This window comes from Rheinheimera marina (genome assembly GCF_042654345.1).
Lineage (GTDB): Bacteria > Pseudomonadota > Gammaproteobacteria > Enterobacterales > Alteromonadaceae > Pararheinheimera > Pararheinheimera marina.
Genome location: NZ_JBHSGB010000013.1, coordinates 56,496 through 108,804, shown reverse-complemented (window position 1 = coordinate 108,804; position 52,309 = coordinate 56,496). Strand labels below are relative to the sequence as shown.

Sequence of the window (52,309 nt, the reverse complement as noted above, 5' to 3'; positions counted from 1 at the left end):
ATGCGGTTGATGGTTTGTGTTGTTTGGCGACTGATCAGATCGCTCAAACCGCATTGAGTTCCCGCCTACAAGTGATCTACTAATTGGAACAGTTATTTAGGGTGCAATTCTTTGTATCTGTTGGAGGTAATGTTGTCAATCTGACAGGCAAAGAATGGAGATGAAATTAAGGTGGAGAAACAAGCTGAAATGCATGGTTAGCAACAAGATCAAGGGGCTGCCTAGCCCCTTGATCTTGTTAATAAAATTTAGTTACCCAACGCTTTGTTGACGGTAAACAAATCTTCTTCAGTCAGAGTGCCGGCGGCCTGCTTCAGCGCCAGGATCGACAAAATATAGTCATAACGGGCTTTGGACAGGTTGCGGCGAGCGTTGAACAGGTTACGGGTGCTTTGCAGTACGTCGACGATAGTCCGGGTACCCACTTCAAAACCAGCTTCAGTGGCTTTCAGTGCTGATTCGGCTGAAACCACCGCTTGCTGCAATGCTTTGGTGCTGGAGATTAACGAACCCACATTGTTGTAGTTGCTGCGAACTTGACGCACCACACTGCGGTAGCTCAGTTCCAGATCTTCGGAGGCTTCCACATAATTGGCACGTTTTACCGCTTCATTGGCTGAGGTGGCACCGCCAGAGTAGATTGGCACGGACAGTTCCAGGCCTACTGAGCTGCTGTCGGCTTTTGGTGAATTAAAAGTGATGTCGGTGTCCCGGTTTTTGCTTTTGCTGTCGCTAAACCCGGTTTGAGCGGTGAAGTCCACCGTCGGGTAATGGCCTGATTCCGCTACATTGATATTGTGCTCAGCAATCTCCACCGACAGTTTGCGGACTTTCAGCTCCAGGTTGTTGTCCTGCGCCAGTTGCACCCAATCCTGTGGACTGGCTGGGTTAGGCTGAGACGGGGCAAAGCGGCTGGTATTCAGTGTATCCAGCTGGGAATGGTATTCACCGGTAATTTCACGCAGGTATTCTCGGGCGATTTCCAGTGAGTTTTGTGCGGCAATTTCGCTGGCCACAGCGCTGTCAAACTGCGCTTGTGCTTCGTGCACGTCAGTAATAGCCGTTAAACCGACCGCGAAGCGTTGTTTGGTTTGTTCCAGCTGACGCTCAATGGCGCGTTTTTCGGCTACGACAAAACTTAAATCGTCGTCGGCTGACAACACATCAAAGTACGCCTGAGACACACGCACAATCAGCGCCTGGACGGTCGCGTTGTAAGCCGTCTGGCTTTGCAGTGCTACTTTTTCAGAGATTTCTAGGTTTTCCCAGTTGCTCCAGTCAAACACTGACTGACGCAAAGCAATGCCTGCGCTGGTCGAGGTGCTTTCTGCTTTGTATTGGGTGCCGGTTTCAGAATTGTACTGATCACCAATTGACTTGTTGGCACTGGCGCTGAAACCAATTTGAGGCAGCAGGCTGGCTTTGCTGACATCAATGGCGGCTTTGGCTGCATCACGGGTTGCCGCCGCTTTCAGTACCTGCGGATCCTTTTTGGTGGCCAGCTGATAAATGGTTTGCAAATTTTCGGCGTTCGCCTGCACACTCAACAGCGCCAGAGTGGTCGCGATGACAGTGCTCAACAGGGTCTTTTTCATAAACTAAATTCCATTATTTAGCGAAAGTGATGTCATCATACTCTGTGAAAACGGAGCAGGTAACGAAATAAAGCGTAAAAGATGTACGCTCAAGTGTAACAGAATGTGAGATCTCAAATGACTGATTTCAAGCCGGAAAATTATCCATTCTTTTCCAGGGCCGATGTTGAGGTTGTCGACAGGCAGACAGTTTTTCAGGGTTTTTTCCGGATTGACCAGTACAAAATCCGCCACGCGCTGTTTAATGGCGGCCACAGTGGCGTATTTCAGCGTGAGTTGTTTGAACGGGGCCATGCGGTGGTGGTGTTACCCTACAACCCACAAACAGATGAGCTGGTGCTGATCGAACAATTCCGCGTCGGGGCCTTGGATAACCCGAATGGCCCCTGGTTGCTGGAAGCCATAGCGGGCATGATTGAAGCCGGTGAAAGCACAGAGCAGGTGGCCCAGCGCGAAGCCGAAGAAGAAGCCGGTCTGGTACTGGAGCAGTTCTTGCCTATGCTGAGCTATCAGAGCAGCCCGGGAGGCAGCACCGAACGCATTCATTTGTTACTGGCGCGCCTTGCGCAGCGGGAGGTGGCTGGGGTCTATGGTCTGGCCGATGAAAATGAAGATATTAAAGTCCATTTACTGCAACGTTCAGACGCTATGCTGTTACTGAAGGCCGGAAAAATAGACAATGCCGCTACGGTGATTGCGTTACAATGGTTGACGCTGAACCTCAGGCAGGTGATTGAAAACTGGAGCTAAAGTGAACCAATTGCAGCTTGCACGCAAAAAATATGTGCCTTACTTGCCAGACTTTCTCAGTCTGTGCGAGCGCAATTATGCGCAGCTGCGTTTTTTCCTGCCACGTACCGAGCGGCAAGGTGAGCAACACCTTATCCATATCAGTGCCAGCGAAAGTTACCGGGTGGAAGTGCTGGAGCGCTGCAAATACACAGTGACAGTGCGGATTGAATTGCTCAAAGAGCAGAGTAAACCCTGGTTCCACCCTCAATTTGAGGTGCGGCTCTATCACGACGCCCGTATGGCCGAAGTGCTGGCTTGCCAGCATGTTCGTCAGCTGCGGGCTGTCTATAGCTATCCCAATGTGGATATGCTGCTGCCCGACGAAAAAGTACAAATTAACCTGCTGCTGCGTGACTGGTTGAAGCTGTGTGCGCGCCGCGGCTATCAGACCACCGAATTGCTGGCCTGATTAAACTTCGCGCTTTAGAACCGGACACATCGATGAAACTTGCCTTATACCTGCATGGCTTCGCCAGCTCTTCGTTATCCGAAAAAGCGGTGCAAACCCGCGACTATTTTGCCGCACAATTGCCGCAAGTGCAGCTGCTGACCCCGGACTTACCTTATACGCCAGACGAAGCGATTGCGGCTATTGAACTGGCGCTGGACGGCCGTCGGCCGGATGCGGTGATTGGCAGTTCTTTGGGGGGCTTTCTGGCAACCTGGGTGGCAGAGCGTTATGGCTGCCTTGCTGTGCTCGTCAACCCGGCGGTGCAGCCTGACCAGTTACTCAGCCAGCATTTTGGTGTCTATCGCCACTCGGTGTTGCAGCAGGATTTTTTGGTGAATGCAGAGCAAATGCCGAAATTGCGTGTGCTGGAAAGGCAACCCACCCAACCTGACCGTTACCTGGTGTTGCTGCAAAGCGGTGATGAAGTGCTGGATTACCGTAAGGCCGAGCACTGGTATCAGGGCTGTCAGATTGAAACCGTGCAGGGCGGCGACCATAGCTTTGTCGGTTACGCCAATTATCTGCCTGCTATTGTCAAGTTTTGCCAATTCGCGTAAAACACTGTTTGTTAATACAGTTATTTTGAGAGCTGAAGCCTGTTATGACTGAGAGTCAATACAACGCCGATTCCATTGAGGTGCTGACGGGCCTTGAGCCGGTGCAGCGCCGTCCTGGGATGTACACCGACACCACCAGACCCAATCACCTGGGGCAGGAAGTCATCGACAACAGCGTCGACGAAGCGCTGGCTGGCCATGCCGATACAGTGCACGTCATTTTGCACGCTGACCAATCATTGGAAGTCATCGACAATGGTCGAGGTATGCCGGTCGATATTCACCCGGAAGAAGGGGTTAGCGGTGTTGAACTAATCCTCTGCCGTTTGCATGCTGGTGGCAAGTTCTCCAATAAAAACTATCAATTCTCCGGTGGTCTGCACGGCGTCGGTATTTCTGTGGTGAACGCCTTATCTGGCCGGGTCGAAGTGGCGGTGCGCCGCGACGGCAATGTTTATGAAATTGCCTTTGAACATGGCAATAAAGTGTCAGAGCTCGCCATTACCGGCACTGTAGGTAAACGCAATACCGGCACCCGGGTACGGTTCTGGCCTGCACCTCAGTATTTTGATTCAGCAAAGTTTTCGGTCAGCCGGCTGCTGCATGTGCTCAAAGCCAAAGCAGTGCTCTGCCCCGGACTCACCATTAAGTTTGATGACAAGGTCAATGAGCAAAGCTACCAGTGGTGTTATCAGGCTGGGATCAAAGATTATTTAGCCGATGCCGTCAAAGAAATGGTCGCGCTACCGGAAAGCCCTTTTGTCGGCAATTTCAATGCAAAAACCGAAGCGGTGGAATGGGCCGTGCTGTGGTTGCCGGAAGGTGGCGAGCTGGTCACCGAAAGCTATGTCAACCTGATCCCAACCGCGCAGGGCGGTACTCACGTTAATGGCTTGCGCCAGGGCTTACTGGAAGCACTGCGCGATTTCTGTGAATTCCGCAACCTGTTACCGCGTGGTATCAAACTGACACCGGAAGATGTCTGGGATCGCTGTGCTTATATTCTTTCGCTGAAAATGCAGGAGCCGCAGTTTGCCGGCCAGACCAAAGAAAAACTGTCGTCGCGCCAAAGCGCCGCTTTTGTGACCGGCGTGGTCAAAGATGCCTTTAGCTTATGGCTGAACGAGCACACTGACATCGCTGAGCAGCTGGCGGCTTTTTGTATCAGCAACGCACAGAAACGCTTAAAAGCTGCCACTAAGGTGGTGCGGAAGAAAGTGACGGCGGGCCCGGCCTTGCCCGGCAAACTGGCTGACTGCAGTGCGCAGGATTTAAACCGTACCGAACTCTTCCTGGTGGAAGGGGATTCTGCAGGGGGGTCTGCCAAACAAGCGCGTGACAGAGAGTTTCAGGCCGTGATGCCGCTGCGCGGTAAAATCCTCAACACCTGGGAAGTGGAATCCGAACAAATTCTGGGTTCGCAGGAAGTGCATGACATTTCTGTCGCTATTGGCATGGACCCAAACAGTGCAGATTTAAGCCAGCTGCGCTATGGAAAAATTTGTATTCTGGCTGACGCCGACTCCGACGGTCTGCACATTGCAACCTTGCTGTGTGCGCTCTTTATGCAGCATTTCCGCCCGCTGGTGCAGGCTGGCCACGTGTATGTGGCGATGCCGCCTTTGTACCGTATCGACTGTGGCAAAGAGGTGTATTACGCACTGGATGAAGACGAGAAAAACGGCATTCTTGAGCGGCTGGAAGCGGAGAAAAAACGCGGCAAAATCAACGTGCAACGCTTTAAAGGTTTGGGTGAAATGAACCCACTGCAGTTACGGGAAACCACCATGGACCCGAATACCAGACGTCTGGTGCAACTGACCATTGATGACGTGACACAGACGCTGGAAACCATGGATATGCTGTTGGCGAAAAAGCGTGCGACCGATCGCAAAGACTGGCTGGAACTGAAAGGAGACAGAGCAGTTCTGGCTTAAAGGAAGCATAGAAGAGATGACACAACAACAATACCCCAGGTTATGGGGAGCTGTGCTGAGCTTTTTAATGCTGCTAAGTGTGCCATTGGCCGCGCAGGAGCCAGACTGGCTGAGCCAGGTGCGGCAACAAAAAGCGCAGCAACCTGACGCGATGCTGCACTTGTTACAGCAACACCAGACTGAATTTGCCAGCTGGGACCGGGCTGTGCAATTGCAGTACCTGCTGCAGCAGGCCGACATTTTTGAAAGCCTGGAAAAATACCAACAGCAGCAACAGGTGGCTGAGCGGGCACTGGAATTGTTGGCTGACGAGCGTACAGAGCTGACGGTGGAGTTTTGGAATAATCTGGGCTTTGCCCGCGAAATGCAGGGCCAGTACCAGCAAGCCATGCAGCAGTATCAGCAAGCCTCAGAACTGGCCAGGCAACTGGGGCTGCAAAAGCTGGCGATTGAAGCCGACATCAATATTGCCGCTATTTACTCAGCGGACGAAAAATACCAGGACGCCTTGCAGTTGCTGAAAGCCTGCTATGAACAGGCTGCTCAGCTGAAGGATGAAGAAACCCAAGCCTATGTGAATTCAGAACTGGGTTTGCTGTATCTGACTTTGGGTTTTGATCGTGATGCGCGCCAGTTTATGCAGCAGGCATTGGCCAGCTATAAAAAACTGGGCTTTCAGAAAGAGCAATTGGATGTGTTGTTTAATCTGGCGACCAGTTACAGCCAGGCGGAAGATTATGCCTTGTCGATGCAGTACTACGACGAACTGCTGCAGCTGGCCAAAGCGCAAAACGACAAGGTCAATCTGTACTTCGCGTATCTGGGGCTGGCGTCGACCAGCCGCAGCAGTGACAAAACTGACGCCGCTCTGGCTTACATCGAAAAAGCAGAACAGTATCTGCCGGCTTTGCAGTCGACCTATCAGAATGCGATGCACCATTTGGAGCGAGCGATGATTTCACGCGACCTGGGGCAAATATCGCTGGCGAGTCAGCAACTTGAGCAGGCAGAACAGGCATTAGCGCAAGGGGAGAACAACCAGAACCAGTCCAGCCGGCTGGGGATGCTGCGGTTAAAAGCCAAGCTGGAAGCGGATTTAGGTCGTTATCAGCAGGCTTATCAGCATCTGGACGAGTTTTACACCGGTTACCGTAAGCTGCGTAACAAAGAACATGAACTGTCGGTGGAACGGTTGCGGCTGGCGTTTGACGTGGAGCGTCAGGCGGCGGCCAACGAATTGCTGGCCAAAGACAATGAACTCAAAGCCATGCGTTTGCAGGAAGTGGAACGTAACCGCCAGATCCAATGGCTGTGGATCACCATTTTCGGCTTTACCACGCTGATTTTACTTATTTTATTATTATGGCAACTGACCCGGCGGCAACAGCAGCTGACGGCTCAGCGCTCTGAGCACGGAAACAGCAAATGACAGATATCCAGATTTCTGCCGACGGCGTCGAGCAGCTGCCGCTACGCCGTTTTACCGAAGAGGCGTACCTGAATTATTCGATGTACGTCATTATGGACCGGGCCTTACCTCATATTGGTGACGGCCTGAAACCGGTGCAGCGCCGTATCGTCTATGCGATGTCTGAACTGGGCTTATCGCATCTGGCGAAATACAAAAAATCCGCCCGTACCGTCGGTGACGTATTGGGTAAGTTCCACCCACATGGCGACAGCGCCTGCTACGAAGCCATGGTGTTGATGGCGCAGCCGTTTTCTTACCGTTACCCGCTGGTCGATGGTCAGGGTAACTGGGGGGCGCCGGACGATCCGAAATCCTTTGCTGCGATGCGTTACACCGAAGCCAAGTTATCCCGCTTCAGCGAAGTGCTGCTGTCCGAGCTGGGCCAGGGCACCACCGACTGGGTACCGAACTTTGACGGCACGCTGGATGAACCCAAAGTCTTACCCTCGCGGTTGCCGCATATTCTGTTGAACGGCATTACCGGTATTGCTGTGGGGATGGCAACCGATATTCCGCCTCATAATGTGCGTGAAGTCGCCAATGCAGCGGCCCTGTTGCTGGACAACCCCAAGGCGACAGTGCCGGATCTGATGCAGTACATTCAGGGCCCGGATTATCCGACGGACGCGGAGATCATCAGCCCGGCACATGAAATTCAGGCGATGTATGAAACCGGCCGTGGCAGCGTCAAAATGCGGGCTGTCTACCAGATTGAAGACGGTGACATCGTGATCACCGCGTTGCCGCATCAGGCCTCTGGTTCGAAAGTGCTGGAGCAAATTGCCGCGCAGATGAACGCGAAAAAGCTGCCTATGGTGTCGGACCTGCGCGATGAATCGGACCATGAAAACCCAACCCGAATTGTCATTGTGCCGCGGTCGAACCGGGTCGAGGTGGAGCCATTAATGGCGCATCTGTTCGCCACCACCGATCTGGAGAAAAGCTACCGGGTGAACCTGAATATTCTTGGTTTGGATTTGCGGCCGCGGGTAAAAGGCCTGGTGGAAATTCTGACCGAATGGCTGACCTTCCGCCGCGATACAGTGCGCAAGCGTCTGCAGTACCGGTTAAACAAAGTGCTGGACCGCCTGCATGTGTTGGAAGGTTTGTTGATTGCCTTCCTCAATATTGATGAAGTGATCCGCATTATTCGCGAAAACGATGAACCCAAGCCGGTACTGATGAGCCATTTTGGCATTACCGAACGTCAGGCTGAGGCGATTTTAGAGTTGAAGCTGCGTCATCTGGCCAAACTGGAAGAGATGAAAATTCGCGGTGAACAGGCCGAGCTGGAAAAAGAGCGGCTGTACCTCGAAGGTGTTTTAGGCTCTGAGAAAAAGCTGACCAAACTTATTCGCGATGAGCTGATGGCCGATGCAGAAAAATACGGCGACGAGCGTCGTAGCCCTATTGTGATGCGTACTGAAGCCAAGGCTTTGAGCGAAAAAGAGCTGCTGCCAAGCGAACCGGTGACTGTGGTGTTGTCGGAAAAAGGTTGGGTGCGTTGTGCCAAAGGTCATGATGTGGACGGCAACAGCCTGCAGTACAAAGCCGGTGACGGTTTCCGCGCGGCGGCAATAGGCCGCAGTAACCAGCAAGCGGCCTTTCTGGATTCTTCCGGCCGCAGTTTTGCCTGTGAAGCCCATGATTTACCGTCGGCCCGCGGTCAGGGCGAACCCTTGTCTGGCCGGTTTGCCATAGTAGCAGGGGAGAGCTTTGAGCATGTGTTGATGGCCGAAGATGCGCAGAAACTGCTGCTGGCCAGTGACGCCGGTTATGGTTTTGTCGGTACCTTTGTCGACCTGGTCAGCCGTAACAAAGCTGGTAAAGCGGTGTTGACCTTGCCTACTGGTGCTAAAGTATTGCCGCCGGTCGCCATTAAAAATGCTGACACCGATTTGGTGGTGGCGATTAGCACCGAAGGCCGTATGCTGGTGTTTCCGCTGTCGGAGCTGCCGCAACTGTCTAAAGGCAAAGGCAATAAGATTATTTCGATCCCATCGGCCCGAGCAGCCAGCCGCGAAGAGTATGTCAAGTTGCTGGCTGTGGTGCCACAGCAAAGCGCGGTGACTCTGGTGGCAGGCAAACGCAAAATGACCATCAAAGCCGATGATTTGCAGCATTATCTGGGCGAGCGTGGCCGTCGTGGGAACAAATTGCCACGTGGCCTGCAGCGTATTGATGAGTTGTTAGTTGGAGAAGTGGAGTAGTTGACTGCCTGATCGCGACAGATCAAACCAGACTAAGCGGTTGAAACCGCTATACTCGGGCCCTTGCAATGACAAGGGCCTTTTTATTGTGTTAGCTGTGATTCGTTTAGTATTGATCGCCGTATTTATTGTGTTGACCGCCGTCGTGGGTTTAGCTATCTGCCTGATCAAACCTTTTTATCCTCCCAACACCGCCCGCTTCGCTCATTGGTACGGCTGGGCTGCACGGATTTTTGGCATGCAGGTCGAAATTCGTCGTGCCGAAGGCATTCGCGATGCCATGCCTTGTGTCTTTGTGGCGAATCACCAAAACAGTTATGACTTGTTTACCCTGTCGGGTTCTTTATTACCTGGCACAGTGACCATTGGCAAAAAGAGCCTGAAGTGGATCCCATTTTTTGGGCAGCTGTACTGGCTGGCCGGTAATATCCTGATTGACCGCGCCAACCGCAGTAAAGCAGTGGGCACCATGCAGGGTGCTGTGGACCATATTCAGCAGGATAAAGTCTCGGTCTGGGTGTTCCCTGAAGGCACCCGCAGTTATGGCCGTGGCTTGTTGCCATTTAAAACCGGTGCTTTCCATATTGCCCAGCAAGCTGGCGTGCCTGTGGTGCCGGTGGTGATGAGCAGCACCCATAAAGTCCGGCTGAATAAATGGAATAACGGCAAAGTGATTATTCAAATGTTAGCCCCGGTGCCAGCCTCGGCAGAGCAACCAGTGCGTGAGCTGATGGATACTGTGCGTCAGCAAATGCAGGACACTCTGACAGCGCTTGATAGCGAACTGGCAAGCGACTACACTGCCGGTTCTGTCACTGTTACGGGATAACCTCATGGAAAACTGGAAAGAATTTGCTGAAGACACCATTGCCGCATTAATGGAAGATGGCAGCGATCCGGATGCGGAATACACGATTGAGCACCATTTTTACCATGAAGATTTTACCAAGCTGGAAAAGCTGGCGGTGGAAGTATTCAAACTGGGTTTTGAAGTAACGGACGCCGAAGAAGTGGAATTTGAAGAAGGCGGCAGTGCCTGGGTATTTGATGCCATTCGTGAACAGTCACTGGATGCAGATACTATTACTGCAGACGCAGTCAAACTGGACCAGCTGGCACAAAAGTTTGGTGTCGATTATGACGGCTGGGGCACCTACTTTGAAGGTGGCGAAGAAGGCGATGACGACTTCGATGACGAAGAAGAGGACGACGAGCCGCGTCACTGACAGTGACGGCCATCACGTCTGATAAAAAACCGCCCTAAGGCGGTTTTTTGCTTTGAGCCCGCTAACGAGCGGGCTTTTTCACATACTGTCGCTCAAAGTGAGTTCAGGAAGGTTTTGACGGCTGCTCGCTGCTCAGCAGTCAACTGCTCATACAGACTACGGCTTTGCGTTGCTTCACCGCCATGCCACAAAATGGCTTCGTCCAGAGTACGGGCACGGCCATCATGCAGGTAACGTACGTTGTCTGCGCCGCCTTGCACATAACTCAGACTGCCCAGGCCCCACAAGGGCGCGGTACGCCACATGGAGGCGCTGGCATCGCCTTGTGGCAAGGTATCCGCCAGACCTGGCCCCATGTCATGCAGCAATAAATCGCTGTACGGCTGGATCTTCTGATTGCGCAGTTCAGCCAATGGATGGTTATTGCCTGTGGTAAAACTGGCGGTATGGCAGGCGACACACTGGCTTTGCACAAAGAGCTGCTTGCCTTGCTGAATAAGTTCAGGGTTCACATCGTGTTCTGGTGAGACACGGATGCCAGCCGGATAGCCACTGCGTAAGCTGCGCTGGGCCGGTACCCCTAACAACCCCAGATACTGGCTTAATTGCTGCAATTCAGTTTCTGAAACCGCGCTGCTGCCGGTGGACTGCTGGCAGTCGTTGGCGGCTTTCTGGCAAGAACGCTGCGGATACACCGGGCTGGTCACCCCCATGTCCTGCAGCAGAGCTTCAGCGGCCTGATGACGGGCTGATATTTTGGTCGCTTTCCAGCCAAAACGTCCCAGCTGACGGGCACCGGTTTCCGGGTTTTGTACCCAATGCGCCACGCCTTTGACACCGTCGCCATTGGCATCATTAATATCGACGTTGGCCAGAATGGCTTGTTCAGGGATGGCTTCCAGCAGCCCCATGCCGATGACCTGAGGGGCCTGACGCACCGAGTAGAGCTCAGGCACCGGACCTTTAAACTCGTACAGTGGCTTTTGCAGCTCGACCTGGCTGCCGTCCGCTAAGGTTCGCAGCTCCGTCTGGTAGCCCGTCAGGTAGACATTAAAGTCTGCTGCCTGAGGATCGCGGCTTTTGCTTTGAATATTCAGGCCATAGACAGGGTCTGGCAGTAGCTGGTTGTTTTGCATGGTTCCGGTAAAGACCGAATAGGTCTCCAGCGTTTTACCAGGCTGCAAGGTCAGGCTGCGGCCGTTATTCAGGTGACAACCAATACAGCGTTCATTGTTGTACCTTGGTCCCAGTTGATTCTGGTGTTCGGTAAAAACCGGGTTCTGGGTCGGCGATTCGGAGTGAATACCGGACAAAAATGAGCTGTGGAACAAGCGGCGTCCTTTAACAAAGCGCATGGTATTGCCAATGCCGATGTTATTGGCCATTTGCTGGAACATACGGAACGGCTCTTCCGAGTAGTTGTACGACACACTGGTTTCGCCGCCGAGCAAGGTATGCTCAGGCAGAGGCTCTGAATCCAGGTTCGGTACCACACCATACCAGGGGCGTAAGCCAACACCAACTATATACAGCTGCTCGAAGGAGTAATAACGCTCACCACCACCATCGATCACCGGAGTCAGCAGCCGTGGCGCTGGCGCCAGCTCTATTTTGTCGCCAACTTTTAACGGGCTATGGGGGCTGGTGCGCCAGTTGGAGTTAAAGCTCATCATGCATTCGCGTTTGCCAGCGTGACACAAAGGCTGACCGTCTTCGTTCGGATTATTGAAGCCATAATTCAATGACCAGCCAAAATCACGTACGTCCGGGTTTTCAATATTGCGGAACAGGCTAAAGGTGGTGCCGCGGAAGCTGCCTTCGTTCACATGCAGCCAGACTTCTATGCTGTTGCCACCGGCTGGAATACTGTCGCGAATTTCCAGACCAAAGGTGCGGTTTTGGAAATAAAAAGGCGGGAAGGTCAGGTAACGACCGGGGCCTTGATCCGGCGCATCCCAGGCTTCTCCCCGTTCACGGGCATGGCGCTCTGTCGGGCGGGCCCCCATCAGGGTCACCAGGGTGCCGTCAGCTTCTTTGTACTGAATTTTTTCAATCACTTCGGTGTTGGCCGGAAACAGTGGCAGGGCGCCCTCAGGTAAAGGCACTGGCTCTGGTTCGGGTTCAGTCGGAGTGCCTGGGTCTGTTGGCTCAGGAGGCTCTGTTGGATCTGTAGGTTCAGCTTCGGGCCCAAACACTTCCAGCTCCCGGATGGAATAGCCCCAGGCATTGCCTGAACTGCGGCTTTGTGCCAGTACTCGCAGGTAGCGGTAGCTTGCACTTAAATCGAAGCGGTCAGTTCTGTTACCGAACTCATCAATATAAGGGCTGGCGAGGGTGCTCCACTGACTGTTATCCAGCGAGCCCTGAATTTGATAAGCGGCGGCATTGGCAGCCTCCCAATGAATGGCCACTTGCTGGATCGGGCTGACGGAGCCGAGATCCACTGACAACCAGGCTGAGGTTTCACTGTGCTCAGATTCCCAGCGACTGTCGGCATTGCCGTCGACTGCTCTGCTTGAAGACTGCAAGTGGCTGCTGGCATAACTGGTTTTGCCCTTGGCCAGATTGATACTACCCGCCGGTGGCACGTCTGCTGGTGGGGCTTGCGTTTCACCCTCAGTGCCGAGCACCCGCAATTCCCAGATGGAAAAACCATAGCCGTTATGGGCTGCATGTTTAGTGGCAAAAATACGCAGGTAGCGCAGCTTGACATCCAGCTCGATACTGTCAGTTCTGTTACCCTTTTGGCCGCCAGTTTGGGTGGAGACTGTGGTCCAGTGTTCGTTGTCATCCGAGCCCTGTAGCTCGTAGATTTCTGCGTTGGCATCTTCCCAGTCAATCTGCACCTGGCTGATATGACTGATGCTGCCCAGGTCTACCGCCAGCCAGCTTGGCGCAACTTTGTGGACGGACTCCCAGCGGCTGTTGCTGTCACCATCAACGGCCAGTTTCGCCCGCCTTAGTTCAGTACTGGCGGTCACTTTTTTGTTAAGCGCCAGATTTTGCTCGTCGGCTGATGCGGCGCCAGCAGACAACAGCAGGATGGCCAGCAAGCCCCTACTCAGGGGTTGCCCCCCTAAGTAGTTGGCGATGCGGCCTGTGGTTCTGGTATGCGAGTCCATAACATCTCCTTTGGTGATCGAGTTAAACAGACGTATCAGTGCTTGTTTAGTGTGCTGATCTGCCAGTTAAGTGTTTTGCAGAGCCTTGTTTCAAACAGAAGTGGGCTTGAAAGCAGACGCCAGCTTTATGATAAAGCGGCCAGTGTGAAACAGTGGTGAAGGCCAAATTGTATTTATTTGTGAGAGGTAAAGATTTGTTTGGTGAATGATAATTACTATCATTATCAGTCTTTTGTTTGGTATGATAAATAAGAACTTTTATCCACATTTTAGATAAACAGAGGACTTCATGATCAGTAAACCCATCTTTGCTCTTTCTCCTGTCATGCTGGCGTTTGGGTTGCATGCCCATGCCGCAGAAGTGGCAGATGCGCAAGGCAACCAGGCCAATGAAGACAGTGTTGAAGTGATCCGTATTGTCGAAAGCCGGATCCAGCGTGTTAGTTCTGGTGCTACGGGTTTAGGTCTGGATAGTTTTGATACACCGCAGTCGCTGTCGATTATTGAACAGGACACTATTGCTGATTATGGTCTGAGTGATATCAACAGCTTGTTCAAACACGTGACTGGTATCAATGTGGATCAAAGCGAAACCGACCGGACCTACTTTAACTCCCGTGGTTTTGATATCAGCAGTATGCATATCGACGGTTCAGGCATTCCTTTTGGTGATATTTTTGTTGGCGATTTAGATACGGCCATTTACGAAAAAATTGAGTTTATCCGTGGCTCGAATGGCCTGATCACGGGTCTGGGTAACCCGTCAGGCACAGTCAATTACGTCAGAAAACGACCGAAAAACGAGACCGAAGGCAGTGTGGACCTGAGTTATGGCCGTTGGTCGAATATGCGGGCTGTGGCTGATGTCTCGACGCCATTAACCGACTCAGGCAGCTGGGCTGCCAGGGCGGTCGTGGTACATCAGGACAAAGAAAGCTGGTTAGACTTGTACGGCAACAACCGTACTGTGCTGTATGGCGTGGTGGACGGTCAACTGAGCGATTCTGTAGCGCTGACCTTTGGTTACACCTATCAGGATAACAACAGCAATGGCGTCACCTGGGGCGCAGTGCCACTGATTTACTCAGACGGCACCCAAGTTGATTTTTCCCGCTCTGTCAGCTCTGCGATGGACTGGTCTTATTGGGATACGTTAAATAACACAGCGTTTGCGGAACTGAGCTGGTTCATCAACGAAAACCTGAATTTCACCAGCAAACTGAACCATATCAAGTACGAAGAGCAATCTGAGTTGTTTTACACCTATTCCAATACCGGCATGGACCCGGAAACAGGCTTAGGTATGTTGGGTTACCCAGGCAAATTCTCAGCCGATGATAAAACGCTGATTTGGGACAACACCCTGCAAGGCTCCTTTGTGGCCTGGGATCTGGAGCATAAGTTTAACTTCGGCGTTAGTCTGGCTGACGCAGAAACCAGCGATCTGGATTATGGAGCGCTCAGTGGTTTTGATGTGATGCCAGCGTTGCCCTGGACAGGTAAAGAGGTGGCAAGACCAGAGTGGGCGGCGCCTTATGAAGCGGGCTTTACCGACGTCAGCCTGAACCGGGTTTATGGCTCGCTGCAACTGGCGCTGACGTCAAACTTTGACCTGGTATTGGGTGCCAGCCTGGTTGATTATGAAAACGAAGGCGAATCCTGGGGCGCATCCACCTCCACCACAGAAGATGGCAGCAGCCCTTATGTAGGCTTTACCTGGGAGCTGGCGGACGGCTTGAATCTGTACGGCAGCTACAGTGATATTTACCAGCCTCAGTACTATTTAAATGAAGATCTTCAGCCGCTGGGCTCTGCACAAGGCAGCAGCCTTGAGATGGGTCTGAAAAAACAATTTGATAATAAATTGCTGGTCACGCTGGCGCTGTTCCGCACAGAACAGGAAAACCTGTACGAGTTTGTTGAATACGGTGATGGTGACGGTGTAGACGATGACGACTACTCAGACGACTTTAACTATGCCATCTACAAAGGCGTGACTGTCGATTCGAATGGTATTGAGCTGGAAGTGTCAGGCCCAATCAGCGACGAATGGACTTTGCAGGGCGGTTTCACGGCGCTCACTATGGACGATGAAAATGGCGACGAAGCCCGTACTTTTATTCCGCGTCGTACCCTGAAGTTGCTGGCTGATTATGCACCGGCCTGGGCCGACAAACTTAATGCAGGTGTCTCTGTGCGCTGGCAAAGTGAAACCTACTTTACCTCTGGTTATGGCCGCATTACTCAAGACAGTTATGCGCTGTTTGGCGGTTATGTGCAGTACCGCTTTAACGACCAGCTGTCGCTTGGCCTGAACCTGGACAATATCAGTGATGAGAAATACTTAAGTTCAGTGCGTACTGAGCAGGCTTTCTACGGCTCGCCAACGAACTACAGCCTGACTTTGCACTGGAATTATTAATCCCGTCGGGGTCAGGTCTTGAATTTTGCATTGCAATGCAAAATTCAAGACCTGACCCCAAAAGATTGGCGGAGTGCAGGCTTTTAGTCAGGCAATTTAAACTGCTGGGCAAGTTCGGTAAAAGCGCGTAGGTAATCGATATCCAGGTCGGCTTCACGGACACCCAAAAAAATTTGTTTCTGGATACCTTCGGCACCAAGCCGAACCGGCAGCACGGCAAAGTTTTGGCTTTGTTCATCGACCAGCCAGCGCGGTAAGGCTGCGACACCTCTGTTATTGGCTACCATCTGCAGCATAATTTCGGTGTTTTCTATCGGCTTATGCTGTTTTGGCAGAATGCCGGCCGGGGTCAGAAACTGGTTGTAAATATCCAGCCGGTCTGTGGGCACCGGGTAGGTGATCAGAGTTTCTGTACTGAGCTGTGCTGGTTGGATCGACTGCTGATTTGCCAACTTGTGGTCGCGGCTAACCGCCAGCACCAGTTCGTAATCAAACACCGGCTGATAATGCAGGCCTTGTTTAAACACTGGATCTGGCGTCACCAGCAGATCAATTTCATAACCAAACAAAGCCGCCAGGCCGCTGAACTGAAACTTCTGTTTCACGTCTACATCAATGTAAGGCCAGGCCTGCAGGAAGGGGGAGACCAGTTTCAGCAGCCACTGGTAACAGGGGTGACATTCCATACCAATACGCAAAGTGCCCCGCTCGCCACTGGCAAACTGGCGCAGACGTTCTTCGGCGTGAGTCAGCTGAGGCAGTAAACGATTAGCGACGGCCAGCAGGTAGTGGCCAGCCTGGGTGAGTTTCAGGCTGCGGCCTTCCCGTAACCAGATATCGGTTCCCAGCTGTTGTTCCAGTTTGCGCATGCTATGACTGAGCGCTGATTGAGTCAGACAGAGCTGACTGGCGGCGGCAGTTAAAGAACCGAGTTCTTCGACCGCCCGCACTATGGCTAAATGGTGACGTTCCAGCATTTAAATGAATTCTGCTCATGGTTTTCTAATTTAATACCACTTTTATTCATTTATGCCCAGCAGCAGTGTGTAAGTCTGCGGTGAAAAGTTATTTTTTATCTCATTTAGTTATAACTTTTCTTCTAAATAATACTTTAGGTTATTTAACAGCTCTGCTGTAATGCGTACATCGCAAACAAAGTTGGGATCCTTCGTATGGCACAAAAAGATCTGCAGCCTGATGTACTGACACAGTTACTGGACAAGCTGGAACGGCTGGTCGGTAAAGTGGAGTTCGGTTCTATCGAGCTGGTGTTTCACCAGGGCAAGCTGGTGCAACTGGAGAAAACCGAAAAACTGCGGCTGGATAAACCCGCTTCTTAATAGTCCCTTCTTTTCGGTCTTCAGCATACCGGACCACCGGCTCTGAGGTTTGATAAGGCAAGGCAAACAGCCTGTTGCTGAGAACTGATATGAGCATTCAATTACAGAACATTCAGAAAAAATTTGGCGATTTTGTCGCTGTCGACAACGTGAACCTGAACATAGGCACAGGCCAGCTCACCGCGCTTTTAGGGCCGTCCGGTTCGGGAAAAACCAGTTTGCTGCGTATTATTGCCGGGTTGGAACAAGCCGACAGTGGCCAGGTCTGGTTTCATGGGCAGGACATTAGCGAGCGCCATGTGTCACAGCGTGGTGTCGGTTTTGTCTTTCAGCATTATGCGCTGTTTAAGCAGATGACAGTGTATGAAAACGTGGCTTTTGGCCTGACGGTTAAACCAAAAAAACAGCGGCCTGCAGCGGCGGAAATTCGGCGTAAAGTGATGCAGTTGCTGGAGCTGGTGCAATTGGATTGGACTGCAGACCGTTACCCGTCACAGTTGTCGGGTGGCCAGCGTCAGCGTATTGCACTGGCCCGGGCGCTGGCGGTGGAGCCGAAGGTGTTACTGCTGGATGAACCCTTTGGCGCACTGGACGCCAAAGTTCGCGCAGAACTGCGGCGCTGGTTACGCCGACTGCATGATGAAATTCATGTCACCAGCGTATTTGTCACGCACGATCAGGAAGAAGCGCTGGAAGTCGCCGATCAGATTGTGGTGATGAACAAAGGCCGCATTGAGCAGCAAGGTTCACCCGAACAAGTGTACGACAACCCGGTGAATCCTTTTGTGTTGGAGTTCCTGGGCAACGTCAATCTGTTCCATGCCAGAATCCGGCCTGGTGGAGTACAGTTGAGCACAGTGGCTGCGCCTGAAACCCAGCAGCAGGATACGCTGGCCTATGTCAGGCCACATGAAATTGAGGTGTTGCTGCAAGCCGACCCTGACAGCATTGCCGCAGAAGTGGACTTGATTACCGTAGTTGGCCCATCGGTGCGGCTCGACTTTGTGGCGCAGGACAATCAGCAACTGATCCAGGTGGAACTAGCCAAAGACAACTTTAAGCGATTAGGGCTGAGCCCAAGGCAACAGGTCTGGCTGAAGCCACAACAAAGCCGGATCTTTTTAGGGGAGGGGATCTGACAAAATTTACGGCTGCACATGAATGTAATCAGAATGCTGCTGGCTGACTGATTTTTCTAAACAACTCTTTTAAATCTGCAAAAACTGCAATAATGTTGCGGCTATAGCGGTAAATGAAGGGTTATCCTCTATGGCGCACCAATCCGGGGTGTATCTGCACAGTCAGCGCCAGCAGCAGCGACTGCGTCAGGTGATTTGGGTCTGTTTTCTCAGCGTGGCCTGCGGCGCCCTGTTATCCGGTCCCCGTTCAGCCGTCTGGCTGACCTTAGTCGCGGCCTTGATGTTGCCTGTGTTTCTCTGGTTAAAAAGTGATGCCTATGAAAAAGCCAATAGCTGGTTGCTGTGGACTTTAACTATTGCAATCAGTGGTTTATTACTGCTCAACAAAGGCATACATGATCCACTGATTATCTGTTACCCAATGATCCTGATGTTTGCTGCATTGTTTGCCGGGCCCAGGCTGTACCTGAGCCTGGTGGTGTTTATGTTGCTGTTTTGCTGTTCATTAGCCACTGTGGACTGGTGGCAACAAAACCTGACTGCAATAGGACCAGTGCGCTGGCAGACCATTATCACCCTGGCTATGCTGTTTGCCGTCTGTGGTTTTGCGGTGCGGATGGTGGCACAGGATTTCCGCACTTTATTAAATGAGTTGTCTGATGAGAACCAACGTGTGCAGGAATCTCATCAAACCATTTTGCATCTGGCGCAGACGGATCGGCTGACCGGGCTGGCTCAGCGTGACTTTGCCCGACAGCGCTTTGAGCAGTGGCATCAGCAAAAGGTGGATTTGGCTATCGTCTTGCTGGACTTGGATCAGTTCAAGCCGGTGAATGATTCTTTGGGCCACAGTGTGGGTGACCAGGTGCTGGCTGCAGTCGCAGGCCGTTTGCGCCAGTTGTTACAGCCAGACGAAATTGCCTGTCGTTTTGGTGGGGATGAATTTGTGCTGGTGCTGTGCACTGTCGACGAATCAGCACTGTTTGGCCGGCTGGATAACCTGCTAAGCAGTCTGCAACAGCCCATTTTGGTTGAGGAATACAGTATTCAGCTGTCAGCATCTGTCGGTGTGGCTTTTTCATCGGCAACGCAGCATGACTTTAATCAGCTGTGCCGGATGGCCGATCAGGCCATGTACAAAGCCAAAGACGCAGGCCGCAACACCTACCTGCTGTACAAACAGGAATGGCAGCAGCATCAGACTGATACGCTGAAATTAATTACTGATTTGCGCCAGGCTGTGCGGGAGCAGCAGTTGGAGCTGCATTACCAGCCAAAATATGAATTAAGCTCGGGCCGGTTGAATGGCGTAGAGGCGTTACTTCGTTGGCGTCACCCTGAGCTAGGTTGGGTTGGTCCACAACATTTTATTCCGGTGGCCGAAGAGACCGGTCTGATTGACAGCCTCGGACTCTGGGTGATCCGGCAAGCCTGTCTGCAGGCTGTCCAGTGGCATCAGGCGGGTCAGTCGCTGGTAGTGGCAGTGAATTTGTCAGCCCGCCAGTTCCGCTCTGGTCAACTGCCGGAGCAGGTGGCGGCTGTGTTGGCCGAAACCGGCTTACCTGCTGAGTTATTGGAGCTGGAACTGACCGAGTCGATGCTGATGGACGAGCAGTATCAGGTGCAACAGCAACTGACACAATTAATGGCTACCGGCGTTAAACTGGCCATTGATGACTTTGGCACTGGGTATTCCAACCTGCATTATCTGAGTAAGTTTCAGGCAGCAACCCTGAAAATTGACCAGTCCTTTATTCTGCAACTGAATAGTTCTATCCGGGATCAAGCTTTAGTCAGCGGCATGATCCAGCTGGCACACAGCTTGGGTCTGGTTGTGGTGGCGGAGGGCGTGGAATTACCCGAAGTGGCCAGTTTGCTAAGCCAAATGCAGTGTGACTCGGCGCAAGGTTATTTGTGGTCTAAACCAGTGACGGCAGAACAGCTTTGGCAATTACTGACCCCTGAATTGATTGAAAAACATAGCTGAAAAAAAGCCCCGGAACGAATTAGGTTACCGGGGCGTCTGATGCGGTTAAGCATAAAGACTCAATCAACAGGACAAGGATAGAGCAGGTGGGGAACCTTGCGCTACAGAGTTAATTTAATAGATTAAAATGTTAGTGTAAATTTAATTTATATTCACTTTTGGAATATGGTAACTCATTCTTCTCATGCCGGTTTTGCCACTCCAGCAGGCTTTTCAACACCAAAGTGACAAGTGCCAGTAATGCCAGTAACGAAGACACCGCAAAAGCAGCGGCAAACTGGTATTCGTTATACAGAATTTCAATATGCAGCGGCATGGTATTGGTTTGTTCGCGAATTTTGCCGGACACCACACTGACTGCACCAAATTCCCCCATAGCACGGGCATTGGCCAGAATAACGCCATACAGCAGTGCCCATTTCACCGAAGGCAAGGTGACACGGAAAAAGGTTTGCCAGCCACTGGCCCCCAGGGTGAGCGCGGCTTCTTCCTGCTCTTTGCCTTGCACCTGCATCAGAGGAATCAGCTCACGGGCAATGAAAGGGAAGGTAATAAAAATGGTGGCCAGCACAATGCCGGGCACGGCAAACATCAGCTGAATATCCTGTTGCTGCAGCCAGGGGCCGAGATAGCCTTGGGCACCAAATAGCAACATTAGGCTCAGACCGACAATCACCGGCGAAACCGCGATGGGTAAATCAATCAGCGTCAGCAGCAACTGCCGGCCACGGAACTGAAATTTGGCAATGGCCCAGCTGGCCGCGAGGCCAAACACTAAATTACTTGGCACCGCAATGGCCGCGGCCAGCAAAGTCAATTGAATGGCATGCAAAGCGGCGGGTTCGGTAATAGAAGCCAGATAAACTTCAGTGCCTTTGGCAAAAGCTTCGCCAAACACAATCACCAGCGGCAGTAACAAAAACAAAGTGAGAAAGGCCAGGGCCAGACTGATCAGTAGCAGTCGTACCCAAAGAGGTTCAGAGGTGGCTTGTTTCACCCGTTCGGCCGGAATGGGCAGGCTATGCTGCGCAGTTTTGAAACTTTGATTACCGGCACTGCTCATGCTTTGGCTCCTGCTCTGTGGTTGCTCCAGTGCTGCAGCGCATTAATCAGCAGCAATAACAAAAACGACAACAGTAACATCACAGTGCCAAGTGCCGCGGCTCCGGCGTAATCGAACTGCTCCAGCCGGGTCATAATCAGCAAGGGGGTAATTTCGGTTTTCATCGGCATATTGCCGCTGATAAACACCACAGAACCGTATTCACCGACTGCTCGGGCAAAAGCCAAGGCAAAACCGGTCAACAGGGACGGCAACAATGCGGGTAACAAAATACGCCTGAAGGTCTGGAAGCGACTGGCTCCCAAGCTGGCAGCAGCTTCTTCCAGCTCTTTTTCCAGATCGGTCAGCACAGGCTGCACAGTGCGCACCACAAAGGGCAGGCCGATAAAAATCAGCGCTATGGTCACCCCCAGCGGACTATAGGCTGATTTAATACCAAAGGCCGCCAAGTGTTGGCCTATCCAGCCATTGGGTGCATAAATCGCCGTCAGCGCAATACCCGCTACGGCGGTGGGTAGGGCAAAAGGCAAATCGACCAGTGCATCCAGCACTTTTTTGCCTGGAAACTGATAACGCACCAGCACCCAGGCCACCAGTAAACCAAACACCAGATTGACGGTAGCAGCGAGTAATGACGCGCCAAAGGTCAGTTGGTAACTGGCAATGGCTCTGGGGCTGGCAATCACGGCCCAGAATTCACTCAGGCTGAGACTGGCCGCTTTCGCCACCAAAGCGGCCAGTGGGATCAGTACAATTAAGGACAGATAGAACACCGAAAAACCAAGTGATAATCCTAAGCCCGGCAATACCTGTCGTCGGTTCTTGCGCACTAAATTCACATTTCTCTCCTGTAAGGCAAAAAGTGCTGACCGAGGTCATCGAATCAGCACTGGACCCTGGTTATGGGTCTGGATTATTTTTAGTGGCTGTTATTGGTAAATCTGGTCAAACACCGCGCCGTCGCTGAAGTGCTGTTGTTGAGCTTTGCTCCAGCCGCCGAAGTCGTTGATGGTCACCAGCTTCAGCTGCGGGAATTGTTGGCTGTACGCTTTTGCTACCTCGGCATTGCGTGGACGGTAATAATGTTTAGCGGCAATCTGTTGGCCCTGAGGGCTATACAGGTACTCCAGATACCCCTGTGCGACTTCAGTATTTCCTTTGGCGGCTGCATTTTTATCCACGACGGCCACTGAAGGTTCGGCCAGAATGGATAAAGAAGGCACCACAATCTCGACCGCATCGGCGCCTAATTCATTGACGGCCAGGAAGGCTTCGTTTTCCCAGGCCAGCAGCACATCACCAATACCACGCTGCACAAAAGTGGTGGTGGAACCGCGGGCGCCTGAATCAAGCACAGGCACGTTTTTATACAGCTGGCCGACAAAATCACGGGCTTTGTCTGCAGAGCCATATTTACCTTCAGCAAAGGCCCAGGCTGCCAGGTAATTCCAGCGCGCCCCGCCTGAGGTTTTTGGGTTTGGAGTGATCACTTCCACGCCGGGTTTTACCAGGTCGTCCCAGTCTTTAATTTGTTTTGGGTTGCCCTTACGCACCAGAAACACAATGGTTGAGGTATAAGGTGCGCTGGCATCCGGCAACCGGCTTTCCCAGTTGTCCGGCAAGAGTTTGGCGATTTGGGCGATAGGGTCGATATCGCCTGCCAGTGCCAGCGTCACCACATCGGCTTTTAAGCCATCAATGACGGCACGCGACTGACTGCCTGAGCCGCCGTGTGACTGCTCAATTTTTACGGTGTCACCGGTTTTTTGTTGCCAGTAGGCCGCAAAAGCCTGGTTGTAATCACGGTACAACTCGCGGGTTGGGTCGTAGGACACGTTGAGTAAAGTGACCTCTTTAGCCTGAGCCGTCAGCGCCAGAGCCACAGTGCCTGCGACCAGCCAGGTTTTCAGTAACGCATTAAATTTTTGCATGATGCTTCCTTAAAGATCAGGTGGATCAGAATCTGAAATCCAGACCGACGGCAAAGGTGCTGTCGCTGGGTTTAACTGTACCGATGGCGGTATCGCCTTCGGTGTCGAGCTGGGCGTAATAGCTATACAGGCGGGCTGCTTCATTCAGCCGGTAGTCCAGCCCCAGTGCTACAGCATCAGCTTTTACATCGTCATAACTGGTGTTCAGCGGTGTGGTTTTTGAATGGCCATATTGCAGCTTGGCTGTCCAGGGGCCGGCGATTTTCCAGGTGGCGTTCAGTACATAACCGTCTTGTTCTTTAAAGGCCGTGCCGCTGGCAGCATCCCATTCGCCTAGAGAGTTAATGCCGTTTTGAGCTCCGCTTGCCGACACCGAAGAACCGACAAAGGTGGTGAAAGGTCCAATGCGGTCTGTGTCGTCATGCTGTTCCGCTGTTTGATAAATGGCACCGAGCTTTACCTGGCCCAAGCTGATTTCACCGGTCAGGCGCAGCGCATCTGTAGCAACCACATTGGAATCTACCGCGACGCCGACAAACCATGTGCCTTTGCCATAGGTCAATGAGCTGGAGTAGCCTGTGGCCAGGCCATCGTCATCCTGCGGATTGCTGGCCGACACCAGCACCCCGGTTTCTTCGTTTTGTACAGCTGCAAGTTTGAATTCAAAGCCTTGCCAGAAAATAGGCGAGTTGTACTGGATCACATTGTCAGGGCGGTTTTCACCGACCAGATAACTGCCAATATCAGCCAAAGCGGCGTCGTTAAAGCGGTCAATATCGGTGCGGGTGATTGGATTGGCTAACAAGGTCTTCAACGGACTGTCGTTTTTGCCCAACAACACAGTGCCCCAACGGCCTTCAATACCTGCGTAAATATTGCGTTGACTAAGCTCACGGCCATTGCTGTTGGTGCCGTTGTCGGCGTCAATGCCGTACTCCACCAGATACACCAGCTTCAGCTCGTCGTTAATGGTGAGGTCTCCTTTAATGCCAAAACGGGAGGCATTGCTTTCAATGGCCCACTGCTCCAGTTCAGGCACAGTGGCGGTCGCGCCTGTATGCAGATAGCTGGCCGGAGTACCGGTCTGGCCGAACTCCAGTTTTTCAAACTTATAGTGCTGGGCTGATAAATTCAGCTTACCGTAAATAGTCGGGCCTGCAGCCTGAGCCTGAGTGCTCAGTGCTGCGGCGACGGCCAGAGCCGTCAAAGCTAAAGGGCGGTAAAAACGGGTCGGCAACTGCCGGGACTTACTTAATTTTCCATAATACTGAGCTGACATAAAAACTCCCAAAGGGCTTTATCGCTCTTCCGGTGTTCCGGTCAGTGTGCTTTTTGAATGTTCCTGGTATGCAGCAGTGAGTGGTGGTGGTTGCTGCCTGCATCGTTGTTTTTAGCCATCTGGATGCATAGAGCTAATGTAGATGCTATTTTTATTTCAAAAAAGAAAGAAATTTGAATTTATTAGTATTAAAAGGAATATAAGGCTAAAAGAAAGGCAATGCTATACAAAGCGAGGAAAGGCAAAGAACTAAGCAGACCCTGTGAGGCATGGATGCCGAACAGGAGCCTATAGGGATATATCCACGGCGCGTCTGCGTGGGCTTTGCCTTTTCCGCAGCATCCAAACCAACTACTGAATAGATAAGCAGTTTTGTATAAAACTGCTTATCTGACGGGCTTTGCTTTTAAGAGTGGCTTTAGCTTGCTGCCAAAGCCTGCGCTAAATCGGCAATCAGGTCGTCAGCATCTTCCACCCCGATACTCAGGCGGACTAAGTTGTCACTGACATTGGCACGTTCCCGGTCTGCCGCTGTCATGGCGGCATGGGTGGTGCTGGCCGGATGGCAGGCCAGGCTTTCCACGTCACCTAAACTGACCGCCTGAGCAAACAGCTGCAACTGATTAAGGAACTTGGCGCAGCGGGCAAAACCACCTTCCAGTTCAATCGCCACCATGCCACCAAAACCTGTGGCTGTCTCTGCTACCGCCTGGTGGCCCGGGTGACTGCTATGGCCTGGGTAATACACTTTCGCCACAGCTGGGTGAGCCGCCAAAAAGTCGGCCACTTTGCGGGCGTTGGCGCAATGCGCATCCATGCGCAGTGGCAGGGTTTTCACGCCACGTTGCAGTAAGTAGGCTTCCTGCGGGCCTATCGGCGAGCCAATATGCTTCAGTGCTACAGTACGAACCTTTTGCATCAGCTCAGTGCGTCCGGCCACTACACCGGCAATGATATCGCCATGACCAGACAGGTATTTGGTGCCGCTGTGCATCACCAGGTCGGCGCCAAGCGCCAATGGCTGAGATAAATAAGGCGTCAGAAAGGTGTTGTCGCAGACCACCAAGGCGCCCACTTTGCGGGCTGCTTCCACCACAATACGGGGGTCAATCACCTTCAGCGTTGGGTTGGTGACAGGTTCAAACAACACCAGTTTGGTGTTGGCTTTCACCCGGTTGGCGAAGTCCTGATCGCTGCTGTAGCGGCTCAGGCTAATACCGGCTCGGGTTAAGGTATTGCGTAAAAAGGCGTCGGTACCGCCGTAGACCGGGTCAATAAAGGCGACTTCATCACCGGCATCCAGCAGGGCATACATAATGGCACTGACGGCGGCCATACCGCTGGCGACCACCAGCGCTTCATCGGCGCCTTCCAGTGCCGCCAGTTTTTGCTCCAGCGCGGCTGTAGTCGGGTTAGCAAAACGGCTGTAGATATAACCCGGGTTCTGGCCAGCAAAACGGGCCTGACCTTCTTCAGCGGTGCCGTAACTAAAGGTGCTGGTAAAATACACCGGCGTGGCTAAGGCGCCAGTGCTTGGGTCAGATCGCTGACCTGCATGGACGGATAACGTTTTAAATTTCATAACTGACCTTGTATCAAGCCGCCGCAGCGGCTGTTTGTATCTGTTGCACTTGACGCTGCGGCTGTGCTGACGGGCGTGTCGCCTTCCGCAACTACTTATGACTTGGGTCTCTCTATATTGCCTTCGCCTGGGTGTAATGGGCTGCAGCCACATCGGGGTGCGAGCGTAATCTGCCTTTTAGCACATTCTGACCTACCTGATAAAACAACGGGTTATTTGGATCGCTGGCCGGACCTTTGGCTTCGGCAGCTAAATGTGACGGCAGAGCCAGCAAAGGCACGGTCGCATCCAGTTGGGCGGCCATAAAGAAAGCACAGGAAAAACGCTCAGTTCCCGCCGCCGGGCTGACCACCCTGTGCATAGTGGCTTTTAAATAGCCATTCGATGCCAGTTCCAGTAACTCACCAATATTCACTACAAAAGCACCGGGCAATGGGGCGACCGACACCCAGCCTTGCTCGGTTTCTACTTCCAGGCCGCTGTGCTCGTCTTGCAGCACCAGGGTCAGGTAGCCAGGGTCCTTGTGTGCGCCTACGCCTTGTTTGCTGCCTTGAGTTTGACCCGGGTAACGGATCAGTTTCATATGGGTGTATGGCCCCTGGCTGATAGTGCTGTCGAGCGCCTCAGCCGGTTGCTGCAGTGCCCGCATTAAAGCCCGCATCAGCTTGACGGTAATGTCGGACAGGCTGTGTTGCCAGCTGAGTAATTCGCTGCGTAGCTCGGGCACCGCTTGTGGCCATTGGTTCGGGCCAATCAGCCCTTGCCAGTCCGGGCTTTGTGCTGTGGTGAGCGGCCTTGGTTGCTCGGCCATAATGTCAAACTGTTCACGAATATCTGGCGCGCCTCGGGTCAGTTCGGCCTGCAGGCCGCTGTAACCGCGGAAATGTGGCGATTTCACCATTTGCACCTGCAGTTTGTCGGCCAGTGGTAAAGCAAAAAATGTTTTCGCCAGTGCCAGGATCTGTTGTTGTCTGGCTTCGGTCTGGCCGTGTCCGGTCAGGTAAAAGAACCCAACATCGCGCGCGGCGACACGCAGCTGCTGGATAAATTGTTGTTGCTCAGCGGCGCAGCCGTCCAGCAGGCTCAGGTCCAGTACCGGTAATGCGGTTTTGCCTGAAGCTGGAAATGGCTGCTGTTGAGTGGTCGATTGCAACATAGGTACCTCTGCGTACAAAAAGCCTGTAGGGCGAATGGCGCGCATTCTAGGCAGTGCTTATGCAGTAATTAACTAATGCTTTCGTATGTTTTAGATACTTTGGTAATAAACGGATGGCTGGATAGTTAGCTGTCTTTTGGTATAAAAGTCTGAATATCTAAAACTTTATGGAATATAAGGACGGTATTTTTGATTGGTCAATTTAACCATTTGATTTTATTTAGTTAAATCACGAGTGGTCGCGTTACTGATTGGTTGTAACGAAATAAGTACTTTAATTTTTAAGAACTGAACGTTCTAAGTAAGGCGAAAAAGAAGAGGCAGCCGTGTTGGCTGCCTCAGTAGGGAACTGCTATCAAGCGATCAGGATAAAGCCGACAAACGCTACGCTGGCAGCAATCAGGCAGTACGGCAGCTGAGTCACCGCGTGCGAGACCAGATTACAACCAGAGCCCTGGGCCGCCAGTACAGTGGAGTCACTGTAGAAGCAGGCCTGGCTGCCAAAAGACGCGGCCGACAGCAAGGCGCCAATCACCAATGGAATGTGGGCTTCGACTGCGTACGCCAGTGGCATTACGATAGGAATTGATACCGCGAAAATACCCCAGCTGGAGCCTGTGGCAAACGAAAGGACCGCCATGGCCAGAAACACGATCGCTGGCAGCATCTGCGCTGTCATGTAAGGCGTCAGGTTTTCAATCACGTACTGTGGCAACAGCAGCTTGTCGCAGACATCTTTAAATACAAAGGCCGCAATCACAGTGCCAATGGCGGGCAGCATGGTTTTAAAACCATTCATCATCACGTCCATCATTTCGGCCAGTGGCATCAGACGCTGATAGCCATAAAACAGCATGGTCAGCACCAGCGTCACCAGCAGGCCTTTCAGTACGTCGATGTCGAAGAAGATGGTAAAGCCAATCAGCATTAACATAGGTACCAGGAAATTCGACAGCTTGCCTTGTTTGCTGGCCTGTTCGAATTCTTCTTCAATGGCATGCACCGCGTATTGGTCGCCAGCTGGCACTTCAGGGTGATGCAGTGCAGCTGTATTGTGCTGAGTGCCGGCCTGAAGAGGAGCCGTGTCGCTATCCATCGCCATACCATTTTGAGCAGCCAGTTCGGCTTTTTTCATCGGGCCAATGGCCGGCATGATTTTCAGCGCAACCAGCATCACCAGTAATACGGCCAGCCAGGGATACAACATGTAAGGAATAGCTGCGGTATAGACGTGAATGCCTTCACCGGCTTCGGCAACTTTGTTGTTCTCCAGCAAACCACCAAAGAAAATAGCCCAGGTGGAAATCGGGATAATGACGCAAATAGGGGCGGCAGTGGAGTCCACAATATAGGCCAGCATCTGGCGGGACACTTTGTAACGGTCCGTCACCCGTTTCATCGCTTCACCCACCGACAGCGCATTCAGATAATCATCAATAAAAATGATGCAGCCCAGCACAAAGGTCATAAACAGCGAAGAACGTGGGCCTGTTGCCAGTTTGGACGCAGAACGGCCAAACGCCAAGGCACCGCCGGTGTGGATCAGCAGGCCAATCAAGGAGCCAAAACCACCACAGACTAAAATCAGCCAGCCGATGGTTTCGTCTTGCATCACGCTGGTGGATATGGAAGAAAAGGTATCAATTAACTCAAGAGGCTGAGTCGGGTACAGCATAAATAAACCTGCGACTGCACCTATGATCAAAGCGAGGATCGGACGCTTGAGCCACACTGCAACCGCCATCACCACCAGAGGTGGGATTAAACTAATGGCACTTGGTGAATCCATTAAAGGGTTCCTTCACAAAGCCTGGCATTGCCAGAAAAGTAAAAAGCCAACCACTGCAAGAAAGGGGCAGCGGAGTGTTTGGTTTAGCTGCCAGAGCCCGGGCCTGAATGGGACTGCTTATACTGCAATTTCTTCAGAACAGGTTACACAACAGAATCAAATTACCGTAGGTAAATTTAGCGGCGCAATAATAACAAAATTTCATCTGCGCACAATCGGCAACAGGGCTTTTCAGCAGGCGTTCAGGTGGCCACTCTCAGACTGAGGAAAACAAAGAGGTTCAGATGAAAAAAGGCGTGGTCGCTGTGGTGCTTGGTCTGCTGTTCAGCAGTTTATTGGGTTGTGCATCAGTACAGATGGAGGTGCAGGTTGCAGACGATATTCCGCCAACCGATTGTTACCCTATCAGCTCTTTTTAAACCGCAGTGTGGAGGGGGCAGAGATGGCAGCGCTTTAGCACTGCCATGATTGGAACAAGCCGGTTTAGGCTTTTGGCGTCGCCAGTTCCATTTTTGCCAGTAAGTCGGCATTGAAACTCAGTTTCACGGTTTTGTTACTGATATCCTGAGTTTTCGCCAGCTCAACCAATGTCGGGTAGCTGGTCGCCAGCACAGACAAGTCATAGCTCCAGACTTCTGTCTGTTCTACGGTTTCTTTGCTCGCTGGTGCGCCAATTTTCTCTTCGACTGCAGCTTTGGTGGTTTTGCCTTCTTCCAGGCCCAATGCTTTACGTACGGCACTGTCCAGCAGTGCGGTCTGAGCACTTTGCTGAGTGTCTTTCAGTGCGCCACCTGCGACATCTTTAACCGATTTCAGCCAGTCAGCCTGAGCGGCAGCTGTGGTCAGAGTCAGGGCGAGCAGAGCGAATTTTAATTTCATAACCTTTTCCTTTGGATTTACGCAGAGCCTGTCTGGCGCAGTAGCCATGGCAACAGACCTGTCAACACCTTGCACCTACAAGGCGCGCGCATGCTAGCTTAGTTTTTGTTTTGTTAAAAATAAGTTGCGACAGGTAAAGCAGAAAGCGGGGTCAGTGTTCAGACTGACCCCGGCAGGGGACTTAAAGTGAAGCGATTTCCGCTTGCTGAGCCTGCAGCTTGGTAATAGCCGCTTCGGCGTCTGCCAACTTCTCACGCTCTTTGGCCAGAACGGCTTCCGGCGCTTTGGCCACAAAGCCTTCGTTGGCCAGTTTAGCGGCCACGCGGTCGCGCTCTTGCTGCTGTTTTTCCAGCGCCTTAGCAATACGTGCCAGCTCGGCTTCTTTGTCAATCAGGCCGGCCATTGGGATCAGAATATCCATCGCGCCTAACAGCTGAGTGGCACTGGCTGGTGCTGTGGTGCCAGCGGCAAGCACAGTAATGCTTTCCAGTTTGGCCAGGTTCAGTAGCAGGGCTTCGTTGGCGGCCAGGCGACGGCTGTCGTCGGCGGACAAGTTACGCAGCAGTACCGGCAGTGGTTTGGTCGGTGCAATGTCCATTTCGCCACGTACCACCCGAATGGCCAGAATAAAATTCTTCACCCACTCAATGTCGGCTTCAACCACGGCGTTGCTCATGCTGGTGTCAGCCTGCGGGTAGGCCTGGTTCATAATGCTTTGCTCAGCGCTGTAATCGGTGCGGGCCAGTGGCGCCACTTTGTGCCAGATTTCTTCAGTGATAAACGGCATCAATGGGTGCATCAGGCGCAGCAGGCTTTCCAGTACCTGCACCAGGGTGCGGCGGGTGCCACGTTGCTGCGCTTCGTCGCCTTTAAACAACACAGGTTTGGTCAGTTCCAGGTACCAGTCACAGAACTGGTTCCAGGTGAACTCATACAGCGTGTTGGCGGCCAGGTCGAAACGGTAGTTGTCCAGATGTTGGCGGAAAGTGGCGACGCAGTCGTTGTAGGCAGATAGGATCCACTGATCCGCCAGTGACAGCGTCACGGCACTGCCGTTGTTGCCATCGACAGCCAGACCGCAGTCTTTGCCGTCGGTCATCATCATCACATAGCGGCTGGCGTTCCATAACTTGTTCACAAAGTTACGGTAACCTTCCAGACGTTTCATATCCCAGTTGATATCACGGCCGGTAGACGCCAGTGCGGCCAGAGTGAAGCGCAGCGCGTCTGTGCCTGAAGCTTCAATGCCATCCGGGAATTGCTTTTTGGTCTGGTTGGCAATTTTCTGCGCCAGTTGTGGCTGCATCATATTGCTGGTGCGTTTGGCCAGCAGGTCGTCCAGGCTGATGCCGTCAATCATGTCCAGCGGGTCAATCACGTTGCCCTTGGATTTTGACATCTTGTCGCCGTTTTCATCGCGGATAAGGCCGGTGACATACACCGTCTTAAACGGCACTTGCGGCTTGCCGTCTTCATCTTTAATGAAGTGCATCGTCATCATAATCATCCGGGCTACCCAGAAGAAAATAATGTCAAAACCTGTCACCAGCACGTCTGTTGGGTGGAAGGTTTTTAAATCCAGCGTTTCTTCAGGCCAGCCCAGCGTAGAGAAGGTCCACAGTGCAGAGCTGAACCAGGTGTCCAGCACGTCGTTGTCCTGACGCAGCGTCACGCTGTCGGCCAGTGCGTGCTTGGCGCGTACTTCGGCTTCGTTACGGCCCACGTACACTTTGCCTTCGTTGTCGTACCAGGCCGGAATACGGTGGCCCCACCACAGCTGACGGCTGATACACCAGTCCTGAATATCACGCATCCAGCTGAAGTACATGTTTTCATACTGCTTAGGCACAAACTGAATGTCGCCGTTTTCTACCGCTTCAATGGCAGTTTTCGCCAGTGGGGCAACCCGCACATACCATTGGTCGGTCAGTAATGGCTCAATCACCACGCCCGAACGGTCACCGTACGGCAGGGTATTGTTAATTTCTTCAATTTTTTCCAGTAAGCCTGCCGCATCAAAGGCTGCCACAATGGCTTTGCGGGCGGCGAAACGGTCCAGCCCCTGGTATTCGGCCGGAATAGGAGCGGACAGCGCGCTGTTTTCTTCGCCATTGCAGAAGAAGCATTCGCCTTCAGTGCGAATAGTCGCGTCTGGCGTCATCACGTTGATCATTGGCAACTGATGACGTTTACCCACTTCGTAGTCGTTAAAGTCGTGCGCCGGGGTGATTTTTACGCAGCCTGAGCCTTTTTCTTTGTCGGCATGCTCGTCGGCAACAATAGGAATACGGCGGTTCACCAGTGGTAACTGGATAAACTTGCCAATCAGCGACTGATAACGCTCGTCGTCCGGGTTCACCGCCACACCGGTGTCACCCAGCATGGTTTCCGGGCGTGTAGTGGCGACCACAATGTAGTCTTTGCCATCGGCGGTTTTTGCGCCATCGGCCAGTGGATACCGCAGGTGCCAGAACGAGCCTTTCTGCTCTTTGTTCTCAACTTCCAGATCAGAAATCGCGGTATGCAGTTTCGGGTCCCAGTTCACCAGGCGTTTGCCACGGTAAATCAGGTCATCCTGATACAGGCGGACGAACACTTCCTGTACGGCATTCGACAGGCCGTCATCCATGGTAAAACGTTCTTTATCCCAGTCGACTGAGTTGCCCAGGCGGCGCATTTGCGACGTGATGGTGCCACCGGACTCGGCTTTCCATTGCCAGACTTTTTCAATGAACTTGTCACGGCCCAGCTCATGACGGCCTGGTTGGCCTTCAGCCGCCAGTTTGCGTTCGACCACCATTTGCGTGGCAATACCCGCGTGGTCAGTACCGACCTGCCACAGGGTGTTTTTACCCTGCATGCGTTGATAACGGGTCAGCGCGTCCATAATGGTTTGCTGGAAAGCATGGCCCATATGCAGGCTACCCGTCACGTTCGGTGGCGGGATCATGATGCAATAAGCGCCGTTGCTGTTGTCGTATGAAGGCTTGAAATAGCCCTGGCTTTCCCAGGCCTGATACATAGCCTGTTCGATGCTACTGGGGTTAAACGTCTTTTCCATTGTCTCTACACCTGTCGGCAGCGTTACAGCTGCACTGTCTGCGGGGTCTGGCCCGCTTGTCGATAGATCTTAAATTTTTCCCGCGCCAGTTGTTTACCAGCGTCATCATTAGGAACAAATTCAATTACTTGCTGATAACGGGCGGCGAAAGGCGGCACATTATCGGATAAATTCACCAGCACAGCTCGGCTACTGCGGGGCGGCTGAGCGCTGATTTCCACCGGAGCTCCCCGTGACGGGCCTTCGCCAGCCAGGTTATGCGGTACAAAGCGGTCCGGATCAAAGCGCCATAATACCTCATCCAGCTGTTCGGCGTCGGCCTGATTTTGGCAGAACACGAAAACCCACTGGTTTTGCCGGTACAGGTCAGCACATAGCTGGGCCGCCTGAATAAAACGAGCTGGCGCGTCGGCCAGCTCGGATTGGTGTGCTGCTGCCTGTTCAGGCAGCAGATAAAAGGTCACAGTGGGCACTGTTAATCCTCTAGACCGGTACCAACCCGGTTGATTAAAAACTGCGTCAGCATTGCGACAGGACGGCCGGTTGAGCCTTTGTCTTTGCCGCCGCTGCGCCAGGCGGTGCCGGCAATATCCAGGTGCGCCCAGTTGTATTTGCGGGTAAAGCGTGACAGGAAACAGGCAGCGGTAATAGTACCGGCAGCGCGGCCTCCCAGGTTGCTGAAGTCGGCAAAAGGGCTTTCCAGCTGATCCTGATAATCATCCCACAGCGGTAAACGCCAGGCACGGTCACCAGACTGATCGGACGCGTTGAGCAGTTCATGCGCCAGCGGGTTGTGGTTACTCAAAAGGCCGGAGGCATGTTTACCCAGCGCGATGACACAAGCACCTGTTAAGGTCGCGACGTCAATCACCACATCCGGGTCAAAACGCTCCACATACGTCAGAGCGTCACACAGCACCAGGCGGCCTTCAGCGTCTGTATTCAGTACTTCCACGGTCTGGCCTGACATGGTGGTCAGGATATCGCCTGGACGATAAGCGCGGCCATCCGGCATATTTTCTGCGCCGGCCAATACGGCGACAATATTAATCGGCAGGTTCAGGCTGGCTGCTGCATGCACGGTGCCGAGCACAGAGGCCGCGCCGCACATGTCGTATTTCATTTCGTCCATGGCGTCGGACGGCTTAATGCTGATACCGCCGGTGTCAAAAGTCAGGCCTTTACCAACCAGCACTACAGGAGCGCTGTCGTTGCCGGCACCTTTGTAATGGATCACGGCCATTTTGGCTTCGTTTTCTGAGCCACGGGCGACGGCTAAATAGCTGTTCATGCCCAGCGCCGTCATCTCCGGCACCCCTAATACATCCACCGACACTTTGTCGGACAGGTTCGTCAACGCTTTGGCCTGATCGGCCAGATAAGCTGGTGTGCAGATGTTCGGTGGCATATTGGCCACGTCTTTGCTGGTTTTAATGCCAGCAGCCACAGCCAGGCCGTGTTCCACGGCTTTTTCGCCTATGGTCAGGTCGCGGCGGGTCGGCACGTTAAACACGATTTTGCGCAGAGGACGACGGGTTTCGTCTTTGCGGCTTTTTAGTTTGTCGAATACATACAGGCAATCTTGGGTGGTTTCCACCGCGTGACGCACTTTCCAATACGTGTCACGGCCTTTGACATGCAATTCAGACAGGAAACACACCGCTTCCATTGAGCCAGTTTCATTCAGGGTGCTGATAGTTTTGGCAATAATCTGGCGGTACTGGCGTTCGTCCAGTTCACGTTCTTTACCACAACCGACCAGTAACACGCGCTCACTCAGTACATTGGGTACATGGTGCAACAACAGCATCTGGCCAGGTTTGCCTTCCAAATCGCCACGGCGTAACAGATTGCTGATGTAGCCTTCACTGATTTTATCCAGCTGTTCGGCAACGGCAGATAACCGGCGCGGTTCGTACACACCGACCACAATGCAAGCACTGCGTTGTTTTTCCGGACTTCCGCTTTTTACGCTGAACTCCATGTTCACTCCTGATTCTAAGTACGCCAGAACGTGCGTGATGCCGTTCTGGCTAAAGGTGAAAATTTATCCGTGCCTAACAAAAAAGCTCGGATTTATTGCCACTTTAGTCAATAATAATTGCTATAAATATGCAGTTTACTGAAAAATTGCCAGTGTTCCAGCAAAAAAGACAGGTTTCAGGGGGCATTTTTGATTGTTTTTCGTTATCTGATTGGTGAAGTGTTCAAAAGCCAGTTAGCTGTTTTCCTGATCCTGATCACCATCATCATGAGCCAGCGCTTCGTGAAAATTCTGGCCGACGCGTCAGAGGGCGAGCTTCCGGGTCAGTTGGTGCTGACCATTTTATCTCTGAAATTACCCCAGCTTGCGGTATTAATTTTGCCATTAAGTGCATTTTTGGGCGTTTTAATCGCTTATGGCCGGATTTACGCCGATAGCGAAATGACAGTCTTGCACGCCACCGGCATCAGTGAATGGTATATCACCCGCCTGACGTTAGTGCTGAGTGTGCTAATGGCGCTGACGTCTGGCTTTTTAACGCTGTATTTAAGCCCATGGGCGATGGAGCGTGAATACCAGATTATGGAAAAAGCCGAAGCCGATTCCGGCTTGTCTACCTTAATCCCCGGCCGTTTCCAGCAAACCTCCAACGAAAAAGCCGTGGTTTTTGTGCATGACATCAGCCGTGAAGGCGGTGGCCTGCAACGGGTGTTTCTGGCGCAAAACGGTGCCAGAGCTGAAGATGGCAGTTCCATTGTGTATGCCGAATCCGGCCAGGTGAAAGAAGATGCCAATGGTGCTCAGACACTGGTACTGGACAAAGGCCGCCGTTACTCCGGCAATAACAGCTCGCCGGCTTTTGAAGTGGTGGAGTTCGACAGTTACCAAATTCAGATCCGTGAGCAGGAAGTTGAGCAGAAGCGGCGGAAAATCAGCAGTCTGCAAACCAACGAGTTAATGAAGCAAGGCGGACCAGAAGCGGCAGCTGAGCTGCATTGGCGGCTGGCCATTCCGTTATCCATTCCTATTCTGATGTTAATCGCCGTGCCGCTGGCCAAGGTGAATCCACGGCAGGGTAAGTTTGGCCGGCTGTTACCGGCGCTGGCGCTTTATTTGTTCTATTACATTCTGCTGATTGCCGCCCGTTCGGCATTGGAAGATGGCAAGTTGCCACAGGGGCTTGGCATGTGGTGGATCCACGCGCTGGGGCTGGCCTTTGGCACGCTGCTGTTGGTGAAACACCGTTCCGCAGGCCAGAAGATTAAGGCGTTACTGACGCGGCGGGGGGCTCATGTTTAAGATCCTCGACCTGTACATAGGCCGCACTATTTTCACCACCACGCTGCTTAGTACTGCAGTGCTGGTGATCCTGTCCGGTATGTTCCGTTTTATCGACCAGATCAAACAGGTTGGCCGAGGCGACTACGACATGCTGGCGGCTGGCCTGTTTACCCTGTTCAGTACCCCCGGCGATTTGGTGATGTTCTTCCCGATGGCGGCGCTGATTGGTGGCCTGATTGGCCTGGGCATGCTGGCCAGCAACAGTGAGCTGGTGGTAATGCAGGCTGCGGGTTTGTCGCGGCTGAACATTATTATGTCGGTGATGAAAACGGCACTGCTGCTGATGGCGCTGATTATGCTGGTAGGCGAGTGGGGGGCACCGACCGCTGAAAAAGCAGCCCGTGAGCTGCGCACCAAAGCGATCTCCGGTGGTGACTTAATCTCAGCCCGGCAGGGCGTCTGGGCCAAAGACGGTGACCATTTTATTAATATCCGCCAGGTGGATGACTTCGGTAACCTGACCGACCTGACCATTTACGAGTTTGACGACGAGTTGAAACTGCAGGCTATTGTCAGCGCCAAAGCGGCGACTTACATCAGCAATGCCTGGCGTCTGACCGACGTCAGCCGCCTGAATTTTCGGGACGACAAAGTAGAAAAACACCAGTGGCAGGAACAGCGCTGGCGCTCCACCTTAACGCCGGACAAGTTAGGTGTGGTGACGGTGAAACCTGAGCTGTTGTCGATTAATGGTTTGTCGGCTTATATCGAATACCTGGCCAGTAACCAGCAAGACAGCAGCCGGTTTGAGCTGGCCTACTGGCGTAAAGCCACCCAGCCATTGACCATAGTCGCGATGTTGCTGGTGGCCTTGTCCTTTATTTTTGGCCCGTTGCGTAGCGTGACTATGGCCGCCCGGGTACTGATGGGTATTCTGACCGGCTTCGCGTTTTATATGACAGACCAGGTGTTTGGCCCTGCAGCTTTGGTGTATCAGCTGCCTCCTATTTTGGGCGCCGTGCTGCCCAGCCTGCTGTTTATTGCCATAGCTTTGTACTTAATGCAGAAGAAATAACGCATTCAGTACCCGCAGGTGTAAAAAAGGCAGCTTAAGCTGCCTTTTTTATTTGTTAATCAACGGATTATTTTGCGTTGTGGTGCAGGTTTAAATCTTTGCTTTGCTCTTTGGTCAGCTTGACCACTATGGTGCCTGCCAGCTGGTCTTGCAGCGCCAGCCCTTTGCCCCAACGCAACCAGACCCATAAATTACCCAGGCCAAACAACGCGGTGATTAACCGCAGCGCACCCTGTTTCAGGCTGATCGCATTGCCATCTGGCTGGATCAGCAAAATGCGCCAGGCGCGCATACCAATGGTCTGGCCGCCTTTCACCCAGAAATACAGATAAAACCAGCCAATGATCGCCAGGCAATACAGCTGGAACCACAGCGGATGCTTCTGGATAAACTCAGCCTCATCCTGATAGGCCGCTAAAGAGATTAAACCCGCTTTATCCAGCAGCGCGACCACCGCCAGCGCCAGACCCATTGCCAGCATCAACAACGCGGTCAGCGCAAGGGTGTCATACACAATGGCGGCCAGGCGCCGGAACAGCCCGGCACGGGGGTTGTCCTGATACATAATGAAGTCCATTCAGCACAAAATTGCGCTAAGTGTATCATGGCGCTTTATTTTTTTTAAAGCTGGTGCAATTTTGCGCAGTCGATGCTCTGTGACAGATTTTTTGCTTGCGACATCCATTCGCCTTTGTATAATGCAAGGCGTTTACTGCTACAAATTCCTCTCAATGCCTGGGTGGCGAAATCGGTAGACGCAGCGGATTCAAAATGCAAAGCGTCTGAGAAAGTGGTAGACATAACTCATTGAAACGTCTACAGTTCATGAGTTATTAAAAGTGCGGATCTCTTGCAAAGATTTGCAAAGTTTTAGAGCATGTCCCCTATGCCTAGGTGGCGAAATCGGTAGACGCAGCGGATTCAAAATCCGCCGGGGGAAACTCCGTGTCGGTTCGAGTCCGACCCTAGGCACCAATAAAATCAATAATTTATTTAATAAATTCTCAATCATTATCTAATTTTTTGCTGTATTCATAGCATCTAAATAAATCATTTCTTCATTGTTATTCTGCTCCCTTAAGCTGTTGTTTTTTACATAGAACTCATCAATCGGCAAATCCTTAACCTAACCAGCTATACCGCATTGGCTCCGGCCGACCAGCGACCATTGTTGGCTCTTAGTTTGCTTAGTGATTGATCTTGCACTTCTGTCTGATTTCAAATTGCGAAGTGTGTGATATGCGCATAATATGCATCTAATGCGTTCTGGTTGGAGATTACAATGAACATCACCTTAGGTACTGAGTTTGAAAAACGTATTCAGGAAAAGGTGGCATCTGGCATGTACACCTCTGCCAGCGAAGTGATCCGTGACGGACTGCGCTTACTGTTCGAAAAAGACATGTTAAAGCAGCAACAATTGGACGTTTTACGCCAGGAAGTAGCGAAAGGTTTTGAACAATTATCTGCGGGTGAGCAGTCGTCAAAAAGTGCGTTGGATATTTTTGATGAAGTAAACCGGAGCATACATGGCCAAGGAGCTGTGTAGTTACCTGCTCTCGAGGCTGGCCGAAGCGGACCTTCGTGAAATCTCTGCAACAACGATTACCAACTGGGGCGTCGCAAAGGCCAGAGCCTACTTAAAAAGCCTGGACAAAACCATGCTGGCACTTGCACAAAACCCAGACTTAGGCCGAGAGCGAAGTGAGGTCTATGCCGGCGCTCGTAGTTTCCCATCCGGCAAGCATGTCATTTTCTACCGCACTGCCGCACAAGGTGTAATAGAAATAGCGCGTGTACTGCATCAGCGTATGGATGTGTTGAGTCTGTTAAGCGACGAGTTCTAACCTATCTAAAATTCTGAGACGAAGCATGGCATTTAGCGAGTTTGAGCAATTCCGCATTGAAAAGGCGATTGATGCCTTTATGAAACAACGTCGGCCACGGCCAGACATCCGGCATCAGTTTGATTTATCGGCCAGGATAGAGCGGCAGAGTCTGGTGCTGTATGAGGTGCGTCCGGACTGGCAGGATAAAACAGAAATCCACGAATACCCATTTGCGAAGCTGACCTATGTGCGGACCCGGAACTGCTGGAATATCTTTTGGATGCGCGCCAACCTGAAATGTTACGGCTATGAGCCTGAGCCGTCAGTACGGACTATCGACGAAGCACTGCAAATTGTTGCGGAAGACAAGTTCGCTTGCTTTTTCGGTTAATAAAGCTTATGCAGTCTGCATGTTAATTTCAGAAACACTTAGATTTGTGCACGTTAATCACAAGTCAGCTGAAAATGTGCTTACACAGGCGTAAAGAGTCAGGAAAAAACACTTTAACAACTATGAAAGTGCGAAACTGATAATTGTCTGGAAACTCAGGTCGATTCAGCCAGCTGGTTACTGGCTGTTCGCACCTCTCTGCTTGCTCAGTCAGGAATGCGGGCTATAACCTTAATCTCAAAGTCGAAGCCTGCCAGCCAGGTGACTCCTACGGCTGTCCAGTTTGGATAAGGTGGGCTACCAAAGATCTTTTGTTTTACCTTCATAATGGTCCCGAATTGATGTTCTGGATCTGTATGAAAGGTGGTGACATCGACAATATCAGCAAAACTACAGCCCGCAGCAGCCAAAGTAGCTTTGAGGTTCTCAAACGCCAACTCCACCTGTAGCTCGAAATCTGCTTCAGCACTACCGTCGGAATGGCAGCCTACCTGACCGGAAACAAATAACAGGTCGCCTGAGCGAATTGCGGCTGAATATTGATGCTCTTCATAAAGTGCATGTTTGTTGGCTGGAAAAACAGCTTCCCTTTTCGACATGATATGGCTCTCTTTGTTAAGGCTCAATGGGCTATGAAACTGTGCAGTATGTGCAGTAGCACTACGCAATCCGGATAGTTTCAATGGAGCTGTATGTTGAATTAGTTTAACATACGCCGCGTATGTAGAATATTTCACATACGCAACGTATGTCAAGTCACATACATTGCGTATGTGAAAGGAGTGTAGAATGAGTACCCGTTTAATGAAGATGGCGGAAAACCGTGAGAAGCTGATAGCAGCGGCCAGAAAGGCATTTGCTGAACAGGGCTACGCTAGCGCGTCTATGGACAGCTTAACTGCTCAAGCCGGGTTAACCCGTGGTGCGCTGTATCACAACTTTGGCGACAAACGTGGCTTGTTTGCGGCGGTAGTCGACCAAATTGATTCTGAAATGGCTGAATATGCAAAGTGTATCGGGGCCAAAGCCAGTGATGCATGGTCAGGTTTATTGGCTGAGGGAGCCGCCTATATAGAGAAAGCTCTGGACCCTGAAGTGCGGCGTATCGTATTGCTGGATGGCCCTTCTGTACTGGGGGACCCGACGCAGTGGCCAAGTCAGAATAAATGCCTGCAATCTACCAAGAGTATCATTGAGAAATTGATTGAAACTGGCACAGTTAAACCGGTCGACGCTGAAGTTGCAGCTATGTTGTTAAATGGTGCCGCTTTAAATGCTGCACTTTGGCTGGCGTCCAGTGCAAATCCTCAGGTATTGCTGCCAAAAACGCTGGAGGCATTTAATTTGCTGGCTTCAGGTTTTCTGGTGAAGGGATGAATACCGGCGCGCAAGACCGTTTTTTCTGTATTTGAATTTGACATGAGAGGTATCGCCAGATCGCAAACAGATCCGTGAACTTGCCCATTCTGTTAAGTCCATTCGTCTGATTGTGGTGTGAAGAGAGAGTGTCAAAAATCTGTGTAAGTGGCATTCAAACTATGTATTTGAAAGGACTTAAGAATGCCAGTATCAGACCCGCTTATCGACCCCTGGTTAACGGCTGCGGGGCAATCTGCACGGCTGGCGGGTGGAAGCTGATGCGCAGCGTGCGGTTCGGGCAGCAACGTGAAGCGCAGAGCAGCATAAGTAAGCTGCCTGTCGGGGGCAGTGCCTGAGCACATTCGTCTCAGGCACCGGACAAAAGGGGCTGTCCAATTCGTCAGGCAACCTTAAACTGCGCAGCCATTTGTTGCAGCTCGGTGCCCGGCCGGCTTAAATCTGCGCTGGCCAAAGCGGTTTGTTCGCTGGCAATGCTCGATTGTTCTGCCACGTCCCGGATACTGAAAATACTGCGGTTAATTTGTTCTGCAACAGTGGCCTGCTGCAAGGCTGCTGCGGCAATTTGTTGGTTCATCGACTGAATGCTGCCGACAGCCCTGGTGATTGCTGTAATGGCTTCACCAGCGTTGTCGGCAGAGCCCAGGGTCTGTTCGGCCAGGTCTGAACTTCGTTGCATGGTCGAAACGGCCGCTTCCGCTTTGTGTTGCAAGGAACTGATCAGTTGTTCAATCTGGCCTGTGGATTCCTGAGTACGGAATGCCAGCGCCCGCACTTCTTCGGCCACTACGGAAAAGCCGCGCCCGGCTTCACCCGCTCTTGCTGCTTCAATAGCGGCGTTCAGCGCCAGCAGATTGGTCTGGTCAGCCACGTTTTTAATCACGTCCAACACAGCCCCAATGGTATTGCTTTGGTCCTTCAATTCAACAATAGCTTGAACCGAGGTGGTGACTTCGTGCGCCAGTGCTTTGATTTGCTGAGTGGTCTGTTGCACCACAGTCGTGCCTTGGCTTGCCTGTTGCGCTGACTCAGTGGCATAGCTGGAGGCTTGTTCAGCGTTTTGTGCCACGTCCTGCACAGTGGTGGCCATTTCGTTCATTGCGGTGGCTACCTGCTCAGTTTCTTCTTTTTGCTGGCGGACACCGGCTGAGTTTTGCTCTGAAATTGCCGCCATCTCCTCTGTCGCGGCAGCCAGCTGGGTTATGCCTGTGGAGAGGTGCTCAATTAAGGTTCGCAGGTTCATACTCATTTTCTGCATGGAGCGCATCAGTTGGCCCGGCTCATCCAGGCGGTTGGTGGGCAAATTAGCGGTTAAATCACCCGTGGCAATATTCTCTGCCACCTTGACCACTTGCTGAATTGGGCTGACCACCATTTGAGTGATCACCAGGGCGGCCATAACACCAATCAGCAGAGCCGCCAGCGCGCAGGCGATGATGAGCTGTTCTTTGGCTTTGACCTCAGCCCTCATGGTATCCAACTGACGTTCAACCGATTGAGTGCCCGCCTGATCGGCGGCTCGGGCGGCCTTAGTCATTTGCGTTTCCAGGCCGTCCAGATTGGCCGTATCGCCCTGATTGACCACCTCTTTGATTCTTGTCAACAATTGCTGATAAGCGTCCAGCTCAGTTAGCAGCTCCCGAATCAGCTTGGCACTTTCTTCCGTGGTAAATAACGGCAAGCTTTCTTCTGCCTGTTGTTTGGCTTTGTTGCTCAGATCTTGGGCCGCCTGGTAATAGGTAATGTCCTTTCTTAATAAAAAGTTTTTTTCCTGTTGCCTGGCTTCGCTGATCAGTAAGTTGGCTGCGCTGACTTTTGTGGTTAATTCAAATCTTGCACTCAGACCTTCCAGAGACTGGTAACTCAATACAGAAATAAACACTAAAATGAGTAGCACCAGACCAAACCCACCGAGCAGTTTTATACGAATGCTTAAATTCTCTAAGGCTGTGTGCATAAGAGGTCTCCATTGAACTGATTGAAATTAGTTAACAAAGTTCTGGCCAATCCGGTGGGCCAAAACCTTGGTCAGGGGCAGAGCTATAAAGGTTAATTGGTTGAAAAACAGATGTTTAAATTCAATGGACAACTGTCAGGCTCTACGGCACGACAGTCATCAGTATTACGTTGGGCTGATCAGACATTCTGCTTAAGCATAAAAGAGACTGGTGCAACCAACCTGAGCTTTGGATGATTCAACAGATATCGGTCAGTCCATCCCTGCTATTACGTTGTTATCCGTCTGTTGGATCACTGGAAGCGAATAAACGACCCAAGAGTACTGTGGCAGGTAAAAAGGGACTGAACTGCGCCAGGTCAGAATGAACATCCATCATGTGTGATTTATGCAGTGCATGTGCGCACGGGCTATGGCTGCCTGAGCTTAAACATAACGTTATTCTGAGCTCCCTGGACTACTGTTTTGAAGGGCGCTGATCATCGCCTGCGCCAGTGGCGAGCTGCTGTTGCTTTTGGAGGTGATCAGCACCACTGGAATTTGGTAGCTGTATTTTTCCGGCTGAATGGCGCGAAACAGGCCTTTTTCTACCCAGTAACTGGCGTAATGCTCGGGCAGGTAGCCAATAAATTTGCCGGATAAAATCAGGTGGGCTATGCCTTCGTCGTGGTAGGCGCTGGCGCTGTTCTGATAGTTCAGACCGTCGTTACGGATTTCTTTATCGCGCATATAGTTGCTGGTAATCACTTCCGCCTGCGCCAGCAATTTACTGCTGTCTTTGGCGGCACAGTCAAACAGCGGGTGGCCGCTGGCACAATACAGGTAGTTGGTTTCCGGGTGCAGTGGCTGGTAATGCAGGCCACGAATATGATGACGGCTGACGCCTATTCCCACCAATGAGCGGCCATTGGCCACGGCAGTTTCTACTTCGCGCGCTTCACAGACATGGATATCAAACTGCAGGTTACTGCTTTTGTTTTTCAGCGCCGCTATGGCTTTGGCCACACCACAACGCGGGTCGCTAATCAGGGTGTCCACTATCGCAATAGTGACCCGGCCAGACAACGTATGCTTCGAGCCTGCCACTGTGGCGGCAAAGGTGTCGCACTGCTGCAGAAGTTGCAAGGACGCCTGGTAAGTGACACGGCCGGCGTCGGTGAGCTCAAAGCCACTGCGGCCACGTTTACATAAGGTCATGCCTAAGCGAACTTCCAGATCGGACAAATGCGTGCTGATGGTGGAGCGGCCTATATTGAGCCGGGACTCGGCCGCCGATAAACCACCGCATTCCACTATGGTGGCGAAAATGCGCAATAAACGTAAATCAAGGTCCTGCACCTGCATCTGGGGTTCGCTTTTTTGTTCGGTAAATTCGGAATGAATGACGATTATTATGTATTTATAAAACAACAGCCGCAAGCTAGCATAAATCATCATTTGGTGTTGCACTCAGGCAATACGCCGCTTTTCGAGGAGTTGAAGATGGTATTTCACTACGGTATCGACCGTCTGGATTTAGACACAGTCAATGGCATTGCCAATGGCCGCATCCAAGCGCAGTTAAGTACTGCTGCTATTGCAAAAATTAACCAAAGCCGCAGTTGTGTCGATCAGATGGCGGCCTCCGACACGGCGATTTACGGCATCAATACCGGCTTTGGCCCGTTGTGCGACACCCAGATTTCTCCGGCTGAAACCGCCTTATTGCAGAAAAACCTGCTGATCACCCATGCAGTCGGTGTGGGCGAGCCTATTGCCAAAGCCATCTCCAAGCTGATGCTGATCACTAAAGTGCATGCACTGAGCCTGGGCTTTTCTGGTGTGCGGCTGGAAGTCGTTGAGCGCATGCTGAAATTTATTGAACTGGACCTGATCCCGGTGGTACCTGAGCAAGGCTCGGTTGGCGCGTCCGGTGACTTAGCGCCTTTATCGCATTTGTTCCTGCCACTGATTGGTGAAGGTGAATTCTGGGCGCCGGGTTCCACTTCAACCATCATTCCGGCAGCAGAAGCGCTGGCTAAGGCGGGTTTGGCAGTGCTGGAACTGCAAGCCAAAGAAGGTCTGGGCCTGATTAACGGCACCCAGTTTATTTTGTCGCACGGCATTACCGCTCTGACCAAAATGCAGTACCTGCTGAATTTAGCCGATGTGGCCGGTGCCATGAGTATTGAAGGTATGCAGGGCAGTGGCTCGCCGTTCCGTCCTGAACTGCATGAAATCCGCCCTTTCCCTGGCAATATTGAAGTGGCAGCCCGGATGCGCCGTTTGTTTAAAGACTCGCAAAATATGGCCTCGCACTTTGGTTGCGCCCGGGTGCAAGACCCTTATTCTTTGCGCTGTATTCCACAGGTGCATGGTGCGTCGCGTAATGCCTTTTACCACTTAAAAGACATGATTGAGATTGAGATGAACTCAGTCACCGACAACCCTATTGTGATCAGCAGTGAAGAAGCGTTGTCTGGTGGTGGCTTCCACGGTCAGCCTTTGGCCATGGTGCTGGATTACACCTCCATTGCCGCTGCTGAGCTTGGCAACATTTCCGACCGTCGTTGTTATTTACTGCTGGAAGGCCTGCATGGTTTACCGCGTCTGCTGACCAAAGCGGGTGGCTTAAACTCCGGCATGATGATCCCGCAATACACCACTGCAGCGCTGGTGACTGAAAATAAATCTTTGTGTTTCCCGCCATCCGCCGACAGCGTACCGACCTCAATGGGCCAGGAAGACCATGTGTCGATGGGCAGTATTTCCGGCCGTAAGCTGAACCAGATTTTAGGCAACCTGGAAAAAATTCTGGCCATTGAGCTGATGTATGCCGCGCAGGCTATTGAGTTCCGCCGTCCGAACCAATGCTCAGATTTAATCGAAACCAACTTCGCGTTAATCCGCAGCAAAGTGGCCAAGCTGGAAGAAGACCGGCTGTTAAAACCGGACATCGACGCCATGATTAAGCTGGTTCGCGACCAGGCCTTTACTGTGAATTTTGCGCTGAATGAAGGAGGCCAGTGATGACGTTTCAGGACCAGATTAAACAAGGTATTCCGGCCGAACTGCCAGCAGCCCGCCCTTATCCGGCGGATGCCAACAAAGCGCCCAAGCGCAAAGACAGTTTAACTACAGCGGAAAAGCAGCTGGCGGTGCGTAACGCGCTGCGTTATTTCCCGAAAGAGTGGCATGCAGAGTTGGCGGTCGAATTTGCCAAAGAGCTGCAGGATTTTGGCCGTATTTATATGTACCGCTTTAAACCTGAGTACGAGTTAAAAGCCCGCTCTATCAGTGATTACCCAGCCAAATGCCAGCAGGCGGCTGCAATTATGCTGATGATCGACAACAACCTGGACCCGGCTGTGGCGCAGCACCCTGAAGAGCTGATCACTTATGGTGGCAACGGAGCTGTGTTCCAGAACTGGGCGCAGTACCGCTTAACCATGAAGTACTTAAGCGAAATGGCCGAAGACCAGACGCTGCATATGTACTCGGGCCATCCGATGGGCTTATTCCCATCCTCAGTTGACGCACCACGGGTGGTGGTGACTAATGGCATGATGATCCCCAACTATTCCAAGCCGGAAGACTGGGAGCGCTTTAACGCATTGGGCGTGACGCAATACGGCCAGATGACCGCCGGCTCTTTTATGTACATTGGCCCGCAAGGCATAGTACACGGCACCACTATTACGGTGATGAATGCGTTTCGTAAAGTGCTGCAAAAGGGCGAAAGCCCGAAAGGAAAAATTTTCTTAACCGCTGGTTTAGGCGGTATGAGTGGCGCGCAGCCAAAGGCCGGTAACATTGCCAACTGCATTACCGTTTGTGCTGAAGTGAACCCGAAAGCGGCTATTAAACGCCACCAGCAAGGCTGGGTCGATGAGCTGGTGGATACTATGGACGCACTGATTGCCCGGGTAAAACAGGCTCAGACAAACAGCGAAGTGGTGTCTATCGCATACATTGGCAACGTGGTCGACGTATGGGAAGCCTTTGATGAGCAGGGTATTTTTGTTCACCTGGGTTCAGACCAGACCTCGCTGCATAACCCATGGTCAGGTGGTTATTACCCTGTTGGCATCAGCTATGACGAAGCCAACAGGTTAATCCGTGAAGAACCGGAGCTGTTTAAAACCAGGGTGCAGGGCACCCTGAAACGCCACGCCGCAGCGGTTAACAAACACACCGCAAAAGGCACCTATTTCTTCGACTACGGCAATGCATTTTTACTGGAAGCCTCCCGTGCCGGCGGCGATGTGATGGCGGACAACGGCATCGACTTTAAGTATCCGTCTTATGTGCAGGATATTCTGGGCCCTATGTGTTTTGACTATGGCTTTGGCCCGTTCCGCTGGGTCTGTACTTCAGGCAAGCCGGAAGACTTGGATAAAACCGACGCCATTGCGGCACAAGTGCTGAAAAAGATTATGCTGGAATCACCTGAAGAAATTCAGCAGCAGATGCAGGACAACATCAGCTGGATTCTGGACGCCAAACAAAACAAACTGGTGGTTGGCTCGCAGGCGCGCATTTTGTATGCCGACGCGCAGGGCCGTGCTGAAATTGCTACAGCCTTTAACGACGCTATTGCCCGCGGCGAAATTGGCCCTGTGGTGCTGGGTCGCGATCACCATGACGTGAGCGGCACCGATTCGCCGTTCCGTGAAACGTCCAACATTTATGATGGCAGCCGCTTTACTGCCGATATGGCCATTCATAACGTGATTGGTGACGGTTTCCGCGGCGCGACCTGGGTGTCTATTCACAATGGTGGTGGTGTCGGCTGGGGCGAAGTGATCAACGGTGGTTTTGGCATGTTGCTGGACGGCAGTTATGACGCCGAGCGCCGGTTAAAATCCATGCTGTTCTTTGATGTCAACAACGGCATTGCCCGTCGCAGCTGGGCGCGTAACAACGAAGCTGATTTTGCCATCCGCCGAGAAATGGTGCGTTCACCTAAACTGCAGGTGACACTGGCCAACCGGGTTGATGACGACATTATCAATCAGTTGTCCTTCTAACCACCACAGGCTAACTCATAGCGTTGAGCTGGCTCCCCCAAGGGCCGGCTCAGTGCTTTTCTCCTTGCCTGTGTTGACATTCCTGCCACTCTTTTGCTCAGACGTTTAAGCAAACAAAAAAACCACCGCAAGGGTGGTTTCTCTGCAAAGCTGCTGCTGATGCTGTTGCAAGCAACAGCTTCGGCAAATTAAGCGGCTTTAGTAGCTAAAGCTTTGACGTGCGCGTTTAAGCGAGACTTATGACGTGCAGCTTTGTTCTTGTGGATCAGGCCTTTTGCAGCCATACGATCCAGAACTGGAACCATCTTTTTGAACGCTTCCTGAGAAGCAGTTACATCAGAGGTTAATACTGCAGCGTAAGTTTTCTTGATGAAAGTACGCATCATTGAACGCTGACTGGCGTTTTGCTGACGACGCTTTTCAGATTGAATCGCGCGCTTCTTAGCAGACTTGATGTTAGCCAAGGTAACACTCCTAAAAACTAAACCGGGACTTTATTAAAGGCGGCATAATATGCCTATTTTATACTCCCTTGTCAAACCAAATTTCAGCTGTTTATCCGTCAATTGGACAGAACAGGCTGGTAATCCGGCGTGGCTCAGGTGAAAATGCCTGCACTCTACTACAGGGAGCCGTCTGTGTCAGGAAAATTATTAAAATCGGGCATGATTGTCAGCTTTATGACGCTGATTTCCCGGATCTTGGGTTTGGTGCGTGACGTGATTGTTGCCAACGTGCTGGGGGCAGGTGCTGCCGCAGACGTTTTTTTTATGGCCAACCGCATTCCTAATTTTTTGCGCCGTCTGTTTGCCGAAGGGGCCTTTTCACAGGCCTTTGTGCCGGTTTTGGCTGAAGTGAAAGAAAAGCATGGGGATGACGCAGTCCGGCTCTTGATTGCCAGAGCCAGCGGTACCTTGGGGCTGATCGTCACTGGAGTTACGTTGCTGGCGATGATTGGCTCGCCGGTGCTGATGATGTTGTTTGGCGCTGGCTGGTTTACTGCCTATCTCAATGGTGAGCCTGAAGGCGATAAATACCTGCAGGCGGCATTTCTACTGAAAATTACCTTTCCGTATTTATGGTTTATTACCTTTGTTGCACTGTCTGGTGCTGTGCTCAATACCTACAACCGTTTTGCGGTGGCAGCGTTCACACCGGTATTCTTAAATATCGCGATGATAGGCTCTGCGCTCTGGTTAGCGCCGCAAATGCAAAACCCGGCAGAAGCCATTGCCTGGGGCGTGTTTTTAGGTGGCCTGATCCAATTTTTGTTTCAGCTGCCGTTTTTGGCCAAAGCCGGACTCTTGGTACGGCCGCGCTGGGGTTGGTCTGACCCTTATGTGACGCGTATTCGTACCCTGATGATCCCTGCGTTATTTGGTGTTTCGGTCAGTCAGATTAACCTGCTGCTCGATGCCATTATCGCGTCTTTTCTGGTGACAGGTGCGGTCAGCTGGCTGTACTACTCAGACCGGCTGCTGGAATTTCCGTTAGGTTTGTTTGGCATTGCCATCGCGACTGTGATTTTGCCTGGGTTGTCGCGGCATTATGCGGCGGCGTCTGAAGCCGCCTTTCGCTACATGCTGGACTGGGCGGTGCGCTTTATCTGCTTGTTCGGTATTCCGTCCATGCTGGGGTTAATTGTGCTGGCGGAGCCCATTATCAGCACTGTGTTTATGCGTGGCGAGTTCAAAGCTGAGGATGTGCTGGCAACGTCCTACAGCCTGATGGCCTATTGCTCCGGTCTGGTCACATTGATGCTGATTAAAGTGCTGGCGCCGGCGTTTTACGCGCGGCAGGACATTAAAACACCGGTGCGCATTGCCATTATTGCAATGGTGGCCAATATGGCCTTTAACCTGATGCTGGCACCGTTTTTAAGTTATGTCGGTCTCGCTTTGGCTACCGCCATGTCCGGCACTTTAAACGCTGTGTTGCTGTACCGAGGGCTAAAGCAGCGCGGTATCTATCAGTTTAGCCGGAAGACCTGGGTTTTTATTGGCAAAGCCACAGGGGCTGGACTGGTGATGGCTGGCGCTTTGTACTGGCTGACCCCTGGACTGCAAAGCTGGATTTCACTGGGGCTGGCCCAGCAAACTCTGGACTTGGCCGGGCTCTTTGCCGTCGCTGTGCTGTCGTATTTTGCGGTGCTTTGGCTGCTGGGGGTCAGATTGAGCGATTTTAAACGCCAGACAACTGCTGAAAGCTGAGTCAGTTCTGGGTATAATCGGGCACTTTTCTGAGCAGTTGAGTTGAAAACCAAAGCCATGCAACTGATCCGCGGCTTACATAACATTTTGCCCAGCCACAAAGGTTGTGTTTTGACCATTGGCAATTTTGATGGTGTGCACCTGGGTCATCAGACGGTGCTGAACCAGTTAAAGCAGCATGCCGCCCGGCTACAGCTGCCTGCGGTGGTGATGGTGTTTGAGCCTCAGCCGCTGGAGTTGTTTGCGCCAGACAAAGCACCGGCCCGGCTGTGCCGCTTTCGTGAGAAATATCATTGGCTGGCGCAGCAGGGCATCGACCGTCTGCTCTGTGTCCGGTTTGATCGCGATTTTGCTGCGTTAGAACCTCAGAGTTTTATTCAGAATTTATTATTGGAACAGTTGGGTGTGCAGCATCTGATTGTCGGTGATGACTTTTGCTTTGGGAAAAACCGGGCTGGCAATTATGCCTTATTACAGCAGGCCGCCGCGGAGTTTGATTTTGGCCTGAGCAATACCCATAGCCTGATGTTAGAAGGTGAGCGTGTCAGTAGTACGCTGATCCGTCAGGTATTGGAGCAGGATAATTTAACTGCGGCAGCCCAGATGCTGGGGCGGCCTTTCTCATTGATGGGACGGGTACGACACGGCGAAAAAGTGGGCCGTCAATTAGGTTTTCCGACAGCCAACGTCTGGTTGTACCGCAAGAACCTGCCGGTGCGAGGCGTGTATGCCGTGGAAGCCGTCACGGCCACAGGTCGGTATAACGGTGTAGCCAATATTGGCTCCAGGCCAACCTTGCATGGCCGGAAAGAACAGCTGGAAGCGCATTTTTTTGATTTTTCTGGTGATTTATACGGCCAGCAAATTGAAGTGATTTTAAAACACAAGCTGCGCAGTGAACGAAAATTTGATTCACTGGACGCATTGCAGCAGCAAATTCGCCTTGACGCTGACCAGGCCAGGGCTTATTTCGCTGCCAACTGAATTTAAAGAAGAGAACGGAACCAGAACGGATGAGTGATTACAAGCATACCCTGAATTTACCGGACACCGCTTTTGCGATGCGCGCCAACCTGGCGCAGCGTGAACCGCAAATGCTTGCCAGCTGGACAGAGAAACACCTGTACCAGCAGATTCGCCAGGCCAAAAAAGGTAAAAAAACCTTTATTTTGCACGACGGCCCTCCGTACGCGAACGGTAATATTCACATTGGTCATGCCGTTAACAAAATCCTGAAGGACATGATTGTCAAAGCCAAGACCTTGTCTGATTTTGATGCGCCTTATGTCCCTGGCTGGGATTGCCATGGCCTGCCTATCGAACTGGTGGTGGAGAAGAAATACGGCAAACCAGGCACCAAGCTGACGCCGGCGGAATTCCGCGCCAAGTGCCGTGAATACGCAGAAACCCAGATTCAGGCGCAGAAAGTCGACTTTATCCGCCTGGGCGTGTTTGGCGACTGGGATAACCCGTACCGCACCATGGACTTTAATACCGAGGCCAACATCATCCGTTCTCTGGCCCGGATTATTGACAATGGTCACTTACAGCAAGGCTTTAAGCCGGTGCATTGGTGTACTGACTGTGGTTCTGCTCTGGCCGAAGCTGAAGTGGAATATCAGGACAAAGTGTCGCCAGCCATTGATGTGCGCTTCAGCGTGCTGGACGAGGCGGTAGCTGACAAGTTTGATCACCCTGAAGGCCATCGTGGCACAGGCCCAGTGTCTGTGGTGATTTGGACCACTACACCCTGGACCTTACCCGCCAACCGCGCTGTGGCATTAAATGCCAAAGTCGATTACAGCCTGGTGCAGGTGGAGCAGGGCCCAAATGGTGCCGAACGTTTAATTCTGGCGACAGACTTAGTTACTGCGGTCATGGCGCGTGCTGGTATTGAGCATTACCACAATCTGGGGTTCTGCAAAGGCGCAGCGCTGGAGCTGACGCAACTGCAACACCCATTGTACGACCTGCAGGTGCCGGTGATTCTGGGCGAGCACGTCACAACAGATTCGGGTACAGGTGCTGTGCATACTGCGCCAGGGCACGGCCCGGAAGACTTTACCGTCGGTAAGCTGTACAACCTGGAAGTGGCCAACCCTGTTGGCGCCAATGGCGTTTACCTGCCGGACACCCCGCTGTTTGCCGGTCAGCACGTATTTAAAGCCAATGACTCTGTGGTCGAAGCACTGCAAGCTGCCGGTAAG

Annotated in this window: 43 protein-coding genes and 1 tRNA gene (1 of these 44 running past the window's edge); 25 read left to right on the top strand and 19 right to left on the bottom strand. The window is 52.1% G+C overall.

Going from position 1 to position 52,309, the window contains the following annotated elements; translation table 11 throughout:
• Nucleotides 1-248 precede the first annotated feature (248 nt).
• Entirely contained in the window at nucleotides 249-1,595 is a 1,347-nt protein-coding gene (tolC, locus tag ACFO3I_RS15000; protein ID WP_377335266.1) for an outer membrane channel protein TolC, read from the bottom strand.
• A gap of 117 nt (nucleotides 1,596-1,712) precedes the next feature.
• Here tolC and nudF point away from each other — a divergent pair, with 117 nt between their 5' ends.
• From nudF to rraB, 8 genes are all read left to right on the top strand, one after another.
• Nucleotides 1,713-2,345: an ADP-ribose diphosphatase gene (nudF, locus tag ACFO3I_RS14995; RefSeq protein WP_377335264.1), complete on the top strand. Its 633-nt coding sequence runs from the start codon at nucleotides 1,713-1,715 to the stop codon at nucleotides 2,343-2,345.
• A 1-nt stretch (nucleotide 2,346) separates the two neighbouring features.
• Nucleotides 2,347-2,796, top strand: coding sequence for a DUF1249 domain-containing protein (locus ACFO3I_RS14990; RefSeq protein ID WP_377335262.1), 450 nt, complete (start codon nucleotides 2,347-2,349; stop codon nucleotides 2,794-2,796).
• Between the two features lie 32 nt (nucleotides 2,797-2,828).
• The gene (locus ACFO3I_RS14985) at nucleotides 2,829-3,395 is read left to right on the top strand and encodes a YqiA/YcfP family alpha/beta fold hydrolase (protein ID WP_377335260.1); all 567 of its coding nucleotides are present in this window, start codon (nucleotides 2,829-2,831) and stop codon (nucleotides 3,393-3,395) included.
• A 44-nt stretch (nucleotides 3,396-3,439) separates the two neighbouring features.
• Nucleotides 3,440-5,332: a DNA topoisomerase IV subunit B gene (gene parE, locus ACFO3I_RS14980; protein ID WP_377335258.1), complete on the top strand. Its 1,893-nt coding sequence runs from the start codon at nucleotides 3,440-3,442 to the stop codon at nucleotides 5,330-5,332.
• Nucleotides 5,333-5,348: 16 nt separating this feature from the next.
• Nucleotides 5,349-6,761, top strand: a complete 1,413-nt coding sequence (locus tag ACFO3I_RS14975; protein ID WP_377335256.1) for a tetratricopeptide repeat protein — start codon at nucleotides 5,349-5,351, stop codon at nucleotides 6,759-6,761.
• The gene (gene parC / locus ACFO3I_RS14970; RefSeq protein WP_377335254.1) at nucleotides 6,758-9,013 is read left to right on the top strand and encodes a DNA topoisomerase IV subunit A; all 2,256 of its coding nucleotides are present in this window, start codon (nucleotides 6,758-6,760) and stop codon (nucleotides 9,011-9,013) included. Before ACFO3I_RS14975 ends, parC begins: the two co-directional genes overlap by 4 nt.
• Before the next feature lie 88 nt (nucleotides 9,014-9,101).
• Entirely contained in the window at nucleotides 9,102-9,842 is a 741-nt protein-coding gene (locus tag ACFO3I_RS14965; RefSeq protein WP_377335252.1) for a 1-acylglycerol-3-phosphate O-acyltransferase, read from the top strand.
• A gap of 4 nt (nucleotides 9,843-9,846) precedes the next feature.
• Nucleotides 9,847-10,239 (top strand): ribonuclease E inhibitor RraB, encoded by a 393-nt coding sequence (gene rraB, locus ACFO3I_RS14960; RefSeq protein WP_377335250.1) that lies wholly within the window; start codon nucleotides 9,847-9,849, stop codon nucleotides 10,237-10,239.
• A 92-nt stretch (nucleotides 10,240-10,331) separates the two neighbouring features.
• Here rraB and ACFO3I_RS14955 read toward each other — a convergent pair whose 3' ends face one another.
• On the bottom strand, nucleotides 10,332-13,361 hold the full coding sequence (locus tag ACFO3I_RS14955; RefSeq protein WP_377335248.1) for a di-heme oxidoredictase family protein: 3,030 nt from the start codon (nucleotides 13,359-13,361) through the stop codon (nucleotides 10,332-10,334).
• 289 nt (nucleotides 13,362-13,650) lie between these two features.
• Between ACFO3I_RS14955 and ACFO3I_RS14950 the strand changes: the two genes are divergently transcribed.
• Nucleotides 13,651-15,783, top strand: a complete 2,133-nt coding sequence (locus ACFO3I_RS14950) for a TonB-dependent siderophore receptor (RefSeq protein WP_377335246.1) — start codon at nucleotides 13,651-13,653, stop codon at nucleotides 15,781-15,783.
• 83 nt (nucleotides 15,784-15,866) lie between these two features.
• Here ACFO3I_RS14950 and ACFO3I_RS14945 read toward each other — a convergent pair whose 3' ends face one another.
• The gene (locus ACFO3I_RS14945; protein ID WP_377335244.1) at nucleotides 15,867-16,760 is read right to left on the bottom strand and encodes a LysR family transcriptional regulator; all 894 of its coding nucleotides are present in this window, start codon (nucleotides 16,758-16,760) and stop codon (nucleotides 15,867-15,869) included.
• Between the two features lie 195 nt (nucleotides 16,761-16,955).
• On the opposite strand from ACFO3I_RS14945, the gene ACFO3I_RS14940 reads away from it, so the two are divergent.
• The 3 genes from ACFO3I_RS14940 (at nucleotide 16,956) to ACFO3I_RS14930 (ending at nucleotide 20,249) form a co-directional block, all read left to right on the top strand.
• Complete coding sequence (locus ACFO3I_RS14940) at nucleotides 16,956-17,123, top strand: YezD family protein (protein ID WP_377335242.1); 168 nt, start codon at nucleotides 16,956-16,958, stop codon at nucleotides 17,121-17,123.
• A gap of 89 nt (nucleotides 17,124-17,212) precedes the next feature.
• Complete coding sequence (locus ACFO3I_RS14935) at nucleotides 17,213-18,262, top strand: sulfate/molybdate ABC transporter ATP-binding protein (RefSeq protein ID WP_377335240.1); 1,050 nt, start codon at nucleotides 17,213-17,215, stop codon at nucleotides 18,260-18,262.
• Nucleotides 18,263-18,392: 130 nt separating this feature from the next.
• Complete coding sequence (locus tag ACFO3I_RS14930) at nucleotides 18,393-20,249, top strand: putative bifunctional diguanylate cyclase/phosphodiesterase (RefSeq protein ID WP_377335238.1); 1,857 nt, start codon at nucleotides 18,393-18,395, stop codon at nucleotides 20,247-20,249.
• 130 nt (nucleotides 20,250-20,379) lie between these two features.
• On the opposite strand, the gene cysW is transcribed toward ACFO3I_RS14930, so the two are convergent.
• The 7 genes from cysW to ACFO3I_RS14895 all read right to left on the bottom strand — a co-directional run bounded on the left by cysW (nucleotide 20,380) and on the right by ACFO3I_RS14895 (nucleotide 29,049).
• Complete coding sequence (gene cysW, locus ACFO3I_RS14925; RefSeq protein WP_377335236.1) at nucleotides 20,380-21,312, bottom strand: sulfate ABC transporter permease subunit CysW; 933 nt, start codon at nucleotides 21,310-21,312, stop codon at nucleotides 20,380-20,382.
• On the bottom strand, nucleotides 21,309-22,151 hold the full coding sequence (cysT, locus tag ACFO3I_RS14920; RefSeq protein ID WP_377335234.1) for a sulfate ABC transporter permease subunit CysT: 843 nt from the start codon (nucleotides 22,149-22,151) through the stop codon (nucleotides 21,309-21,311). Before cysT ends, cysW begins: the two co-directional genes overlap by 4 nt.
• A 90-nt stretch (nucleotides 22,152-22,241) precedes the next feature.
• Nucleotides 22,242-23,243 carry a sulfate ABC transporter substrate-binding protein gene (locus ACFO3I_RS14915; protein ID WP_377335232.1) on the bottom strand — a complete coding sequence of 334 codons (1,002 nt, stop codon included), beginning with the start codon at nucleotides 23,241-23,243 and terminating at the stop codon, nucleotides 22,242-22,244.
• A gap of 25 nt (nucleotides 23,244-23,268) precedes the next feature.
• On the bottom strand, nucleotides 23,269-24,522 hold the full coding sequence (locus ACFO3I_RS14910; protein WP_377335230.1) for a porin: 1,254 nt from the start codon (nucleotides 24,520-24,522) through the stop codon (nucleotides 23,269-23,271).
• A 418-nt stretch (nucleotides 24,523-24,940) separates the two neighbouring features.
• Nucleotides 24,941-26,104 (bottom strand): trans-sulfuration enzyme family protein, encoded by a 1,164-nt coding sequence (locus ACFO3I_RS14905; protein ID WP_377335228.1) that lies wholly within the window; start codon nucleotides 26,102-26,104, stop codon nucleotides 24,941-24,943.
• Between the two features lie 112 nt (nucleotides 26,105-26,216).
• The gene (locus ACFO3I_RS14900) at nucleotides 26,217-27,260 is read right to left on the bottom strand and encodes an isopenicillin N synthase family dioxygenase (RefSeq protein WP_377335226.1); all 1,044 of its coding nucleotides are present in this window, start codon (nucleotides 27,258-27,260) and stop codon (nucleotides 26,217-26,219) included.
• A gap of 355 nt (nucleotides 27,261-27,615) precedes the next feature.
• Nucleotides 27,616-29,049: a Na+/H+ antiporter NhaC family protein gene (locus ACFO3I_RS14895; RefSeq protein WP_377335224.1), complete on the bottom strand. Its 1,434-nt coding sequence runs from the start codon at nucleotides 29,047-29,049 to the stop codon at nucleotides 27,616-27,618.
• A gap of 284 nt (nucleotides 29,050-29,333) precedes the next feature.
• Between ACFO3I_RS14895 and ACFO3I_RS14890 the strand changes: the two genes are divergently transcribed.
• On the top strand, nucleotides 29,334-29,468 hold the full coding sequence (locus tag ACFO3I_RS14890; RefSeq protein ID WP_377335222.1) for a hypothetical protein: 135 nt from the start codon (nucleotides 29,334-29,336) through the stop codon (nucleotides 29,466-29,468).
• A gap of 64 nt (nucleotides 29,469-29,532) precedes the next feature.
• On the opposite strand, the gene ACFO3I_RS14885 is transcribed toward ACFO3I_RS14890, so the two are convergent.
• The 4 genes from ACFO3I_RS14885 to pepA all read right to left on the bottom strand — a co-directional run bounded on the left by ACFO3I_RS14885 (nucleotide 29,533) and on the right by pepA (nucleotide 34,973).
• On the bottom strand, nucleotides 29,533-29,928 hold the full coding sequence (locus ACFO3I_RS14885; protein ID WP_377335220.1) for a hypothetical protein: 396 nt from the start codon (nucleotides 29,926-29,928) through the stop codon (nucleotides 29,533-29,535).
• A 181-nt stretch (nucleotides 29,929-30,109) separates the two neighbouring features.
• Nucleotides 30,110-32,989, bottom strand: a complete 2,880-nt coding sequence (locus ACFO3I_RS14880; RefSeq protein ID WP_377335218.1) for a valine--tRNA ligase — start codon at nucleotides 32,987-32,989, stop codon at nucleotides 30,110-30,112.
• 23 nt (nucleotides 32,990-33,012) lie between these two features.
• The gene (locus tag ACFO3I_RS14875) at nucleotides 33,013-33,462 is read right to left on the bottom strand and encodes a DNA polymerase III subunit chi (protein ID WP_377335216.1); all 450 of its coding nucleotides are present in this window, start codon (nucleotides 33,460-33,462) and stop codon (nucleotides 33,013-33,015) included.
• Nucleotides 33,463-33,464: 2 nt separating this feature from the next.
• Entirely contained in the window at nucleotides 33,465-34,973 is a 1,509-nt protein-coding gene (gene pepA, locus ACFO3I_RS14870) for a leucyl aminopeptidase (protein WP_337881661.1), read from the bottom strand.
• A 189-nt stretch (nucleotides 34,974-35,162) separates the two neighbouring features.
• On the opposite strand from pepA, the gene lptF reads away from it, so the two are divergent.
• Both lptF and lptG read left to right on the top strand, forming a co-directional pair.
• Nucleotides 35,163-36,272, top strand: coding sequence for an LPS export ABC transporter permease LptF (gene lptF, locus ACFO3I_RS14865; RefSeq protein ID WP_377335214.1), 1,110 nt, complete (start codon nucleotides 35,163-35,165; stop codon nucleotides 36,270-36,272).
• Nucleotides 36,265-37,329: an LPS export ABC transporter permease LptG gene (gene lptG, locus ACFO3I_RS14860; RefSeq protein ID WP_377335212.1), complete on the top strand. Its 1,065-nt coding sequence runs from the start codon at nucleotides 36,265-36,267 to the stop codon at nucleotides 37,327-37,329. Before lptF ends, lptG begins: the two co-directional genes overlap by 8 nt.
• Before the next feature lie 67 nt (nucleotides 37,330-37,396).
• Here lptG and ACFO3I_RS14855 read toward each other — a convergent pair whose 3' ends face one another.
• Complete coding sequence (locus ACFO3I_RS14855) at nucleotides 37,397-37,894, bottom strand: RDD family protein (RefSeq protein WP_377335210.1); 498 nt, start codon at nucleotides 37,892-37,894, stop codon at nucleotides 37,397-37,399.
• Between the two features lie 323 nt (nucleotides 37,895-38,217).
• Between ACFO3I_RS14855 and ACFO3I_RS14850 the strand changes: the two genes are divergently transcribed.
• From ACFO3I_RS14850 to ACFO3I_RS14835, 4 genes are all read left to right on the top strand, one after another.
• Nucleotides 38,218-38,304: transfer RNA gene (locus tag ACFO3I_RS14850), tRNA-Leu, on the top strand.
• A 307-nt stretch (nucleotides 38,305-38,611) separates the two neighbouring features.
• Entirely contained in the window at nucleotides 38,612-38,878 is a 267-nt protein-coding gene (locus ACFO3I_RS14845; RefSeq protein WP_377335208.1) for a type II toxin-antitoxin system ParD family antitoxin, read from the top strand.
• A complete protein-coding gene (locus tag ACFO3I_RS14840) occupies nucleotides 38,859-39,176 on the top strand; it encodes a type II toxin-antitoxin system RelE/ParE family toxin (RefSeq protein ID WP_377335206.1) in 318 nt (105 codons plus the stop codon). Before ACFO3I_RS14845 ends, ACFO3I_RS14840 begins: the two co-directional genes overlap by 20 nt.
• 25 nt (nucleotides 39,177-39,201) lie before the next feature.
• Complete coding sequence (locus ACFO3I_RS14835; protein ID WP_377335204.1) at nucleotides 39,202-39,549, top strand: DUF3024 domain-containing protein; 348 nt, start codon at nucleotides 39,202-39,204, stop codon at nucleotides 39,547-39,549.
• A gap of 206 nt (nucleotides 39,550-39,755) precedes the next feature.
• Here ACFO3I_RS14835 and ACFO3I_RS14830 read toward each other — a convergent pair whose 3' ends face one another.
• On the bottom strand, nucleotides 39,756-40,148 hold the full coding sequence (locus ACFO3I_RS14830) for a RidA family protein (protein ID WP_377335202.1): 393 nt from the start codon (nucleotides 40,146-40,148) through the stop codon (nucleotides 39,756-39,758).
• 190 nt (nucleotides 40,149-40,338) lie between these two features.
• On the opposite strand from ACFO3I_RS14830, the gene ACFO3I_RS14825 reads away from it, so the two are divergent.
• Nucleotides 40,339-40,926, top strand: coding sequence for a TetR/AcrR family transcriptional regulator (locus tag ACFO3I_RS14825; RefSeq protein WP_337843682.1), 588 nt, complete (start codon nucleotides 40,339-40,341; stop codon nucleotides 40,924-40,926).
• Nucleotides 40,927-41,308: 382 nt separating this feature from the next.
• Here ACFO3I_RS14825 and ACFO3I_RS14820 read toward each other — a convergent pair whose 3' ends face one another.
• Together ACFO3I_RS14820 and ACFO3I_RS14815 are read right to left on the bottom strand one after the other, a co-directional pair.
• Entirely contained in the window at nucleotides 41,309-42,883 is a 1,575-nt protein-coding gene (locus ACFO3I_RS14820; protein ID WP_377335199.1) for a methyl-accepting chemotaxis protein, read from the bottom strand.
• Nucleotides 42,884-43,321: 438 nt separating this feature from the next.
• Nucleotides 43,322-44,320, bottom strand: a complete 999-nt coding sequence (locus ACFO3I_RS14815; protein ID WP_377335197.1) for a LysR family transcriptional regulator — start codon at nucleotides 44,318-44,320, stop codon at nucleotides 43,322-43,324.
• A 45-nt stretch (nucleotides 44,321-44,365) separates the two neighbouring features.
• Here ACFO3I_RS14815 and hutH point away from each other — a divergent pair, with 45 nt between their 5' ends.
• Nucleotides 44,366-45,892 (top strand): histidine ammonia-lyase, encoded by a 1,527-nt coding sequence (gene hutH / locus ACFO3I_RS14810; RefSeq protein WP_377335195.1) that lies wholly within the window; start codon nucleotides 44,366-44,368, stop codon nucleotides 45,890-45,892.
• Nucleotides 45,892-47,892, top strand: a complete 2,001-nt coding sequence (locus ACFO3I_RS14805) for a urocanate hydratase (RefSeq protein ID WP_377335193.1) — start codon at nucleotides 45,892-45,894, stop codon at nucleotides 47,890-47,892. The genes hutH and ACFO3I_RS14805 overlap by 1 nt, the downstream gene beginning before the upstream one ends.
• 188 nt (nucleotides 47,893-48,080) lie before the next feature.
• Here ACFO3I_RS14805 and rpsT read toward each other — a convergent pair whose 3' ends face one another.
• A complete protein-coding gene (rpsT, locus tag ACFO3I_RS14800) occupies nucleotides 48,081-48,356 on the bottom strand; it encodes a 30S ribosomal protein S20 (protein ID WP_377335191.1) in 276 nt (91 codons plus the stop codon).
• 144 nt (nucleotides 48,357-48,500) lie between these two features.
• On the opposite strand from rpsT, the gene murJ reads away from it, so the two are divergent.
• The 3 genes in view from murJ to ileS are tightly spaced (at most 57 nt apart) and all read left to right on the top strand, a layout consistent with a single transcriptional unit that may run on beyond the window.
• The gene (gene murJ, locus ACFO3I_RS14795) at nucleotides 48,501-50,102 is read left to right on the top strand and encodes a murein biosynthesis integral membrane protein MurJ (RefSeq protein ID WP_377335270.1); all 1,602 of its coding nucleotides are present in this window, start codon (nucleotides 48,501-48,503) and stop codon (nucleotides 50,100-50,102) included.
• Between the two features lie 57 nt (nucleotides 50,103-50,159).
• Nucleotides 50,160-51,086 (top strand): bifunctional riboflavin kinase/FAD synthetase, encoded by a 927-nt coding sequence (gene ribF / locus ACFO3I_RS14790; RefSeq protein WP_377335268.1) that lies wholly within the window; start codon nucleotides 50,160-50,162, stop codon nucleotides 51,084-51,086.
• A gap of 29 nt (nucleotides 51,087-51,115) precedes the next feature.
• Nucleotides 51,116-52,309: the 5' portion of an isoleucine--tRNA ligase gene (ileS, locus tag ACFO3I_RS14785; protein ID WP_377335189.1), read on the top strand. 1,635 nt of this gene lie beyond the right edge of the window; the window shows 1,194 of its 2,829 coding nt (coding positions 1-1,194); it begins with the start codon at nucleotides 51,116-51,118; its stop codon lies beyond the right edge, outside the window.

What these genes read in the sequence shown, in the direction of transcription:
- tolC (WP_377335266.1), bottom strand. Translation starts at nt 1,595, where the DNA reads ATGAAAAAGACCCTGTTGAGCACTGTCATCGCGACCACTCTGGCGCTG.
- nudF (WP_377335264.1), top strand. Translation starts at nt 1,713, where the DNA reads ATGACTGATTTCAAGCCGGAAAATTATCCATTCTTTTCCAGGGCCGAT.
- ACFO3I_RS14985 (WP_377335260.1), top strand. Translation starts at nt 2,829, where the DNA reads ATGAAACTTGCCTTATACCTGCATGGCTTCGCCAGCTCTTCGTTATCC.
- parE (WP_377335258.1), top strand. Translation starts at nt 3,440, where the DNA reads ATGACTGAGAGTCAATACAACGCCGATTCCATTGAGGTGCTGACGGGC.
- ACFO3I_RS14975 (WP_377335256.1), top strand. Translation starts at nt 5,349, where the DNA reads ATGACACAACAACAATACCCCAGGTTATGGGGAGCTGTGCTGAGCTTT.
- parC (WP_377335254.1), top strand. Translation starts at nt 6,758, where the DNA reads ATGACAGATATCCAGATTTCTGCCGACGGCGTCGAGCAGCTGCCGCTA.
- rraB (WP_377335250.1), top strand. Translation starts at nt 9,847, where the DNA reads ATGGAAAACTGGAAAGAATTTGCTGAAGACACCATTGCCGCATTAATG.
- ACFO3I_RS14955 (WP_377335248.1), bottom strand. Translation starts at nt 13,361, where the DNA reads ATGGACTCGCATACCAGAACCACAGGCCGCATCGCCAACTACTTAGGG.
- ACFO3I_RS14950 (WP_377335246.1), top strand. Translation starts at nt 13,651, where the DNA reads ATGATCAGTAAACCCATCTTTGCTCTTTCTCCTGTCATGCTGGCGTTT.
- ACFO3I_RS14945 (WP_377335244.1), bottom strand. Translation starts at nt 16,760, where the DNA reads ATGCTGGAACGTCACCATTTAGCCATAGTGCGGGCGGTCGAAGAACTC.
- ACFO3I_RS14940 (WP_377335242.1), top strand. Translation starts at nt 16,956, where the DNA reads ATGGCACAAAAAGATCTGCAGCCTGATGTACTGACACAGTTACTGGAC.
- ACFO3I_RS14935 (WP_377335240.1), top strand. Translation starts at nt 17,213, where the DNA reads ATGAGCATTCAATTACAGAACATTCAGAAAAAATTTGGCGATTTTGTC.
- ACFO3I_RS14930 (WP_377335238.1), top strand. Translation starts at nt 18,393, where the DNA reads ATGGCGCACCAATCCGGGGTGTATCTGCACAGTCAGCGCCAGCAGCAG.
- cysW (WP_377335236.1), bottom strand. Translation starts at nt 21,312, where the DNA reads ATGAGCAGTGCCGGTAATCAAAGTTTCAAAACTGCGCAGCATAGCCTG.
- ACFO3I_RS14915 (WP_377335232.1), bottom strand. Translation starts at nt 23,243, where the DNA reads ATGCAAAAATTTAATGCGTTACTGAAAACCTGGCTGGTCGCAGGCACT.
- ACFO3I_RS14910 (WP_377335230.1), bottom strand. Translation starts at nt 24,522, where the DNA reads ATGTCAGCTCAGTATTATGGAAAATTAAGTAAGTCCCGGCAGTTGCCG.
- ACFO3I_RS14905 (WP_377335228.1), bottom strand. Translation starts at nt 26,104, where the DNA reads ATGAAATTTAAAACGTTATCCGTCCATGCAGGTCAGCGATCTGACCCA.
- ACFO3I_RS14900 (WP_377335226.1), bottom strand. Translation starts at nt 27,260, where the DNA reads ATGTTGCAATCGACCACTCAACAGCAGCCATTTCCAGCTTCAGGCAAA.
- ACFO3I_RS14895 (WP_377335224.1), bottom strand. Translation starts at nt 29,049, where the DNA reads ATGGATTCACCAAGTGCCATTAGTTTAATCCCACCTCTGGTGGTGATG.
- ACFO3I_RS14890 (WP_377335222.1), top strand. Translation starts at nt 29,334, where the DNA reads ATGAAAAAAGGCGTGGTCGCTGTGGTGCTTGGTCTGCTGTTCAGCAGT.
- ACFO3I_RS14885 (WP_377335220.1), bottom strand. Translation starts at nt 29,928, where the DNA reads ATGAAATTAAAATTCGCTCTGCTCGCCCTGACTCTGACCACAGCTGCC.
- ACFO3I_RS14880 (WP_377335218.1), bottom strand. Translation starts at nt 32,989, where the DNA reads ATGGAAAAGACGTTTAACCCCAGTAGCATCGAACAGGCTATGTATCAG.
- pepA (WP_337881661.1), bottom strand. Translation starts at nt 34,973, where the DNA reads ATGGAGTTCAGCGTAAAAAGCGGAAGTCCGGAAAAACAACGCAGTGCT.
- lptG (WP_377335212.1), top strand. Translation starts at nt 36,265, where the DNA reads ATGTTTAAGATCCTCGACCTGTACATAGGCCGCACTATTTTCACCACC.
- ACFO3I_RS14855 (WP_377335210.1), bottom strand. Translation starts at nt 37,894, where the DNA reads ATGTATCAGGACAACCCCCGTGCCGGGCTGTTCCGGCGCCTGGCCGCC.
- ACFO3I_RS14845 (WP_377335208.1), top strand. Translation starts at nt 38,612, where the DNA reads ATGAACATCACCTTAGGTACTGAGTTTGAAAAACGTATTCAGGAAAAG.
- ACFO3I_RS14840 (WP_377335206.1), top strand. Translation starts at nt 38,859, where the DNA reads ATGGCCAAGGAGCTGTGTAGTTACCTGCTCTCGAGGCTGGCCGAAGCG.
- ACFO3I_RS14835 (WP_377335204.1), top strand. Translation starts at nt 39,202, where the DNA reads ATGGCATTTAGCGAGTTTGAGCAATTCCGCATTGAAAAGGCGATTGAT.
- ACFO3I_RS14830 (WP_377335202.1), bottom strand. Translation starts at nt 40,148, where the DNA reads ATGTCGAAAAGGGAAGCTGTTTTTCCAGCCAACAAACATGCACTTTAT.
- ACFO3I_RS14825 (WP_337843682.1), top strand. Translation starts at nt 40,339, where the DNA reads ATGAGTACCCGTTTAATGAAGATGGCGGAAAACCGTGAGAAGCTGATA.
- ACFO3I_RS14820 (WP_377335199.1), bottom strand. Translation starts at nt 42,883, where the DNA reads ATGCACACAGCCTTAGAGAATTTAAGCATTCGTATAAAACTGCTCGGT.
- ACFO3I_RS14815 (WP_377335197.1), bottom strand. Translation starts at nt 44,320, where the DNA reads ATGATGATTTATGCTAGCTTGCGGCTGTTGTTTTATAAATACATAATA.
- hutH (WP_377335195.1), top strand. Translation starts at nt 44,366, where the DNA reads ATGGTATTTCACTACGGTATCGACCGTCTGGATTTAGACACAGTCAAT.
- ACFO3I_RS14805 (WP_377335193.1), top strand. Translation starts at nt 45,892, where the DNA reads ATGACGTTTCAGGACCAGATTAAACAAGGTATTCCGGCCGAACTGCCA.
- murJ (WP_377335270.1), top strand. Translation starts at nt 48,501, where the DNA reads ATGCCTGCACTCTACTACAGGGAGCCGTCTGTGTCAGGAAAATTATTA.
- ribF (WP_377335268.1), top strand. Translation starts at nt 50,160, where the DNA reads ATGCAACTGATCCGCGGCTTACATAACATTTTGCCCAGCCACAAAGGT.